Source organism: Pseudomonas sp., from assembly GCF_048265905.1.
Lineage (GTDB): Bacteria > Pseudomonadota > Gammaproteobacteria > Pseudomonadales > Pseudomonadaceae > Aquipseudomonas.
The window spans coordinates 115344-172456 of record NZ_JBLXAP010000004.1; the positions used below are offsets into that span (position 1 = coordinate 115344).

53 protein-coding genes and 1 riboswitch (2 of these 54 cut by a window edge) are annotated in these 57113 nt (G+C 55.0%); of the genes, 26 read left to right on the top strand and 27 right to left on the bottom strand.

Going from position 1 to position 57113, the window contains the following annotated elements:
• On the top strand, nt 1-269 hold the end of the coding sequence (locus ACN0UH_RS07930) for a chemotaxis protein CheB (protein WP_417661543.1). Its footprint begins 769 nt before the window's first position; only the last 269 of its 1038 coding nucleotides appear in the window; its start codon lies beyond the left edge, outside the window; it ends in the stop codon at nt 267-269.
• A gap of 13 nt (nt 270-282) precedes the next feature.
• The gene (locus ACN0UH_RS07935) at nt 283-756 is read left to right on the top strand and encodes a chemotaxis protein CheW (RefSeq protein ID WP_417661544.1); all 474 of its coding nucleotides are present in this window, start codon (nt 283-285) and stop codon (nt 754-756) included.
• 59 nt (nt 757-815) lie between these two features.
• Here the strand turns inward: ACN0UH_RS07935 and ACN0UH_RS07940 are convergent, their stop codons facing one another.
• The gene (locus tag ACN0UH_RS07940) at nt 816-1535 is read right to left on the bottom strand and encodes a 16S rRNA (uracil(1498)-N(3))-methyltransferase (RefSeq protein WP_417661545.1); all 720 of its coding nucleotides are present in this window, start codon (nt 1533-1535) and stop codon (nt 816-818) included.
• A gap of 488 nt (nt 1536-2023) precedes the next feature.
• Between ACN0UH_RS07940 and ACN0UH_RS07945 the strand changes: the two genes are divergently transcribed.
• Nucleotides 2024-2416, top strand: coding sequence for a DUF2846 domain-containing protein (locus tag ACN0UH_RS07945; protein ID WP_417661684.1), 393 nt, complete (start codon nt 2024-2026; stop codon nt 2414-2416).
• A gap of 80 nt (nt 2417-2496) precedes the next feature.
• On the opposite strand, the gene ACN0UH_RS07950 is transcribed toward ACN0UH_RS07945, so the two are convergent.
• A complete protein-coding gene (locus ACN0UH_RS07950) occupies nt 2497-2799 on the bottom strand; it encodes a hypothetical protein (protein WP_417661546.1) in 303 nt (100 codons plus the stop codon).
• A 189-nt stretch (nt 2800-2988) separates the two neighbouring features.
• Complete coding sequence (locus tag ACN0UH_RS07955) at nt 2989-3675, bottom strand: CatB-related O-acetyltransferase (protein WP_417661547.1); 687 nt, start codon at nt 3673-3675, stop codon at nt 2989-2991.
• 578 nt (nt 3676-4253) lie between these two features.
• Between ACN0UH_RS07955 and ACN0UH_RS07960 the strand changes: the two genes are divergently transcribed.
• From ACN0UH_RS07960 to ACN0UH_RS07970, 3 genes are read left to right on the top strand one after another with little or no spacing between them, the layout of a single operon-like run.
• Nucleotides 4254-5678 carry a YfcC family protein gene (locus tag ACN0UH_RS07960; RefSeq protein WP_417661548.1) on the top strand — a complete coding sequence of 475 codons (1425 nt, stop codon included), beginning with the start codon at nt 4254-4256 and terminating at the stop codon, nt 5676-5678.
• 20 nt (nt 5679-5698) lie between these two features.
• The gene (gene argE / locus ACN0UH_RS07965) at nt 5699-6886 is read left to right on the top strand and encodes an acetylornithine deacetylase (protein ID WP_417661549.1); all 1188 of its coding nucleotides are present in this window, start codon (nt 5699-5701) and stop codon (nt 6884-6886) included.
• A 24-nt stretch (nt 6887-6910) separates the two neighbouring features.
• Nucleotides 6911-7735 carry a phytanoyl-CoA dioxygenase family protein gene (locus ACN0UH_RS07970; protein ID WP_417661550.1) on the top strand — a complete coding sequence of 275 codons (825 nt, stop codon included), beginning with the start codon at nt 6911-6913 and terminating at the stop codon, nt 7733-7735.
• A 228-nt stretch (nt 7736-7963) separates the two neighbouring features.
• Here the strand turns inward: ACN0UH_RS07970 and ACN0UH_RS07975 are convergent, their stop codons facing one another.
• Complete coding sequence (locus tag ACN0UH_RS07975; RefSeq protein ID WP_417661551.1) at nt 7964-8650, bottom strand: CatB-related O-acetyltransferase; 687 nt, start codon at nt 8648-8650, stop codon at nt 7964-7966.
• A gap of 209 nt (nt 8651-8859) precedes the next feature.
• On the bottom strand, nt 8860-10266 hold the full coding sequence (locus ACN0UH_RS07980) for an adenosylmethionine--8-amino-7-oxononanoate transaminase (RefSeq protein ID WP_417661552.1): 1407 nt from the start codon (nt 10264-10266) through the stop codon (nt 8860-8862).
• 321 nt (nt 10267-10587) lie between these two features.
• Between ACN0UH_RS07980 and ACN0UH_RS07985 the strand changes: the two genes are divergently transcribed.
• Together ACN0UH_RS07985 and ACN0UH_RS07990 are read left to right on the top strand one after the other, a co-directional pair.
• Nucleotides 10588-11136, top strand: coding sequence for a cytochrome b (locus tag ACN0UH_RS07985; RefSeq protein ID WP_417661553.1), 549 nt, complete (start codon nt 10588-10590; stop codon nt 11134-11136).
• Between the two features lie 89 nt (nt 11137-11225).
• Nucleotides 11226-11804, top strand: coding sequence for a YceI family protein (locus ACN0UH_RS07990; protein ID WP_417661554.1), 579 nt, complete (start codon nt 11226-11228; stop codon nt 11802-11804).
• 130 nt (nt 11805-11934) lie between these two features.
• Here the strand turns inward: ACN0UH_RS07990 and ACN0UH_RS07995 are convergent, their stop codons facing one another.
• From ACN0UH_RS07995 to ACN0UH_RS08005, 3 genes are all read right to left on the bottom strand, one after another.
• A complete protein-coding gene (locus ACN0UH_RS07995; protein WP_417661555.1) occupies nt 11935-13824 on the bottom strand; it encodes a DEAD/DEAH box helicase in 1890 nt (629 codons plus the stop codon).
• Between the two features lie 365 nt (nt 13825-14189).
• Nucleotides 14190-15035 carry a methylenetetrahydrofolate reductase [NAD(P)H] gene (metF, locus tag ACN0UH_RS08000; protein ID WP_417661556.1) on the bottom strand — a complete coding sequence of 282 codons (846 nt, stop codon included), beginning with the start codon at nt 15033-15035 and terminating at the stop codon, nt 14190-14192.
• A gap of 61 nt (nt 15036-15096) precedes the next feature.
• Nucleotides 15097-16506, bottom strand: coding sequence for an adenosylhomocysteinase (locus tag ACN0UH_RS08005; RefSeq protein ID WP_417661557.1), 1410 nt, complete (start codon nt 16504-16506; stop codon nt 15097-15099).
• Between the two features lie 23 nt (nt 16507-16529).
• A riboswitch (S-adenosyl-L-homocysteine riboswitch) is annotated at nt 16530-16623 on the bottom strand.
• 140 nt (nt 16624-16763) lie between these two features.
• Here ACN0UH_RS08005 and ACN0UH_RS08010 point away from each other — a divergent pair.
• Nucleotides 16764-17384, top strand: a complete 621-nt coding sequence (locus tag ACN0UH_RS08010; protein ID WP_087515288.1) for a TetR/AcrR family transcriptional regulator — start codon at nt 16764-16766, stop codon at nt 17382-17384.
• 123 nt (nt 17385-17507) lie between these two features.
• Here ACN0UH_RS08010 and preA read toward each other — a convergent pair whose 3' ends face one another.
• The 3 genes from preA to hydA all read right to left on the bottom strand — a co-directional run bounded on the left by preA (nt 17508) and on the right by hydA (nt 21747).
• Entirely contained in the window at nt 17508-18785 is a 1278-nt protein-coding gene (gene preA / locus ACN0UH_RS08015; protein WP_177408695.1) for an NAD-dependent dihydropyrimidine dehydrogenase subunit PreA, read from the bottom strand.
• The gene (locus ACN0UH_RS08020; RefSeq protein ID WP_417661558.1) at nt 18782-20149 is read right to left on the bottom strand and encodes an NAD(P)-dependent oxidoreductase; all 1368 of its coding nucleotides are present in this window, start codon (nt 20147-20149) and stop codon (nt 18782-18784) included. Before ACN0UH_RS08020 ends, preA begins: the two co-directional genes overlap by 4 nt.
• Nucleotides 20150-20307: 158 nt before the next feature.
• Nucleotides 20308-21747, bottom strand: a complete 1440-nt coding sequence (gene hydA / locus ACN0UH_RS08025) for a dihydropyrimidinase (RefSeq protein WP_417661559.1) — start codon at nt 21745-21747, stop codon at nt 20308-20310.
• A 617-nt stretch (nt 21748-22364) separates the two neighbouring features.
• Here hydA and ACN0UH_RS08030 point away from each other — a divergent pair.
• The 4 genes from ACN0UH_RS08030 to ACN0UH_RS08045 all read left to right on the top strand — a co-directional run bounded on the left by ACN0UH_RS08030 (nt 22365) and on the right by ACN0UH_RS08045 (nt 26260).
• A complete protein-coding gene (locus tag ACN0UH_RS08030; RefSeq protein WP_417661560.1) occupies nt 22365-23855 on the top strand; it encodes an NCS1 family nucleobase:cation symporter-1 in 1491 nt (496 codons plus the stop codon).
• A 35-nt stretch (nt 23856-23890) separates the two neighbouring features.
• Nucleotides 23891-25174 (top strand): Zn-dependent hydrolase, encoded by a 1284-nt coding sequence (locus ACN0UH_RS08035; RefSeq protein ID WP_417661561.1) that lies wholly within the window; start codon nt 23891-23893, stop codon nt 25172-25174.
• Between the two features lie 97 nt (nt 25175-25271).
• Nucleotides 25272-25658: an MAPEG family protein gene (locus ACN0UH_RS08040; RefSeq protein WP_417661562.1), complete on the top strand. Its 387-nt coding sequence runs from the start codon at nt 25272-25274 to the stop codon at nt 25656-25658.
• 152 nt (nt 25659-25810) lie between these two features.
• Nucleotides 25811-26260, top strand: coding sequence for a c-type cytochrome (locus ACN0UH_RS08045; RefSeq protein WP_417661563.1), 450 nt, complete (start codon nt 25811-25813; stop codon nt 26258-26260).
• A 43-nt stretch (nt 26261-26303) separates the two neighbouring features.
• On the opposite strand, the gene ACN0UH_RS08050 is transcribed toward ACN0UH_RS08045, so the two are convergent.
• The 4 genes from ACN0UH_RS08050 to ACN0UH_RS08065 all read right to left on the bottom strand — a co-directional run bounded on the left by ACN0UH_RS08050 (nt 26304) and on the right by ACN0UH_RS08065 (nt 30862).
• Entirely contained in the window at nt 26304-26705 is a 402-nt protein-coding gene (locus ACN0UH_RS08050) for a DUF1090 family protein (RefSeq protein ID WP_417661564.1), read from the bottom strand.
• 81 nt (nt 26706-26786) lie between these two features.
• Complete coding sequence (ligB, locus tag ACN0UH_RS08055; protein ID WP_417661565.1) at nt 26787-28475, bottom strand: NAD-dependent DNA ligase LigB; 1689 nt, start codon at nt 28473-28475, stop codon at nt 26787-26789.
• A gap of 146 nt (nt 28476-28621) precedes the next feature.
• Entirely contained in the window at nt 28622-29812 is a 1191-nt protein-coding gene (metK, locus tag ACN0UH_RS08060) for a methionine adenosyltransferase (protein ID WP_417661566.1), read from the bottom strand.
• A gap of 12 nt (nt 29813-29824) precedes the next feature.
• Nucleotides 29825-30862 carry an ArsR/SmtB family transcription factor gene (locus ACN0UH_RS08065; RefSeq protein WP_417661567.1) on the bottom strand — a complete coding sequence of 346 codons (1038 nt, stop codon included), beginning with the start codon at nt 30860-30862 and terminating at the stop codon, nt 29825-29827.
• 403 nt (nt 30863-31265) lie between these two features.
• Here ACN0UH_RS08065 and tkt point away from each other — a divergent pair, with 403 nt between their 5' ends.
• The 9 genes from tkt to ACN0UH_RS08110 all read left to right on the top strand — a co-directional run bounded on the left by tkt (nt 31266) and on the right by ACN0UH_RS08110 (nt 39927).
• On the top strand, nt 31266-33263 hold the full coding sequence (tkt, locus tag ACN0UH_RS08070; protein WP_417661568.1) for a transketolase: 1998 nt from the start codon (nt 31266-31268) through the stop codon (nt 33261-33263).
• Nucleotides 33264-33344: 81 nt separating this feature from the next.
• The gene (gene epd / locus ACN0UH_RS08075) at nt 33345-34403 is read left to right on the top strand and encodes an erythrose-4-phosphate dehydrogenase (protein WP_417661569.1); all 1059 of its coding nucleotides are present in this window, start codon (nt 33345-33347) and stop codon (nt 34401-34403) included.
• Nucleotides 34404-34407: 4 nt separating this feature from the next.
• On the top strand, nt 34408-35586 hold the full coding sequence (locus tag ACN0UH_RS08080) for a phosphoglycerate kinase (protein ID WP_417661570.1): 1179 nt from the start codon (nt 34408-34410) through the stop codon (nt 35584-35586).
• Nucleotides 35587-35655: 69 nt separating this feature from the next.
• Nucleotides 35656-35850, top strand: a complete 195-nt coding sequence (locus ACN0UH_RS08085; protein WP_417661571.1) for a hypothetical protein — start codon at nt 35656-35658, stop codon at nt 35848-35850.
• Between the two features lie 268 nt (nt 35851-36118).
• Nucleotides 36119-36445 carry an MliC family protein gene (locus ACN0UH_RS08090; RefSeq protein ID WP_417661685.1) on the top strand — a complete coding sequence of 109 codons (327 nt, stop codon included), beginning with the start codon at nt 36119-36121 and terminating at the stop codon, nt 36443-36445.
• A 61-nt stretch (nt 36446-36506) separates the two neighbouring features.
• The gene (gene fba, locus ACN0UH_RS08095; protein ID WP_087515302.1) at nt 36507-37571 is read left to right on the top strand and encodes a class II fructose-bisphosphate aldolase; all 1065 of its coding nucleotides are present in this window, start codon (nt 36507-36509) and stop codon (nt 37569-37571) included.
• 202 nt (nt 37572-37773) lie between these two features.
• The gene (locus ACN0UH_RS08100; RefSeq protein WP_417661572.1) at nt 37774-38217 is read left to right on the top strand and encodes a hypothetical protein; all 444 of its coding nucleotides are present in this window, start codon (nt 37774-37776) and stop codon (nt 38215-38217) included.
• Nucleotides 38218-38244: 27 nt separating this feature from the next.
• Complete coding sequence (locus tag ACN0UH_RS08105) at nt 38245-39375, top strand: PQQ-dependent sugar dehydrogenase (protein WP_417661573.1); 1131 nt, start codon at nt 38245-38247, stop codon at nt 39373-39375.
• Nucleotides 39376-39423: 48 nt separating this feature from the next.
• Nucleotides 39424-39927: a M48 family metallopeptidase gene (locus tag ACN0UH_RS08110; protein ID WP_339515487.1), complete on the top strand. Its 504-nt coding sequence runs from the start codon at nt 39424-39426 to the stop codon at nt 39925-39927.
• A 13-nt stretch (nt 39928-39940) separates the two neighbouring features.
• Here ACN0UH_RS08110 and ACN0UH_RS08115 read toward each other — a convergent pair whose 3' ends face one another.
• The 4 genes from ACN0UH_RS08115 to ACN0UH_RS08130 all read right to left on the bottom strand — a co-directional run bounded on the left by ACN0UH_RS08115 (nt 39941) and on the right by ACN0UH_RS08130 (nt 42165).
• Complete coding sequence (locus ACN0UH_RS08115) at nt 39941-40513, bottom strand: hypothetical protein (RefSeq protein WP_417661574.1); 573 nt, start codon at nt 40511-40513, stop codon at nt 39941-39943.
• Entirely contained in the window at nt 40510-41289 is a 780-nt protein-coding gene (locus tag ACN0UH_RS08120) for a DUF2092 domain-containing protein (RefSeq protein ID WP_417661575.1), read from the bottom strand. The genes ACN0UH_RS08115 and ACN0UH_RS08120 overlap by 4 nt, the downstream gene beginning before the upstream one ends.
• Nucleotides 41290-41366: 77 nt before the next feature.
• Nucleotides 41367-41600 (bottom strand): DUF2789 domain-containing protein, encoded by a 234-nt coding sequence (locus ACN0UH_RS08125; protein ID WP_417661576.1) that lies wholly within the window; start codon nt 41598-41600, stop codon nt 41367-41369.
• Nucleotides 41601-41682: 82 nt separating this feature from the next.
• Nucleotides 41683-42165 carry a GreA/GreB family elongation factor gene (locus ACN0UH_RS08130; RefSeq protein ID WP_417661686.1) on the bottom strand — a complete coding sequence of 161 codons (483 nt, stop codon included), beginning with the start codon at nt 42163-42165 and terminating at the stop codon, nt 41683-41685.
• Between the two features lie 180 nt (nt 42166-42345).
• On the opposite strand from ACN0UH_RS08130, the gene ACN0UH_RS08135 reads away from it, so the two are divergent.
• Nucleotides 42346-42576, top strand: a complete 231-nt coding sequence (locus ACN0UH_RS08135) for a hypothetical protein (protein WP_417661577.1) — start codon at nt 42346-42348, stop codon at nt 42574-42576.
• 35 nt (nt 42577-42611) lie between these two features.
• Here ACN0UH_RS08135 and yccS read toward each other — a convergent pair whose 3' ends face one another.
• Nucleotides 42612-44792 carry a YccS family putative transporter gene (yccS, locus tag ACN0UH_RS08140; protein WP_417661578.1) on the bottom strand — a complete coding sequence of 727 codons (2181 nt, stop codon included), beginning with the start codon at nt 44790-44792 and terminating at the stop codon, nt 42612-42614.
• A gap of 216 nt (nt 44793-45008) precedes the next feature.
• Between yccS and ACN0UH_RS08145 the strand changes: the two genes are divergently transcribed.
• The 3 genes from ACN0UH_RS08145 to ald all read left to right on the top strand — a co-directional run bounded on the left by ACN0UH_RS08145 (nt 45009) and on the right by ald (nt 47647).
• The gene (locus ACN0UH_RS08145; protein ID WP_417661579.1) at nt 45009-45542 is read left to right on the top strand and encodes a TetR/AcrR family transcriptional regulator; all 534 of its coding nucleotides are present in this window, start codon (nt 45009-45011) and stop codon (nt 45540-45542) included.
• 50 nt (nt 45543-45592) lie between these two features.
• Complete coding sequence (locus ACN0UH_RS08150) at nt 45593-46273, top strand: glutathione S-transferase N-terminal domain-containing protein (RefSeq protein WP_417661580.1); 681 nt, start codon at nt 45593-45595, stop codon at nt 46271-46273.
• Between the two features lie 252 nt (nt 46274-46525).
• A complete protein-coding gene (ald, locus tag ACN0UH_RS08155) occupies nt 46526-47647 on the top strand; it encodes an alanine dehydrogenase (protein ID WP_417661581.1) in 1122 nt (373 codons plus the stop codon).
• 30 nt (nt 47648-47677) lie between these two features.
• Here the strand turns inward: ald and ACN0UH_RS08160 are convergent, their stop codons facing one another.
• From ACN0UH_RS08160 to betB, 7 genes are all read right to left on the bottom strand, one after another.
• Nucleotides 47678-49525, bottom strand: coding sequence for an SLC13 family permease (locus tag ACN0UH_RS08160; RefSeq protein ID WP_417661582.1), 1848 nt, complete (start codon nt 49523-49525; stop codon nt 47678-47680).
• Between the two features lie 141 nt (nt 49526-49666).
• The gene (locus tag ACN0UH_RS08165; RefSeq protein WP_417661583.1) at nt 49667-50887 is read right to left on the bottom strand and encodes an NAD(P)/FAD-dependent oxidoreductase; all 1221 of its coding nucleotides are present in this window, start codon (nt 50885-50887) and stop codon (nt 49667-49669) included.
• A 33-nt stretch (nt 50888-50920) separates the two neighbouring features.
• Nucleotides 50921-51382 (bottom strand): DUF302 domain-containing protein, encoded by a 462-nt coding sequence (locus tag ACN0UH_RS08170; RefSeq protein WP_417661584.1) that lies wholly within the window; start codon nt 51380-51382, stop codon nt 50921-50923.
• Nucleotides 51383-51481: 99 nt separating this feature from the next.
• Entirely contained in the window at nt 51482-52861 is a 1380-nt protein-coding gene (gene dbpA / locus ACN0UH_RS08175) for an ATP-dependent RNA helicase DbpA (RefSeq protein WP_417661585.1), read from the bottom strand.
• Between the two features lie 243 nt (nt 52862-53104).
• On the bottom strand, nt 53105-54526 hold the full coding sequence (gene mdtD / locus ACN0UH_RS08180) for a multidrug transporter subunit MdtD (protein ID WP_417661586.1): 1422 nt from the start codon (nt 54524-54526) through the stop codon (nt 53105-53107).
• A 241-nt stretch (nt 54527-54767) separates the two neighbouring features.
• A complete protein-coding gene (gene betA / locus ACN0UH_RS08185) occupies nt 54768-56468 on the bottom strand; it encodes a choline dehydrogenase (RefSeq protein WP_417661587.1) in 1701 nt (566 codons plus the stop codon).
• A 133-nt stretch (nt 56469-56601) separates the two neighbouring features.
• A protein-coding gene (gene betB / locus ACN0UH_RS08190; RefSeq protein WP_417661588.1) for a betaine-aldehyde dehydrogenase crosses the window boundary here: on the bottom strand, nt 56602-57113 show its end. 961 nt of this gene lie beyond the right edge of the window; 512 of the gene's 1473 nt are visible here — the last part of the coding sequence; the start codon falls outside the window, past its right edge; it ends in the stop codon at nt 56602-56604.

Below are 57113 nucleotides of genomic sequence, written 5' to 3' on the forward strand. Positions count from 1 at the left end.
TGTTGAATCTGGCTCAGCAGTTTGGCAATCAATGCGGGGTGATCGTATTCAGTGGCATGGGCAGTGATGGCAGCGCTGCTGCCGCGTACGTTAAACGTCAGAATGCACTTGTCTGGACCCAGCGCGGCGATACGTGCGTGTGCCCAAGCATGCCCGACAGCTTGCGTGAAGGTGGCTACAGCGATTACACGGCTGAACCTCGTGAGCTGGCGCTCGGGCTGGTTAATTATCTGGCAGAGCAGTGCCGTAATTCTGCATCGAACGCCTGATCAGGACTTCTTAATGAGCCAAGCAATAACAACCGAAAGCAGCGTCACCAGCCTTACGTGCCTAGCCATTCCATTGGCTGATCGCACCTTGCTGATACCTAACGTGGTGGTTGCGGAGTTGATTCCATATCGCGCGCCACAGCCGAGCGCGGGAATGCCTGCGTGGTTTTTGGGGCAGATCAATTGGCGTGACCTGCGCTTGCCGTTGTTGTCATTCGAGGCAGCAAGTGACGGGCAGGCTCAAATTGGCGGCAATGCTCGGGTGGCGGTAATCAACGCGCCGGGTGGCCGGGAAAAGGTTAAGTTTATTGCTCTGCTGGTGCAGGGTATTCCGCGCTCGGTAAAAGTTGTCAGTGACCTGGGTACAGCACCCGGTGCAACGCTGTCGCCATTGGAATTGGATGCGGTGCTAGTGGGTGATGAGGTGGTCAAGATCCCTGATCTGATCGCACTTGAGCAGTTACTTGAAGACGCAGGCCTGATCTAAGCCTGGCTCCAGCTACAAACGCCAGCGATGCTGGCGTTTTGCATTATGGCTGCTGCGATTTAAAAATCGCCCCACAACTGTTGCGCGACACTCAGAGCCACCACCGGCGCCGTTTCGGTGCGCAACACCCTTGGGCCGAGGCGTGCGGCATGAAAGCCCTGGGCTTTGGCTTGCTCGATCTCGTCATCATTCAAGCCGCCTTCAGGTCCTATCAAAAATGCCAGCGAACCTGGCTTGGCATGGCTCTCCAGCGGTTCTGCGACCGGGTGCAGCACCAGCTTCAATTCGCTGTCTATCTGGGTTATCCAGTCTTTCAAGCTGATCGGTGGATGGATCACCGGCACCACTGAGCGACCGCATTGTTCACAGGCGCTAATCGCCACTTGCCGCCAGTGCGCCATGCGTTTGTCAGCGCGTTCATCCTTAAGCCTGACTTCGCAACGTTCGCTGACGATCGGACTGATCTCGGTGGCACCCAGCTCTGTGGCTTTTTGGATCGCCCAATCCATTCGCTCGCCACGGGACAAACCTTGGCCGAGATGTACACTCAGCGGCGATTCTGGCTGCCCGGCGATGCATTGGCGCAGATCAACATTTACGGTTTTTTTGCCCACCTCAATCAACTCGCCAAGAAACTCATTGCCGCTGCCATCAAAGAGCTGGACCGCATCGCCGACGCTATGGCGCAGCACGCGGCTGATGTAATGAGCCTGCGCCTCAGGCAACGGGTGCTGGCCAATGGAAAGCGGGGCATCGATAAAAAAACGAGATAGGCGCATGGGCAAACTATTTACAGAACACAGGGAAGCGCAGTTTAGCCTGTTTGACGTCCGCGTTGTGTGCGGGCGCTAGCCTTGGTTTGAGCATCATTTCAGGCGCAGGTGAGCTGCTGCCTGACTTTTGGATGGATCCGGCGCAGCAGGACAGACTCATGTCACATATTTATCTATCACCCATGATGGCTTTTTCACTTCGTGCTAATGTTGCGCCCAGAAATGAATAGTGGCACTTGGCCTGCATTGGGGCGGTTTACACACTGCACTGTTCGTTACTGTCTGCAGCGTAGCTTATTAACAGGTTAAAAACCTTCACTCAAAGTTGCCAAGCATGCTTAGTTGAGTGTTTGAAGTGTCACGAGTTTTTTTGGAAATAACAATCACAGTGCGTAGCTAGGGAACCAAAGATGACTGTAAAGATAATTAAAATACTTTCGCTTGTTTGCATAAGCCTTCTTTATGGATGTGCCTCAACGCCTTCACCGGATAAGATGCAAGCAGAGTTGGCTGGGTACACTTTGCCGAAAGAAGCCGTTGCCGACAAAGGGTTGCTTTATATAGTTCGCCCTAGCTTGGCTGGCGGGTTGGTTCGTTTTAATGTCTTTCTTGATGATCAAGAATCAGACTCTGAAATGGGATATACACGGGCCAATGAGTATATTTATTTTTATGTAACACCTGGGCAACATAAAATAAGTTCAAAGGCAGAGAATTGGGCCGAGCTGCTTGTAAATGTTAATGCAGGTGAAGTTGTTTATGTTAAGCAAAATGTTGAAGTGGGTTTTTTGATGGCACGAAACAGCTTGGCTCCACTTGATGATTTGGAGGGGCGCTATTTAGTAAAGGATGCTTCTTTGGGAACGGTGATCAAAGAAGCTAAGTAACGAAGTGCAGAACCGATCCTGTTAATCTATCCAGTCGGTTAGTAGGATCGGTTCCTGGGTTTCTTTAAGAGCTCTTTGGGTCAGATCTCAATCGACTCAAAACCACGTGGAAGTCGATCATTAGGGCGTATGTCATGGCACATTACCGCCCACTCATGCTTCCAGTCGAATGTTGAGCTTGGTACAGATTTTTTCTTGGGTTGTTTCTTTGCTGGCTTCTTGGCTTTTTTCTTGGGCTTCGTGGTCCCAGCGATATCTTGCATCACATGCGAGCCAAGGCAGGTTTTGCAGGTCACTTTGTTTGCTTTACTGGTGGTATCCAAGTTGTCGTTGTCTCGACCGCATGCAACTTGATCATCGGTTGTTTCGAAGTGCATAACCATAACGAGAACCTCTAGATTTAGCATTGTTCTTATAAGACTTTGTGTCAGAGGTAAAATTCAGTAACTTCTGTTAAATTGTGACCTGCGGTAGTTAAGATTTAGGTTCAGTCCGTGACTAAAAGGGGACGAACTACGGTTGTCTGGCTTAGATATTGTCTAGCCTATTACCTTTGCTGTTGTCATTAGCACTCAAGTTGCCTGGCGACGGCTTCGAGCGTATTCAAGGAAACCAACGGTATTTTCAGAACATAGAAGTTCGACCACTCTGGCAACCTCTTCTTTTGGCCAGTCCCACCACTTGCTGGCTAAGAGTTCTTCGCGCGTTTGTTCATCAAAACGCCAGCCGATCACCCGAGCAGGATTTCCCGCGATAATTGAAAAGGGTGCAACATCCTTGCAAACCAACGCTCCAGCCGCCACGACAGCACCGTGACCGATGGTGACTCCAGACAAAATTGTGCTTTTAGTGCATAACCAAACATCGCTGCCGATCAGCACATCGCCCCGTGATTCTTCGTAATCCTTGATGTGGCTGGCTTGTTTCAACATGGCTGGGAAAGGGTAAGTGCTGACCCAGTCAGTGCGATGGTTGCCGCCAAGTAAAATCAGAACCCCTTTGGCAATTGAGCAGTAAGAGCCAATTTTCAGGGTCGTGCCTTCGTAAATGAACTTCACCTCAGGCACGCCATAGCTGCCGGTACCATATTCAAAGTGCGGGTAACGGCGCTTGAACTGATATCTGCCACGATCAAATTCGGGTACACGCTTAAGGATACGTTTAAGCCGCTTTCTTTTGGCGCCAGGACTTGCAACACCAACGTACAGCGCCACCACTATCAGTGCGCTAGCCGAGAGGACTAATGACACCCATTCCATCTTCTACTCCATTCCCATATTTGGCGTACATAGCGAACAACTATAAAACTTTAGGGGGCTAAGCCCGGTCTTTTGGCTGACGTTTTGAATAAGACCTGATCTTTCCTTTAGTGTTCGGAGATGCGATTTTCTATCTTCAATAAATGTATATACATGATGGCAAGATGATTGCTGCTTAAGTCCAATCGTGCTGAATTCATGCTCAAGTAATGGCTTGACAGCGATACTCCAAGCGGTAATATCAAATTTCATTGTATATACAAGAATAGATATCCGCATTGAAAAGGACACTCGTTCATGCAGGATTCAACGACCGATTACGCCACCTCTCCCTTTCAGGCTAAGCCCTGCCCGGTTATCGACTCTAATCAAAACACAGGTTTACAGCCTTGGCGTTGCCTCAGTGCGCATAGCGCTCATGTAGGAATGCTCCCTGTGACGCAGTCTTGCGGATGAATTCGGTACAACGAGCCCACTAATGTGCCTGAGGCTGGTGCAATAGGCTTTGCATTGCAATTAACATAGCCAGCTAACGAATCTCTGTCAGCCAGCAATGGCCAACTCCACTGGTGATAACAATGTCCAACACCACCATGGCAAGCGATATCAGCTTGAGATCACCCAGCCCAAAAGCTATTCCTCATGCTTTTGTCATTCTCTTCGTTCTGGCCGTATTCGCCGCGCTGATTACCTGGGTGATTCCCAGTGGCAGCTATGAACGCGTAGTCAGTGAGCAGGGCCGCTCGGTGATTGTGGCCGGGACCTATCACTTGGTCGAACATCCGGCCATCGGCCCCTTGGCCTTTTTCAATGCCTTTTTCGAGGGCATGAAGAGCGGCTCGTCGATTATTTTCTTCCTCCTTATCGTCGGCGGCACCTTCGGCGTTATGCGCCGCAGTCAGGCGTTGGAAGGGCTGGTCAATCTGCTGCTGTCCCGCTTGGTCGGGCGTGAAATCCTGATCATTCCGTTGATGATGACCTTCTTCGCCCTATGCTCGGCTACCTACGGGATGATTGAGGGCAGCATCGTCTACATCTTCATTCTCCTGCCACTGGCCAGACGTGCCGGCTACGATGCTGTGGTTGCAGCTGCGATCCCCTTGATCGGCACGGCAATCGGCTACACGGGCTCCTTTCTCAACCCGTTCAATGTCGGGGTCGCACAATCGATTGCCGAACTACCGCTGTTCTCCGGCATGGGTTATCGCATGTTTTGCTGGGTGCTATTCGTTGCCCTTAGCGCGGGCTATGTCATGTTCTATGCACAGCGGGTCAAGCGAGACCCGAGCCGTAGCGTAATTGCTGATCTGGCTGTGCCCGAGCAGGGCATGAGTCAGTCCGAGCTGGCACAGCTGGAACCCCGTCACTTGGGGATTCTGGCCGCTTTTGGCGTGGCCTTGGTGGTGATCATTATCGGGGTCAGCAGTTGGGGCTGGTACCTCAAGGAAATGGCAGGGATATTCCTGATTTTGGGCATTGTCAGCGGCATCATTGCCCGTATGCCGACCAATGATATTGCCCAGACCTTCTCGGATGGCTGCAAGGATATGGTCGATGGAGCATTGGCCGTGGGCATGGCCTTCACTATCGTGGTTATCGTGCAACAGAGCATGACCATCGACACCATCATTCACAGCTTGGTATCCGTCGTCGGCGACAGCTCTTCGAACTTGGCGGCACTGGGTATGTATGCATCCCAAAGCCTGATGAATTTCGTGGTCACCTCTGGCAGCGGTCAGGCCGCGCTGACCATGCCGATCATGACGCCGCTGGCCGATCTTGCCGGGGTGGATCGCCAGGTCGCCGTGCTGGCTTTTCAATTTGGTGATGGTATCTCCAATGCCTTCACCCCGACCGCTGGCTGGTTGATCGCAGGCCTCACCATTGCCGGTGTGCCATGGGCGCGCTGGATGCGCTTCATGCTCCCGCTGATCCTGATGCTCTACAGCCTTGGCGCTGCGCTGGTTGTGGTTGCCAACACCTTTATATGGACCGGAGCCTGATAGTGGCTGGAGAGCTGAACATGCAAGCACCCCTTTCGCCCGACGCACTTGAATTGATCGAGCGCTTGATCGCCTTCGATACCACCAGTTCACACAGCAATCTGGAGCTGATTCAATTCGTTGCGCAGTGGCTGCAAACGCACGATATTCCGGTCACCCTGATTCATGACGCTGATGGCAATAAGGCCAACCTGATTGCCGAGTTCGGCCCCAAGGATGCTCCCGCGATCCTGGTTTCCGGGCATAGCGATGTGGTTCCGGCTGACCCGGCTGACTGGAGCATCACGGAGCCTTTTGTCCCGCGCCAACATCAAGGTCGACTTTACGGTCGCGGCAGTGCGGATATGAAGGGTTTTATCGGCATCGCTTTGAATAGCCTGGTCAAAGCCAAGCATCGCTTCCAGCGCAATGCAGTGGTTCTGGCCTTGTCGTTCGATGAAGAGCTTGGCTGTCTTGGTGCGCCCCTGATGTTGCCGCACTTACGTCTTCAGGCACATCGCTTGCGAGGCGCCATTATTGGTGAACCCACCTTGATGCGTATAGGCAATGCACACAAGGGTCATGTCGCCATGCGTGCAACTGTCCATGGGGTTGGCGGGCACTCCGGTTATCCAGAGCGCGGAGTCAACGCAATTGATGTCGCGGCGGGGCTGATTCTGGAAATTCGTCGCCTGGCCGAAGAAAAGCGGCTGAACACGCCACCCGACCACCGCTTCGATCCGCCTTGGTCGACAGTCCACACTGGATTGATTCAAGGCGGCAGCGCCCTCAACAAGATTCCCGAACGCTGCCAGCTCGACTTCGAGATGCGTACCTTGCCTGGTCAGGATAGCGAGGAAGTTCTCCATCGTTTGTCCGCCGCCTATCCACAAGCCATGCCAACAGAGATTCAGGCGCTGGCTGAGCAGGCGCGGTTGGAGCTGGAGTGTGTCGGCCAATACCCCCAGCTCGACGAACAACGGCAGGGCTACATCAACTGGCTCGCGACGCTGGCTCAGTGTGACAGAAGCCCCGTGGCCCTGGGGTTTGGCTGTGAGGCCGGACTCTTCGCCGGCCTGGGAATCCCGGCGCTGATCTGCGGCCCCGGCAGTATCCATCAGGCACACCTGCCAGATGAATACATTGAGTTTGACCAACTCGAACGCTGCGAACAATTTTTCAGCCGTCTAGTCGATGCGCTGGATGACGAATTGCCGATCTTTGACTGATTGCCCGACAAGGAGCTGCACGCCATGCAGACGACTGCTTCACTTGATGCACTTATCGATCAGGACACCATTGATGCCTTTCAGCGCGACGGCGCAATCTGTATACGCGGCCTATTTGATCAGGCGCTGATCAGTGGACTCGCCGCAGGCATCGAACATAACCTGCGCAATCCCAGCCCCAGAGCCAAGGTCGCCAGCCAGCCAGATGATCCAGGCTGGTTTTTCGAGGACTTCTGCAATTGGCAAGATAATCCTGCCTACCGTAAATTCATCTTCAAGTCACCGTTAGCCGAGGCAGGCCGGCGCCTGATGGGCAGTCAACACGTTCGGTTGTACCACGATCACTTGCTGGTCAAGGAACCGGGCACTCGTCAACGCACCCCGTGGCATCAGGACCAGCCTTACTACAATGTCGAAGGTCAGCAGAACATCAGCATGTGGATGCCCATTGATCCTGTCTCGCGCGACGCGACTCTTGAGTTTATTGCCGGCTCCCATAAAGGCCCTTGGCTGATGCCACGGACCTTCCTTGATAACCAGGCCAAATGGTTTCCAGAGGGCTCGCTGGGCGAACTACCGGATATTGAGTCACAGCGCGATAACTTCCCGATTCTGGGATGGGAGCTTGAGCCGGGTGATGCAGTGTTCTTCAATATGCTGACATTACACGCCTCTGGCGGCGTCAGCGGGCAGAATCGCCGCCGTGCCTTCTCAGTGCGCCTGCTTGGTGACGACATGACCCACGCCCCGCGTAACTGGACAACCTCGCCACCTTTCCCGGGGTTGGACAAGGAACTGCCCGCTGGCGCACCGATGGATCATCCGTTGTTTCCATCGATGACTGACTGAAGCGCATTAATCGTTGAGGGGCGATTAATTTTGATGAACTGGGCTGTTGGGTACGTTAATCGACAAAAAGTAATTTGCCACGTCGAGTAAACCGCGGGTGTATCTACGGGGCGCGCCAGCGCATGTGGCGCAACCCTATACTAATTCTGATGTTTGTTTGATAACGACGGTTGCTGGCAGGAGACGTATGTCGCCCTGACGGCCACTAAAGGGGTATTAACCACAGACTCAAGATGCCTGTTGGCGGCTTCGGGCGTACTCAAGGAAGTCCGTGATATTTTCAGAGCACAGTTGCTCGACAACGCTAGCAACCTCCTCTTTGGGCCAGTCCCACCAATTCGTCGCAACAAGTGCTTCGCGTGTTTGCTCATCAAAACGCCAGCCGATTACCCGAGCAGGATTTCCCGCAACAATCGAGTATGGAGCGACATCCCTGTTAACCAGTGATCCAGCCGCCACCACGGCACCGTGCCCGATGGTGACTCCCGATAAGATGGTGCTGTTGGTACATAGCCAAACATCGCTGCCGATAATCACATCGCCCCGTGATCCGTCGTAGCCCTTGATGTGACTCGCTTCTTTCAACTTGGCCGGGAAAGGGTAGGTGGTGACCCAGTCAGTCCGATGATTACCGCCAAGTACGATCAGAACGCCATTTGCGATTGAGCAGTAAGCGCCAATTTTGAGTGTCGTGCCTTCGCGGAAATCCTTTACGTCAGGCATTCCATAGCTGCCGGTGCCATATTCATAGCGCGGGTAGCGACGTTTGAAGTGTTCCTGACCACGATCAAGTTCGGGCACACTCTCAAGGACACGTTTAAGCCGCTTTCTTTTGGCGCCGGGGCTTGCAACACCGATGTACAACAGCACTACGATCAGCGCGCTCGCCGACAACACCAACGATACCCACTCCATTTCCCTCTCCCCCCAAAGCCACGCTGGATCCTCGTAGTTGATTTTAGTGGTCAACTAACCCCGAGCACGGATTTGAATTTTTTATCAGTTTTCACAGGCACATTAGCTTCCGGTCTCTGATCCAAAGACATGGCAGCTAAAGGCAGATCATAAATATTTATTGGCTGAGGTTAACCCGGCCTTGTGATCCCGCTTTCAAAACCGAACGCTTAACCCGGATCACGAAAGCCCGGATAGTTGCTATTACCCTGGGCCACGCTGACTGACGTGCGGGTGGCAATATCAATCCCCTCGCTTGCGACTTCTGCCAGAAAGTCGATTTGCTCAGGGGTGATCACATACGGCGGCAGGAAGTACACCACGCTGCCCAATGGGCGTAGCAGTGCTCCGCGCTCCAGTGCGTGTTGATAGACTTTCAAACCGCGCCGTTCTTGCCACGGGTAAGGGGTTTTGCTGGTTTTGTCTGCAACCATTTCGATTGCCAGTGCCATGCCGGTTTGACGGACTTCGGCAACATGCGGGTGGTCAACCAAGTGAGCAGTGGCGTCGTGCATGCGTTTGCTCAGCGCGCGATTGGCTTCGATAACATTGTCTTGCTCGAAGATATCCAGTGTCGCCAACGCCGCCGCGCAAGCCAGTGGGTTGCCGGTATAGCTGTGCGAGTGCAAAAACGCGCGCAAGGTTGAATAGTCGTCGTAGAACGCTTGATAAATGGTGTCGGTGGCCAAGCAGGCGGCAAGCGGAAGATAACCGCCGGTCAGTGCTTTTGAGAGGCACAGAAAGTCCGGGCGAATCCCGGCTTGTTCGCAGGCGAACATGGTACCGGTGCGGCCGAAACCGACTGCAATCTCATCCAGAATCAGGTGCACGCCATAGCGGTCACAGGCTTCACGCAAGAGTGTCAGGTAAACCGGATGGTACATACGCATGCCACCTGCGCCCTGGATCAGTGGCTCGACGATGACGGCTGAAACTTCGTGATGATGCTCGGCGAGTGTTTGTTCCATGTGGGTGAACATCAGGCGCGAGTGCTCTTCCCAGCTCACGCCTTCAGGGCGGTTGTAGCAGTCCGGGCTGGGTACTTTGATCGTGTCGAGGAGCAGGGCTTTATAGGTGTCGGTGAACAAGGCGACATCGCCAACCGACATGGCAGCGACGGTTTCGCCGTGGTAGCTATTGCTCAGGGTGACGAAGCGTTTTTTCTCTGGCTGACCGATGTTGAGCCAGTAATGGAAGCTCATCTTCAAGGCGATTTCGATGCACGATGAGCCGTTGTCGGCATAAAACACCCGGTCGAGCCCCTTTGGCGTCAGCTTGACCAGACGCTCGGATAACTCAATGACGGGCTGATGGCTGCACCCGGCGAGGATGACGTGCTCAAGTTGATCGACCTGATCCTTGATGCGCTGATTGATTCGCGGGTTGCAGTGGCCGAAGACATTGACCCACCATGAGCTGACCGCGTCCAGATAACGTTTGCCATCGAAGTCCTCAAGCCACACGCCTTCACCGCGTTTGATGGGCACTAAAGGGAGCTGCTCATGGTCTTTCATTTGTGTGCAAGGGTGCCAAACCACAGCGAGGTCGCGCTGCATCCATTGATCGTTCAAGCTCATGGAGTCCTCCAAATCTTTAGGCACAGCCTACCAGATGCGAATGCCGGGCTTAGGGTCAATTAGTGATTGGGCTTCAAGCCACAGGCTGGTTGAGTCGATGGGACGCCAGCCCTTGGTGGACATGTCACTGCACAGCCTTGCTGTAATGCGGGCTGGTCAATAAGCTCTAAATTCATAGAAGTTCAGTGTGAAAACAGTGGGTCTTGAATAGCTATCGTATTTCCCGATATTTCAAAGCGAAAATTTACGCTTTATATCGATAGTTTTGTTGCTAATCTTGGCCCAACTTAAATAGTCATGGTTTTGTGGAACATATTATTGATGCAGTGGCGCAACTCTCCCTCACGTTACGGCGTGATCAGTATTTTTATGCACTGGCTGGTGGCCTTGGTGGTATTTGGCCTGTTTGGCCTTGGTTTCTGGATGGTCGAACTTGATTACTACGACAGTTGGTATACCGATGCTCCAAACATTCACAAAAGTATTGGTATTTTGCTGTTTTTAGCGATGCTCCTGCGGGTTTGCTGGCGCTGGATCAGCCCGCCGCCGGGACATTTGCAAAGTCATGGCCGTATGACGCAGTTAGCCACCAAGTGGGGCCACACATTCTTATATGTCGGCTTGTTTGTGTTAATGGTTTCTGGCTACTTGATTTCAACTGCAGAGGGCCGTGGTATCAGCGTTTTTGATTGGTTTGAAGTGCCAGCGACCCTGACCAGTATTCCTGATCAGGAAGAATGGGCGGGTATGGTTCATGAGTACTTGGCTTGGGCCATTGTCATATTTGCTGGGCTGCATGGCTTGGCGGCGCTCAAGCACCATTTTATTGACCGTGACAGCACGCTAAAACGCATGCTCGGTCGTGAATAGATTTTAGTTGTTGAATCGCGCGGACAGCTCTGCGCATCCCTGAAACGTTGCAATATGATTTTGCAAGATTACTTTGGAAGGAAGATTCTATGTTGAAGAAAACGCTTGCTGCACTCGCGCTAGGCACTGCTTTGATCGGTGCGGGTCAGGCTTTCGCTGCTGATTACGTGATCGACACCAAAGGTCAGCACGCCTTTGTTAATTTCAAGATTAACCATTTGGGCTACAGCTGGTTGTACGGCACTTTTAAAGAATTCGATGGTAGCTTCAGCTACGACGCTAAAACACCAGAAGCCAGCAAGGTTAAAGTGACCCTGCAGACTGAGAGCGTTGACACCAACCATGCTGAGCGCGATAAGCACATCCGCAGTGGTGACTTCCTTAACGTCAGCAAAAACCCGACTGCCACTTTTGAATCGACCTCGGTTAAATCGACTGGCGACGGTGCAGCTGATGTTACCGGCAACCTGACTCTTAACGGTGTGACCAAGCCTGTTGTTGTTAAGGCCAAGTTCGTGGGTGAAGGTGATGACCCGTGGGGCGGCTACCGTGCAGGCTTTGAAGGCACCACCACAATCAAGATGAAAGACTTCAACATTGAAAAAGACCTCGGCCCTGCAGCGCAGGAAGTTGAGTTGATCATTTCGTTTGAAGGTGTTCGTCAGTAATTACTGACCGATCATAAAAAACGCCGACTTCGAGTCGGCGTTTTTTTGGGCAAAAAATACGCAATTCGTGACCCGCAGGTACAACAACGCCGACACAAGGTCGGCGTTGTTGGTTGCAGCCATTGCTGAGTTACTCGTCGCGGTTACGCGTTAGCAATGCTGGTTTCTCACCGCGTGGACGACTGCTTGGCAGTTGGTCCAGTTGTTCCGGTGTTGGGAACCGGTCAAGGCGCGAGCTTTTATGCATGATGACAGGCTGCTTGTCTGTCGTCTTGCTAGCCGCTTGCTCGCTGCGTGGCAGTTCATCGCGATTAAGTGAAGTACTGCGCTCACGGTCGCGTGGTGGGCGTGAACGGTTAGCTCCAGAGCCATTACGGCCCTGACCACCTTGACGCTTGCCTTGACCGCCGCCGTTAGGCTTGGCAGCGCCGCCTGCCGCACTGCCACCGCTACGTGGGCCACGGCCCTGATTACGTGGTTGGCCTGATGCTGGCTGCGCAGCAGCTGCCGCAGGACGGCGACCACGATTTTGCGACCGGTTCTGGTTCGGGCTGACGTAGTCAACGCGGTTACCAAAGTTATCAATTTCGTCGTCGCGGAACTCATCTGGCGCGCGGTCCGGGGGGAGTACCGGAATCGCAGCAGTAGCGGCTGGACGGTTACTGCGTTCACCACGTGGCTTAGGCTTGCGGCCAGCATTATCACGGCCGCCTTCGCGGCTACCGGCAGGCTTGGCAGCGCGACCGGTGTCTTTGCCTTTGTCTTTACGGCCGCCACCATGACGCTCGCCGTCCGGTGTAGCAGGGCGCGGCGCACGCTGCTGGCGTGGCTGACGCGGTTCGCGAACTTCAGGACGCTCAGCTTCTACAGTGCTGGCGTCGAAGCCCATGACGTCGCCATCGGCAATCTTCTGCTTGGTCATGCGTTCGATGCCGCGCAGCAGTTTTTCTTCGTCTGGAGCTACCAGCGAGATCGCTTCACCGCTGCGACCTGCACGGCCAGTACGGCCAATGCGGTGTACGTAATCTTCTTCAACGTTTGGCAGCTCGAAGTTGACCACGTGCGGCAGTTGGTCGATATCCAGGCCGCGAGCGGCGATATCAGTGGCTACCAAAATGCGCACTTTATTGGCTTTAAAATCAGCCAAGGCTTTGGTGCGGGCGTTCTGGCTTTTATTGCCGTGAATCGCAACCGCTGGCAAGCCGCGCTTGTCGAGGTATTCAGCCAAGCGATTGGCGCCGTGCTTGGTACGGGTGAAGACCAGGACCTGTTCCCACGCGCCAGCGGTGATCAGGTGGGCCAACAGCGCACGCTTATGGCTCGCTTGCAAGCGGAATACGCGTTGCTCGATGCGCTCAACCGTGGTGTTCGGTGGCGTTACTTCGATGCGTTCCGGGTTATGCAGCAGCTTGCCTGCAAGGTCGGTAATATCTTTGGAGAAGGTCGCTGAGAACAGCAGGTTCTGGCGCTTGCTCGGAAGACGGGCGAGGACTTTTTTAACGTCATGGATAAAACCCATGTCGAGCATACGGTCAGCTTCATCGAGCACTAAAATCTCGACGTGCGACAGGTCGATGCTGCCTTGACCAGCAAGGTCAAGCAGGCGACCCGGGCAGGCGACGAGAACGTCAACGCCCTTGGCCAGTGCCTGAACTTGCGGGTTCATGCCAACGCCGCCAAAAATGCAGGCGCTGACGAATTTCAAATCGCGGGCATACAGCTTGAAGCTGTCGTGCACCTGAGCGGCCAGTTCACGGGTCGGTGTCAGCACCAGTACGCGTGGTTGTCTTGGGCCGTGACGTTGTTCGCGGTCCGGGTGACCGTTAGGGAACAAACGTTCAAGGATTGGTAGGGCGAAACCGCCTGTTTTACCCGTGCCAGTCTGTGCCGCTACCATCAGGTCGCGACCTTGCAACGCGGCGGGAATAGCCCGCTGTTGCACCGGAGTTGGCTGGGTGTAGCCGGCGGACTCGACCGCACGAACCAAAGCCTCGGAGAGACCGAGGGAAGCAAAGGACATGTGAAATCCTGTCTAGTGAGGGCGTAGCCCTATGATGTATTGCCTGGCTTGAATCGCACGTGGGGCGCGCAATCCCGTCCGGTACTGCTGCCTCTGGGAGGGGCTAGCATCCGGGCGCAAGCCTGGCGGGAAGTCCCGAGTATAACAGAGCTTGGCCGTTGCGCAGTAGTTGCCTGCTTAATGGCGCTGCATTTGCTGCATACGGGGTTTAATTAATAGCATTGTCTTGGGCATGCGCAGTGGTAATTAGTTCGCATAAACCAAGGATTTACTGAGCAATTGCTCGAAGTCTTACTTGCTAGCGGCCTGTGTGGTTGCACAGGCCTCTAGCTTTAGAGCTTATGACAACGACTCTAAAACGCCGGTTAGCGCGGTAGCTTCAGGTTGTTCCAGATCGCCAGACTTGGCTCAGACTGGTTCAGCGTATAGAAGTGCAGGCCTGGCGCGCCGCCTTGCAGCAGCTGTTCGCACATTTCTGTAATCACTTGCTGGCCGAAGGCCTGAATGCTGTCGATGTCATCACCGTAAGCTTCCAGTTGCTTGCGCACCCAGCGCGGTATCTCAGCGCCACAGGCATCAGAGAAGCGTGCCAGTTTGCTGTAGTTGGTGATCGGCATGATGCCCGGTACGACCGGAATCTCAACACCCATCTTGCGCACGCGCTCGACGAAGTAGAAGTAGCTGTCGGCGTTGAAGAAATACTGGGTGATCGCACTGTCGGCACCGGCTTTTGCCTTGCGCACGAAGTTGGCCAGATCATCCTCAAAGTTACGTGCTTGCGGATGCATTTCCGGGTAGGCAGCAATTTCGATGTGGAAATGATCGCCGCTTTCTTCGCGGATAAAGGCAACGAGCTCATTGGCATAGCGCAGTTCGCCGCTCGCCATGCCCATGCCCGATGGCAGGTCACCACGCAGGGCAACGATGCGCTTGATGCCGTTGCTCTTGTAGAGATCCAGCAGCTCGCGGAGCTCAGCCTTGCTGTCACCTACGCAGGAAAGATGGGGTGCGGTCGAAACTTTAATCTCACCATCGAGTTGCAGCACGGTATTAACGGTGCGGTCGCGGGTTGAGCCGCCTGCGCCATAGGTGCAGGAGAAAAAATCCGGATTGTATGTCGCTAACTGGCGCGCAGTGGCCATCAGCTTTTCGTGTCCAGCTTCAGTTTTGGTCGGGAAAAACTCGAAGCTGAAACGGCGTTCTTGACTCATGACGATGTCCTTGTGAGCACTGGCCGTACACCTGCATGCAGATGCACGGCCAGTCGGCTACTTAGTAGCGGTAAGCATCCGGCTTGAAAGGGCCTTCAACGGTTACGCCGATGTAATCAGCTTGGGTCTTGGTCAGGCGTGTAACGACGCCGCCAAAGCCCTTAACCATTTCCAGAGCCACTTCTTCGTCGAGTTTCTTCGGCAAGACTTCAACCGTCAGGCGTTCAGCTTTTTGCTCGGTGTTCAGGTCGGCGTACTTCTGCGCGAACAGGAATATCTGGGCCAGAACCTGGTTGGCGAACGAACCATCCATGATGCGGCTTGGGTGGCCAGTGGCGTTACCCAGGTTGACCAGACGACCTTCGGCCAACAGGATCAGGTAGTCATCGTTTTGCGCATCGAAGCTGCCGCTGCCAGTACGGTGGATCTTGTGTACCTGTGGTTTAACTTCTTCCCATGCCCAGTTTTTGCGCATGAAAGCGGTGTCGATTTCGTTGTCGAAGTGACCGATATTGCAGACAACAGCGCGCTTTTTCAGGGCTTTGAGCATACCAGCGTCACACACATTGGCGTTGCCTGTGGTGGTCACGATCAGGTCGATCTTGCCCAGCAGAGCTTTGTCGATGCAGGCGTCGGTGCCGTCATTGAGGCCGTCGATGTATGGCGAAACCAGTTCAAAACCGTCCATGCACGCTTGCATGGCGCAGATTGGGTCGATTTCGGAAACCTTAACGATCATGCCTTCCTGGCGTAGCGACTGCGAGGAACCCTTGCCCACGTCACCGTAGCCAATTACCAGCGCTTGCTTGCCCGACAGCAGGTGGTCGGTTCCGCGCTTGATGGCGTCGTTGAGGCTGTGACGGCAACCGTATTTGTTGTCGTTCTTGCTCTTGGTGACCGAGTCGTTGACGTTGATTGCCGGGATTTTCAGCTCGCCCTTGGCCAGCATATCCAGCAAACGGTGTACGCCAGTGGTGGTTTCTTCGGTCACGCCGTGGATTTTTTCCAGCATGGCCGGGTATTTCTTGTGCAGGATCTCGGTCAGGTCGCCGCCGTCGTCGAGGATCATGTTGGCGTCCCAAGGCTGGCCATCTTTGAGGATGGTTTGCTCGATGCACCATTCGTACTCTTCTTCGGTCTCGCCTTTCCAGGCAAAGACCGGAATACCAGCGGCAGCGATAGCTGCAGCGGCTTGGTCTTGAGTCGAGAAAATATTGCACGATGACCAGCGCACTTCAGCGCCTAGTGCGATCAGGGTTTCGATCAGCACGGCGGTCTGGATGGTCATGTGGATACAGCCGATGATCTTGGCGCCTTGCAGCGGTTGCAGGCCAGCATATTTGCTGCGCAGGCCCATCAGAGCTGGCATTTCGGATTCAGCGATGATGGTTTCGCGGCGGCCCCAGGCAGCCAGGGAAATATCAGCGACTTTAAAGTCGTTAAAACCTTCAGGCGTCATAACAGCGCTCATAAAATGAGTCTCCATTCGTTGTCTGCGAATGGGCGCCGTTGATGCGTATGGTTAACGCCCCATCCGAGCCTGACAAACCACTGGTGTACAGGGTCTGCTGCAGCGCCCCTCGGATGGGTGGCGGGCGTAACCGAAGCGGTGTCGGTTACGTGTAGCCGGGCGATTATAGCGATACAGACGGTTTTGCCCAAGGCTTTCCGTCGCCCTACGCGCAACGCAGTGGTAGCCTTGGTTAATCCCGCAGTATTGGAGCCCGTATGGGCAATCACAAGATTGAGATCCGCCGGCGCAACATAGAAAAAATTCTGTTCTGTGCAGAAAAGGTTTTCGCCGAAAAAGGTTTTGGCAGCACTTCCATGGGCGATATTGCTGAAGAAGCCGGTTTGCCGCGCTCGAACCTGCATTATTACTTCAGCACCAAAGACGAACTGTACCGCGCGGTATTGCTCGATTTGCTCGACGTCTGGAAGCAAGACGCCCTGTGTTTTGAAATGCTTGATGACCCGCGCGTTGTGCTGAGCAGCTATATACGCGCCAAGATGAATCATTCGCGCACCCGCCCGCATGGCTCGAAAGTCTGGGCCAACGAGATTATCCACGGCGCACCAATGCTCGGTGAAACGCTGGACGACAGCTTATATAGCTGGGCGAAGATGAAAGAGGCGAAGATTAAGCAGTGGGTCGAGGACAAGCGCATTTTGCCGGTCGAGCCCTCGAGCCTGCTGTATATGATCTGGGCTTCAACCCAGCATTACGCGGATTTTAACCATCAGGTAAAAGTGCTGAACGACCATCAAGCGCTGAGCGAGATGCAGTTCGAGAAAGCCGTGCAGACTATTACCACGGTGATTCTGCGTGGTATCGGCCTCGAACCTTAATGTTCGCCTAGAGCTGCTGCGCTTGGCCATGCGGCGTTGAACGCCGCATGTGTTTTCTCACGCCAAAGGCGTTACTTATGCCAAAGGGCCTGAAAACCTAGCGCAGCAGTTTTTGGGAGCTTTTTAACTGGCCACTCGGTATGGATTGCGCGGGTCTTCATTCCAGTTCAGGTATGGCTTGCCGGTGTCTTGTACGACCATTTCGATACAGTCTTCGACTGGGCATGTGATTTGGCACAGGTTGCAGCCGACGCATTCATCATCAATCACTTCGTATTTGTGCGTGCCGTCTGCTTGTTTAAGGCTGGCGATGGCTTGGTGCGAGGTGTCTTCGCAGGCGATATGGCATCTGCCGCAGCCGATACAGGCGTCCTGATCGATTTTGGCGATCACTTGGTAGTTGATATCTAGGTATTTCCAGTCCGTGGTATTACCCACTGCGCGGCCTGAGAAATCGTCGAGGCTGGTATAGCCTTTTGCATCCATCCAGCGGGACAGACCGTCTTTCATGTCTTCGACAATGCGGAAACCATGCAGCATCGCAGCCGTACAAACCTGCACGGCGCCGCAACCGAGAGCGACAAACTCGGCTGCATCACGCCAGCTGCCAATGCCGCCAATGCCACAGATTGGCAGGCCTTGGGTTTCGGGATCGCGGGCGATTTCGGCGACCATGTTCAGGGCGATGGGTTTAACCGCTGCGCCGCAATAACCACCGTGAGTGCTCTGCGTGCCGACAACCGGAAGCGCGACCATATTGTCGAGGTCGATGCTGGTGATGGAGTTGATCGTGTTGATCAGCGACACGGCATCGGCGCCGCCGCGATGTGCGGCGCGGGCAGACAAACGCACGTCGGTGATGTTGGGGGTGAGTTTCACGATGACCGGCAGCGAACTGTAGGTTTTGCACCAGCGCGTGACCATTTCGACGTATTCAGGCACCTGCCCGACAGCTGCGCCCATCCCGCGTTCCGGCATGCCATGTGGGCAGCCAAAGTTCAGCTCGATACCGTCTGCGCCAGTGGCTTCGACCAGCGGCAAGATGTATTTCCATGACTCTTCAACACACGGCACCATCAAGGACACAATCAGAGCGCGGTCTGGCCAATCCTTTTTGACCTGAGTGATTTCGCGCAGGTTGATTTCAAGTGAGCGGTCGGTGATCAGCTCGATATTGTTGATGCCCATCACTTCGCGATTCGGGCCGTACAGCGCCGAGTAACGCGATGACACGTTGACCGCTGCCGGGTCTTCGCCAAGGGTTTTCCAAACCACGCCGCCCCAGCCTGCTTCATAAGCGCGGACCACGTTGTAGGCTTTGTCTGTCGGCGGCGCGGAGGCCAGCCAGAAAGGATTGGGGGCTTTGATGCCTGCGAAAACGATAGAGAGATCGGCCATTATGCAGCCTCCACTTTCATAGCGAGGGTTGAGTGAATGGCCTCGGCAGCCAGTTTGCCGTGTTGCACGGCTTGCACTGTAAGGTCTTGGTCGAGCGAGGTGCAGTCGCCACCGGCATAGATGCCCGCAATGCTGGTGCGCAGATTTTCATCGACCCAGATGCGTTCGCCTTGACGTTTCAATTCTGCGGCCAGTGGATCATTCAGCGCATTGCCATCGAATGCTTGGCCGATGGCTTTAAAGATTGCATCAGCGGCCAGCTCGAAGGTTTCCCCGGTTGTGATCAAGCGCCCCTCGTCCATTCGGGTACGGCTGAAGCGCATGCCGCGTACTTTTCCAGCATCATCAAGCAATACTGCTTCAGGCTGGGCCCAAGTCATTAACCGAACTTGGTTGGTTTTGGCTATTTCTTGTTCGTGACCGGTTGCGCCCATGTCGGCCAGGCCGCGGCGATAAACCAGATTGACGTCTTGGGCGCCTAGCTTGGCCATTTGCACCGCCATGTCGATTGCTGTGTTGCCAGCACCGAGGACTATGCAGCGGTTGGCCAGCGGCAGATTGCTGAGAACATCGCTCTGGCGTAGCTCGCGAATGTAATCTGTTGCCGCGACCAGACCGGGCGAATCTTCATTGGCCATGCCCAGTTGTTTGCTCGCGGCTAAACCCAGGCCGAGGAAGACTGAATCAAACTGCTGGTGCAGCTCGCTCAAGCTCAGGTTGTCACCAAGCCGTTCGCCGTGGCGGATTTCAATGCCGCCGATTTGTAGGAGGAAATCAACTTCCTTTTGTGCAAATTCATCGACCAGCTTGTACTTGGCGATTCCGTATTCATTGAGCCCGCCGGCTTTTTCCCGGGCTTCGAAAATCACCACGTCATGGCCGTGCATGGCGAGGCGATGTGCACAGGAAAGCCCCGCAGGCCCAGCGCCAACCACGGCAACACGCTTGCCGCTGGCGGCGGTTCGCTTGAATGGATGTTCGCTGAACTTGGCATTATCAATCGCGTAGCGCTGTAGCAGACCAATCAACACCGGTGCGCATTCTTGCGCGTTATTGCGCACGCAGGCTTGCTGGCAAAGAATTTCGGTCGGGCAAACCCGGGCGCAACTGCCACCCAGAATGTTGGCTGACAAAATGGTCTGCGCGGCGCCCGTGACATTGTCATGGCTGATGCTGCCAATGAACGATGGGATGTCGATATCACTGGGACAGGCATTGATGCATGGCGCGTCGTAGCAATACAGGCAGCGCGCGCTTTCCAATGCGGCTTGGCGGGCATTTAGAGGTGGCGCCAGGTCACCGAAATTAGCTGCCAGTTCGGCGGCGTCTGCGTCTGGACGAGGTAAGTGGCTGAGTGTATCTATCACGGGTTTATGCCTCACGGTTTTGTGATTGTTATCAAGGCTGCTGGCCGCCATGTGAGGGGGCTAAACCCTCGGCGTTATTGGCCTGCAATCTTGTGGGCAGTCAAGTCGTTGATACGGTTGCGGCCCACCTCTTCGGGTGGGTGCGCAGTAGTTGAGGGTTAGCGTTTCACGGCTGTCGGCCGTTGGTGCTCGGCGCGCTTGTTGAGTAGGTCGAATACTGCGGGATAAGCCGGTCGCTCGACATAACGCCCCGCGCCACGCTCGGCGCGTAAGTCGCCATCGGCCCAGACCAGGCGGCCTTGGCTGATGGTGTGACTGGGTACGCCACGAACGGTTTTGCCTTCAAAAATATTGAAGTCAACTTGTTGGTGATGAGTCTTGGCTGAAATCGTGCGCGTGCCTTGCGGGTCCCAAAGCACCAGATCTGCATCCGCGCCGACACGAATCGCGCCTTTGCGCGGGAACAAATTGAAGATCTTCGCGGTGTTGGTCGAGGTCAGCGCGACGAAGTCGTGCATCGATAATTTGCCGCTGTTAACCCCTTCATCCCAGAGCACGGCCATGCGGTCTTCAATGCCAGCGGTGCCGTTGGGGATTTTGCTGAAATCATCGCGCCCCGCTGCTTTTTGCTCGGCGCAGAAACAGCAATGATCGGTTGCGGTGGTGTGCAGGTTTCCAGACTGCAGGCCTTTCCATAGCGCCTCTTGGTGACCTCGCGGACGGAACGGTGGACTCATCACATAACCGGCAGCCGTTTGCCAGTCCGGGTGGCGATAAACGCTGTCATCGAGCAACAAATGGCCGGCAAGTACTTCGCCATAAACCGGTTGCCCCTTGGCGCGTGCGTAGGTGATTTCATCCAATGCTTCGCGGGTCGAGACATGCACCAAATACAGCGGTGTGCCTAAAGTTTCAGCAATCCGAATCGCCCGGCTGGCAGCCTCTCCTTCAACTTGTGCTGGCCGCGACAAAGGGTGGGCTTCTGGCCCGGTTAAACCCTGTGCCAGCAACTTGTTTTGCAGGTGATAGACCAGTTCTCCATTTTCGGCATGCACGGTTGGCACCGCGCCCAGTGTCAAACAACGTTCGAAGCTGGCGACCAAGGTGTCATCGGCGGCCATGATCGCGTTTTTGTAGGCCATGAAGTGCTTGAAACTGTTGACCCCATGCTTGCTGACCAACTCTTCCATCTCGGCGCTGACCTGCTCGCTCCACCAGGTAATCGCCACATGGAATCCATAGTCAGACGCTGATTTTTCCGCCCAGCCGCGCCACTGATGAAATGCCTCAAGCAGCGACTGCTGAGGATTGGGAATCACAAAGTCGATAATCGAAGTCGTACCGCCAGCCAGCCCGGCTGCGGTGCCGCTGTAGAAATCTTCACTGGCAACGGTGCCCATGAACGGCAGTTGCATGTGGGTGTGAGGGTCAATGCCGCCAGGCATCAGGTATTGGCCACTGCCGTCGAGTACTTCGCAGCCGGCGGGTATGTCGAGGTCTTCGCCAACTGCTTGGATGATGCCGTCAGCGCACAGCACGTCGGCGCTGTAGCTTTCTTCATGGGTCACCACCGTGGCGCCACGGATCAATAAAGCCATACCAGTTTCCTCTCAGGCTGACCGGTGCATGCCGGTTCTTGGATTTCTTTGGGTGGAGCAGGACAGAGATGCAGTTTTAATCCTGTCATCACTGTCAGGAATAGAATCTAGTAGCACTTTGTCGATTGAGCAAGATTATTTTTAAAGTGTCTTTCGTCTTATTAACTTATTGATAAATAACAATAAATATTAATAATCACCAAAATGGTGATGCCTCTCACCATTTTGACGCACTTGACAGGTTCCAAATATGAGCGAGATTTCTTATGCAAAATCAGCCGTTTAAACCGGCGAAGCGATAAGCCTGATGGTTTGAAAAAAAATTGCCTTGCACCAGATTGAGTCCTGACTGAGCAGACAAGATCGGAAAAATCGGTTGTTGCACCTTGTCTGGGGATCGAGTGGTTCACCGCATTATTTTTAAAGACTATTTAAATCAATGTCTTGTAAGCATTGTTAAGTTGTATGTGGTTGGCTGCATGAGGGTTCGGCATGGTTATTGAGTGCTGCTGCCTCCATGTTCGTCGGTCATAAAGTGTCGCTGGCACTGTTCGAAGAACTCCAGCCACCGCATTAGCCCGGTGCGCTAACAATCAAAAAAATAATTGGAGAAGCCCATGCAGCAGAGCAGATCGGAAGTAACCGAACGCGATGGCCTGTTCGAACTAGACGCTGGCACTGATGTGCTAGATAGCCCGCGCTATAACCACGATATTGCGCCGACCAAGGTGCATGAACGAACCTGGAACAAATGGCACATCACCGCGTTGTGGGTGGGCATGTCGATTTGTGTGCCGACCTACACCTTGGGCGGTGTGCTCACCGCCTATTTTGGTTTGTCGGTGGGCGAGGCATTGCTGGCGATTTTACTGGCCAACATCGTGGTATTGATCCCGCTGACCCTCAACGCATTTCCCGGCACCAAGTACGGCGTACCGTTTCCTGTACTGCTGCGTTCGTCGTTCGGCATCATTGGCTCTAACGTGCCCTGTTTGATACGCGCAGTGGTGGCATGTGGTTGGTTTGGCATCCAGACCATGTTTGGCGGCTTGGCGATTCACTTGTTTCTCGGTTCGATCTTCGAGGGCTGGAAGGCTTTGGGCGGCACCGGTGAGGTGATCGGTTTCATGATCTTCTGGGTGCTCAACCTGTGGGTTGTTTTACGCGGCGCTGAGTCGATTAAATGGCTGGAAACCTTGTCTGCGCCGCTGCTGGTGCTGGTCGGTGCGGGGTTGTTGGTTTGGGCGCTGCCAAATGTGTCGATGACCGAGTTGTTGGCGCAGCCTCCCAAGCGCCCTGAAGGTGCCAGCGTGGTGGGTTACTTTTTGGCAGGCCTGACAGCAATGGTCGGCTTCTGGGCGACATTGTCTTTGAACATCCCCGATTTCAGCCGCTACGCGAAAAGTCAGAAGGACCAGATCGTCGGCCAAATTATTGGTTTGCCATTGACCATGTTTCTGTTCGCCGCGCTGGGTGTGGTAATGACCGCTGCTTCGGCATCGCTGGTCGGTGAAACAGTCTCCGACCCGGTTAGTTTGATTGGCCATATCCAAAGCCCGGGCTGGGTGGCCTTGGCAATGGCGCTGATCATCGTGGCAACGCTTTCAACCAATACCGCGGCAAACATCGTCTCGCCAACTAACGATTTCCAGAACATTGCTCCCAAGCTGATCAATCGCAGCAAAGCGGTGTTTATCACCGGTTTTGTCGGTCTCGGTCTGATGGGCCATGAACTGCTGAAAAAGCTCGGCTGGATTGTCTCCGATGTCAGCCTTGAGAGTGTGTATTCGAACTGGCTGTTGGGCTATTCGAGTTTGCTCGGGCCTATCGCCGGGATCATGGTGGTTGATTACTTTTTGATCAAAAAACAACGTTTGGATTTGCCGGGCTTGTATTTGGATAACGTTTATCCCGCCTGGAATTTGATGGGCTTCGCGGCCTTTGTGCTGCCAGTTGCCTTGACGCTGATGTCGCTCAGCAGCGAGGCGTTTAGCTGGTTCTACGATTACGGTTGGTTTACCGGTTCTGCGCTGGGTGGGCTGATTTATTTTGTCCTGTGCAGTATGAGCAGCCCGCGCCCCGCTGTTGTTGCCAAGCCGACGCTGTAAACCATAAGAGTTGCTTCTTGCCTGAGGAGGTAAACATGACTGCTACCAATGCTGTTTTGCAATCCACTGATCAGCACATCAATGGTGATCGTTTATGGCAATCACTGATGGAATTGGCCCAGCTTGGCGCCACGGCCAAAGGCGGTGTCTGCCGTTTGGCGCTGACCGACCTGGATCGCCAGGCGCGCGACATATTCGTCAAGTGGTGCGAAGCCGCGGGGTGCAGCGTGACGGTTGATACGGTGGGTAATATTTTTGCGCGCCGTGCCGGGCGCAATCCTGATTTACCGCCGGTGATGACAGGCAGTCATATCGACACGCAACCGACTGGCGGCAAGTTTGATGGTTGTTTTGGCGTGCTTGCTGGCGTTGAGGTATTGCGTACTCTGAATGACTTGGCAATAGAGACCGAAGCTCCGCTGGAAGTGGTGGTCTGGACCAACGAAGAAGGTTCGCGCTTCGCGCCATGCATGATGGGATCAGGGGTATTTGCCAGTAAATTCACCCTTGAAGAAACCCTGGCCAAGGTCGATGCCGATGGCGTAACGGTCGGTGAAGCGCTAAATGCCATCGGTTATGCCGGTAGCCGCAAGGCCACAGGGCATGCGGTTGGCGCCTATTTTGAGGCGCACATCGAGCAAGGGCCGATTCTTGAAGATGAAGAGAAGATCATCGGCGTAGTGCTCGGAGCGCTGGGGCAGAAGTGGTTTGACCTGACCTTGCGCGGCGTTGAAGCGCATGCAGGCCCAACACCGATGCACCTGCGTAAAGATGCCTTGGTTGGTGCTGCCGCGGTGGTCGCGGCGGTAAATCGCGTGGCCCTTGAACATCAGCCACATGCCTGCGGCACCGTGGGTTGTTTGCAGGCATATCCGGGTTCGCGCAATGTGATTCCGGGTGAAGTGCGCATGACCTTGGATTTCCGTCACCTTGAGCCAGAGCGGTTGGACTCAATGATCGATGAGGTGCGTAAGGTCATAGAAACCATCAGCGCTGAGCATGGTTTAAGCGTTGAATTGACGCCAACGGCAGATTTTCCACCGCTGTATTTCGACAATGTTTGTGTCGATGCGGTGCGCAGTGCGGCTCAAGGTTTAGGCCTTTCGCATATGGATATCGTCAGCGGTGCCGGGCATGACGCAATCTTTCTTGCAGAACTGGGGCCTGCCGGGATGATTTTTGTGCCCTGCGAGGGAGGGATCAGCCATAACGAGATCGAAAATGCTGCGCCGAGTGATCTGGCAGCAGGTTGCGCAGTGCTGTTAAGGGCAATGCTGCAAGCATCGGTAGCGTTAGCCAGCGGTAAACTGGCGGCATGATTGCCTGATACACACTGAAGTTGGCACATTTGCTAATGGACGGCAGCGGCCCTGCAGATCAAGCTGTAGGGCCTATCTGACTTACAGCGGAGCTGTTATGACCATTGCCTTCTGGTGCGTGTTGATTGCGATCATCCTGCCCTACGTCTCGACTGTCTTAGCCAAAGGGCTTAGTCAAGGGTTCTCCCCCAGGAATAACTATGACCCAAGGGCTTATCTTGGCAGTCTTGAAGGGGCTGCTCGGCGTGCTAACAACGCGCAGCTCAATGGTTTTGAAGTCACCCCGGCTTTTGCGGCTGCGGTGATCATCGCTCACTTGGCCGGTGGTGCTCAGCAAAGTGTAATTGATCAACTGGCGATCGCTTTTATCATCAGCCGGATTCTTTACACCGCTTTTTATCTTGCTGATCTAGCGCCGGTGCGTTCGCTAATGTGGTTCATCAATATGGGCTTGATCATCAGCTTATTCGTGTTCGCAGCCTGACACACAGCGCTCTGTAGCTGCCGCGCAGCGAAGGGTTGCCAGGTAAAACCCAGCGCTGCACGACACATGCGGCAAATTACCGCGCTTGGCCGGTACCGCTTGAGCATGGATACTGTCGCGCTTGTTGAGCCTGATTGCTGCGCGAAGGTGTTATGAAGCTGAGAAACGTATTATTGATTCTGCTGGCCAGTCTGACTCTTGCCGCCTGTGGTGGTGTTGATCCCAACTCTCCGCTAGGCCAGCGCCAGGCCATCTTCAAGCAAATGCTCAAGACCAGTGAAGATCTGGGTGGCATGTTGCGTGGACGTATCGTTTTTGATGGGCCGCGTTTTGTTACAGGCGCCGCCAAGCTGGACGCCTTGTCTAAAACGCCATGGCAGCACTTCCCGCAAATTAAGGAAGAAGACGACACCAACGCCCGTGATGATGTCTGGAAGCGTCAGGCGCGTTTCAAGCAGTTGGCTGATGAGCTTGAGGCCAATACCGCTGCTCTAGTCGTTGCAACCACTGCCAAACCGCTTAAAAGCGCAGGACTGGTCGCGCCGATGAAGGCTGTTGAGGACAGCTGTAAAGCCTGTCACCAAGAGTTCCGCAATCACTAAGAAACCTCTGAAAAACTACTGCGCTCGCTTTTCCAGCGGCTCGCTAACTACTTCTAGCTTGAGTTTCTACTTGTTCAAGTGCTTTGCGAGCTTTGCTGAGTCGTTTCTGGTTTGCGGTAATACTGTCGGCATTGCCGGCGCCCAGCGCAGCGATCAAGTGTTTCTCGCTATCACGCACGTTTGATTGGGCTTTGGACACCTGCGCGCCATGTGCAGAGTTGGAGCCTAGTTTTGCGCAATGCTGTTCGATCTTGTCCAGCTCTTGCTGGGTATCAGACAACCGAGCGGTGTCGCCAAGGGTGCGAACTTGCTCGGTTTTATCCTTGAGGTCTTGGCGTTTACTGATGCAGTTGGTCAGTGGGTCGCTGCTTTGTGCCGCGATCACCGCATTAGTTAATAGTGCCGCGCCGCTGAGTAAGAAGATAAGTGTTGATCTCTTCAACATGGTCTTCGCCCTGTTTTTATTTTGGTTGAGAATCTTTGACAACGACGATTGAGCTTAGTTTTTATCTGTTTCAGCGGGTTCCTAAAAGCCATCGACTCCAGCTGCGTGCAGTTGCTCTTGAAGCTTGATGACCTGCGGGTGAGCAAAGAATGCTTTCAGTTGTTTGGCGCGTACCTTGCCGATCCCCGGTAGTTGTCGCCATGCGGGTGTATCGCGCTGAGCCAGTCGCTGCCAGTTATCATCGGGTTGCAGGCGTAGTCCGGGCGGTACTCCGAGTGCGGTTAGCCAGCGATTGAACGGCCGCTGGCGGGCTGCATTGAAGCGCTGGCTCAACACCGTGGCGCTGCGAGCAGCGAGCCCTGCAGTCTGTTTAAGTTGTTTGGTGGTCAGGTCGAGCCAGTCCAGTAAACCGTTAATCTGCTGCGCTTCGATAAGTTTGCGCCAGGTACCCGCACCCACACCGGGCATATTCAATCCGCCTTTACCGCTAAGCCAGCTGAGACGGGCGATAAATTGCTGGGCGCAAGGTGCTGAATACTGCCAACAGCTCAAGCGGTCATAAGCTGCTGCATCCGGGGAAGTGACCGGCTGACGAATGCTGCTGCGCATGACCACGCTTTCGAGCGTCGGAATAGTCAAACCTGACAGGCGAATTGCAACGTGATCACCGGGGCGGATATCCATCGCTTGCCAGCGCTGCAGACTCGCGACGCTGACATGTTTGATGATGCGATCATCCAGTTGCGTGGCGGCGAGCGTCAGCACCGGGGTGATGCGTCCGCTACGGCCGATCTTGAATTTGACCTTGCGTACTTCTGCCAGCGCCTGACTAACCGGGTATTTCCAAGCCACAGCCCAATGTGGCGGCTTGGCTTGCCAGTGTTGCGCTGCTTGGCGAGCGTTTTGGCGTAAGACGATGCCGTCAGTTGCGAAGGGCAGGGCGCTGGTATACCAGGTTGTGCGCCAATTCCGGGCCTGCTGGGCATTGTTGATCTGTTGGCTGAAGCGTTTGCTGTCACTGAACCCCAGTTCATATAACTGCTGTAGGCGTTCACTCATATCTGGCGGGCCTTGTGGCCAGTCCCAGACAAACAGCCCCACGCCACTTGCCAGTTCTCTACTGAGCTGTTTACGGGCGAGCAGCCCTGCGACTTTGCTGCGCGCGCCGGCGCTTCCTGCGCTGGCTTGTATGTGATTTTCCAGCCGCCAATACAGTTCGCCCTGAAGAACGAGTGGGCCTTGATAGGCAATACGCTTGGGGATGGCAGTTAACAACAGCGCTTGTGATGTCCAGTCTTGGCCGCGCTGACCGTCGCCCCGGCTGATCATCTGCTGAAATTGGCCGTGGTCGTAGATCAGGCTAACCGCTACACCGTCAACCTTGGGTTGTACCCAGGTGTCCTGTCGTGTGCTGAGCCAGGTCTCTAACTCTTGAGCGTTGGCCAGTTTGTTCAGGCCGGTCTGCGCGATCGGATGTTTAATCTCGCCGCGACTACTGGCCAAAGGTTGCAGTGGGCCTTGTACCGCAGCGGGGAAGCAGCGCTGCCAGTGTTGCCGCTTGGCGAGGGCTTGGTCGTAGAGCTCGTCGGCGATCAGGGAGATGCCTTTGCGGTGGTAGGCATCGTCCCATTCGGCAATCTGCGTGCTCAGTTGGCTGATTTCAGCGCGTGCCTGCTTGGCAGACCATCGCGGGCAATCGGCGCTAACGCTGGGCTCGCTATGCAGGGCAATAGCTGCCGCCGCTATGAGTAATAGCTGTGGGTTGTTCATACGCGTCCTTGCGTTGCCTCGATACCCCACTCAGCCTAGGTGTTGAGCGTATAAGCAGCAGCCCGACTTTTAACGGGGCTGGCTGGTTTATAAATTCCAGTCAAAAAAAAGCCCCGCACGAGGCGGGGCTTTCAGCTTTGCTTGAATTACAAGCCAGCAGCCGCGCGCAGGTCAGCAGCTTTGTCAGTACGTTCCCATGTGAATGCAGTGAAGGTGTCGCCTTCAAAAGTCATTTCATACGGGTTGCGACCAAAGTGGCCGTAGGCAGCGGTTGGCTGGTACATCGGGTGCAGCAAATCGAGCATCTTGGTGATTGCGTATGGGCGCAGATCGAAGTGCTCGCGAACCAGTTGGATGATTTTGTCATCGCTGATTTTGCCGGTGCCGAAGGTGTTCAGCGAGATAGACGTTGGTTGCGCTACACCAATGGCGTAGGAAACTTGAATTTCGCAACGCTCAGCCAAGCCAGCAGCCACAATGTTTTTGGCAACATAACGGCCCGCATAAGCTGCCGAGCGGTCAACCTTGGATGGGTCCTTGCCGGAGAATGCACCGCCGCCGTGACGAGCCATGCCGCCGTAGGTGTCGACGATGATCTTACGACCGGTCAAGCCACAGTCGCCAACCGGGCCACCAATCACAAAGTTACCGGTTGGGTTGATGTGGAACTGGGTGTCCTTGTGCAGCAATTCTGCTGGCAGCACGTGCTTGACGATCAGTTCCATCACGCCTTCGCGCAGGTCGTTGTAGCTGACTTCCGGGTTGTGCTGGGTCGACAGAACAATGGCGTCGATGCCGACAACCTTGCCGTTGTCGTAACGGCAAGTGACCTGGGATTTGGCATCCGGGCGCAGCCAAGGCAGCAGGCCCGACTTGCGCGCTTCAGCTTGACGCTCAACCAGGCGATGCGAGAAGCAGATCGGCGCAGGCATTAATACGTCGGTTTCGTTGCTGGCGTAGCCAAACATCAGGCCCTGGTCGCCAGCGCCCTGATCTTCCGGCTTGCTGCGGTCAACGCCTTGGTTGATGTCGACCGACTGTTTGCCGATGATGTTCAGTACGCCGCAAGTCGCGCCGTCGAAACCAACAGTCGAGCTGTCGTAGCCAATATCGATAATGACTTTACGAACCAGGTCTTCAAGATCAACCCAGGCTGAAGTGCTGACTTCGCCGGCGATGATTGCGACACCGGTTTTGACCATGGTTTCGCAGGCAACGCGGGCGTGCTTGTCTTTGCTGATGATTGCATCGAGCACGGCATCGGAAATCTGGTCAGCAATTTTGTCCGGATGTCCTTCAGACACAGACTCGGAGGTAAACAGGGAGTATTCGCTCATCTATCGGTCTTCCTAATTAATACCGGTGGGTGAGATCGGCTGCGGGCGGAAATTCGCTCTCAAGCCTGTGTGTTCATCGGGTTTGGCAAAGTGCCGCACCTGAATTTGGAATCCATTGCGTAGGCCAACATACAGGCTTTCACCTGGCGTCAGCCCTGCGGCGATAGCCCAATGGGCCAAATCGTCCTGTTCAAAGCCTAGCCAGAGATCACCGCAGGCCTGCCTGGCCCAGCTCTGGTTATGGCTGCATAACTCGGTTACCAACAAGCTGCCGCCGGGATTAACCTGCGCCGCTAGTTGTTTAAGCGCTTCCGCTGGCGCTGCAAAATGATGAAGCACCATGTTCAGCACCAAACAATCGGCGCTTGGGTACTGATCATTCAACGCATCAGCGAGCACTAACTGCACATTGCTCAAGCTGCTGTTGTCGCAAGTCAGGCGTGCTATTTCGAGCATTGCCTGGCTGTTGTCCAGCGCCGTCACCTGACTAAAGCGGCTTGCTAGCTCTGGCAGAAAGCCGCCGTCGCCGGGGCCAACTTCAATAACGCTTGCTGTGGCTGCAAAGCCCAGCGTATCCAGCACCGCCAGTACGCTGTCGCGATACTGCGGCAGGCCTGCAATCAAGTCCTGCTGGGCTTGAAAGTTATCTGCCATGCGGGCAAAAAACTCTTGGCTGGCGCTCGCTCGCTGGGCATGGACCGCAGCAATACGTGCTTGTACCTCGGCAGGTAACTCTAGCGCATCCACTTCATCGAGCATGGCGCTGTGTAACCGACCACCAAAACGTTTGTTATCAGCGAAGGCGCGACGATAAAAAATCGCATTGCCTTCGCGGCGTGTTGCAACCAGTTTTGCTTGTGCCAGCACCTTTAAGTGGTGGCTCATTCCTGACTGGCCAATGGCAAATATCTGCGCCAGCTCAAGTACACCAAATGAATCGTTACTCAGTGCGCGCAGTACATTAAGGCGCAGAGGGTCACCGCCAGCTTTACACAAAGCGGCCAGTTCATCGGCTGGCTCAAAACGGAGCTGGGGTACACGCATGTTCATAGGGTGGGCAGTCTAAGCGGTCATTTTTCATACAGCAACAGCAATATCAAAATATTTTGATATTGCTGTTGTGGGGTGCGATTGGGCCGCTCTATATAAGGAGAGAGACAAGTGTTTCGGAGTGTGTTGGCGATCCGACACATCAGCAAGGCAGATGTCTTATCGCGTAGCCGCAATTGAAAACGGGTAAAGGCCTGAAAGGCATTGGTCGAGAAAAAACAGTGTGTGAGCATGCTTGCGCGCCATGAAGTGCGACAGATTTTCTGGTGACGGGGCAGAAAATCGACAAGATTGCGGTTTTTCCTTAAGTAATCACCGCTGCGCGACTATCTGTCATTGCCCCGCACTGCCTTGGTGGGCGAAAATGGGTGCCTTTTCCAATTTGTCCCTCAGGAGATCAGCGATGCCCAGCCGTCGTGAATGTGCCAATGCCATCCGTGCTTTAAGTATGGATGCCGTGCAGAAAGCCAACAGCGGCCACCCGGGTGCCCCAATGGGTATGGCCGATATCGCTGAAGTTTTGTGGCGCGATTACCTCAAGCACAACCCAAGCAACCCTGAGTTTGCTGACCGTGACCGTTTTGTACTGTCCAACGGCCATGGCTCGATGCTGATTTACTCGCTGCTGCACCTGACTGGCTATGACTTGGGTATCGAAGATATCAAGCAATTCCGCCAGATGGGCAGCCGTACCCCAGGTCACCCAGAATATGGTTACACCCCAGGCGTTGAAACCACCACCGGCCCGCTGGGTCAGGGGATTGCCAACGCTGTAGGCTTCGCCATTGCCGAAAAAGTTCTGGCTGCGCAGTTCAACCGCGACGGTCACAAGATTGTCGACCATTACACCTACGCCTTTATGGGCGACGGCTGCATGATGGAAGGCATCTCCCACGAAGTGTGCTCGCTGGCTGGCACCTTGGGTCTGGGCAAGTTGATTGCCTTTTACGATGACAACGGTATTTCTATCGACGGTGAAGTTGAAGGCTGGTTCAGCGACGACACACCAAAGCGTTTCGAAGCCTACGGCTGGCAAGTGATCCGCAATGTTGACGGCCACGACGCTGAAGAGATCAAGATCGCTATCGAAACTGCACGCAAAAGCGAGCAGCCCACGCTGATCTGCTGCAAAACCATCATCGGTTTTGGCTCGCCGAACAAGCAAGGTAAGGAAGATTGCCACGGCGCTGCACTGGGCAACGACGAAATCGCGCTGACCCGCGCAGCGTTAGAGTGGAACCACGGCCCATTTGAAATCCCTGCGGATATCTATGCACAGTGGGATGCCAAGCAAGCGGGTGCCGCTGTAGAAGCCGAGTGGGATCAGCGTTTCGCTGCCTACGCCGCTGCGTATCCAGAGTTGGCTAGCGAACTGAAACGCCGTATGGCCGGTGAATTGCCAGCTGATTTCTCAGAGAAAGCCGCTGCCTACATCACAGAAGTTGCGGTCAAGGGCGAAACCATTGCCAGCCGCAAGGCCAGCCAGAATACCCTTAATGCTTTCGGCCCACTGTTGCCTGAAATGCTAGGTGGTTCGGCAGACTTGGCGGGCTCGAACCTGACCTTGTGGAAGGGTTGCCAGGGCGTGTCGGCTGAAGATGCCTCCGGCAACTACATGTATTACGGCGTTCGCGAGTTCGGCATGAGCGCGATCATGAACGGTATTGCTCTGCACGGTGGTTTCGTACCGTACGGCGCAACCTTCCTGATCTTCATGGAGTATGCGCGCAATGCCGTGCGCATGTCGGCGCTGATGAAGAAGCGTGTGCTGTATGTATTCACCCACGACTCAATCGGTCTCGGTGAAGACGGCCCGACCCACCAACCGGTCGAGCAACTGACCAGCTTGCGCTCTACTCCGAATCTCGATACCTGGCGCCCAGCCGATGCGGTTGAGTCGGCAGTGGCGTGGAAGTACGCGATTGAGCGTAACGACGGTCCATCGGCGCTGATCTTCTCGCGTCAGAACCTGCCGCACCAAGGTCGTGATGTTGCCCAGTTGAGCGACATTGCCCGTGGCGGTTATGTGCTCAAGGATTGCGAAGGCGAGCCAGAGTTGATCCTGATCGCCACCGGTTCGGAAGTCGGCCTGGCGGTTGATGCCTACGAAAAACTGACTGCCCAGGGCAAAAATGTGCGTGTTGTTTCGATGCCTTGCACCAGCGTATTTGACGCACAGGATGCAGGCTACAAACAGGCGGTATTGCCGGTACAAGTTGGTGCGCGTATTGCCATCGAAGCTGCTCATGCAGACTTCTGGTACAAGTACGTCGGCCTTGAAGGTCAGGTGATCGGCATGACCACCTTTGGTGAGTCGGCACCGGCGCCTGCGCTGTTCGAGCACTTTGGTTTCACAGTTGAAAACATTCTGGAAACCGCTGCCGAGATGCTTGAAGGCTAAGGACTTTGTACACGCAAGTTAGCCAGTGCTGCTGGCTAACTTGCAGTCTATTCCCGCACCTTGTCGAGAGCTGAACTCAGCATGTCCAAGCGTCCTTACAGAATCGCACTGAATGGTTACGGTCGTATTGGCCGTTGTGTGCTGCGTGCTTTGCACGAGCGCGGGGAAGGGGTTGGCATTGAAATTGTCGCGCTCAACGACCTGGCTGATCAGTCGAGCATTGAATACCTGACACGCTTTGATTCAACCCACGGGCGTTTTCCCGGCGAGGTTCGAGTTGATGGTGACTGCCTGCATATCAATGGTAATTGCGTAAAAGTGCTGCGTGGAGAAACCCCGGAAAGCATTAATTGGACTGCTCTGGATATTGATTTGCTGCTCGAATGTTCGGGGCAATACACCACCCGTATGGATGTGCAGCGTTTCATTAATGCCGGTGCTCCACGGGTGTTGATGTCGCAACCGATGGCCAGCGAAGCTGATGCCGATGCGACAATCGTATTTGGCGTTAACCAGCATGCATTGACCGGTGCTGAACGTCTGGTTTCCAACGCCTCATGTACCACCAACTGCGGCGTGCCGCTGTTGAAGGTGCTGAACAAGGCGGTGGGTATCGAATATGTTTCGATTACCACGATCCACTCGGCGATGAATGATCAGCCGGTTATTGACGCCTATCACCACGAAGATTTGCGCCGCACGCGTTCGGCGTTCCAGTCAGTAATTCCGGTGTCTACAGGCTTGGCCCGTGGTATTGAGCGACTAATGCCGGAACTTGCTGGACGGATCCAGGCCAAAGCTATACGCGTGCCGACGGTTAACGTGTCTTGCTTGGATATCACTATTCAAACTGCGCGTGACACCAGCCCCGAAGAAATTAATCGGGTGTTGCGTGAAGCTTCAGAGGCTGGGCCGCTGCAAGGTTTGCTGGCCTACACTGAATTGCCGCACGCCAGTTGTGATTTCAATCACGACCCGCACTCAGCGATTGTTGATGGCAGCCAGACCCGAGTTTCCGGGCCACGCTTGGTCAACATACTGACTTGGTTCGACAACGAATGGGGCTTTGCTAATCGCATGCTCGACGTTGCTCAGCACTATTTGAATGTTTCCACCCAAACAGCCCCTATGAAGGACTGAATACATGGCTTCTGCTTTTAAACCCGTAGTGAAAATGACCGACCTTGATCTGCAAGGTAAACGCGTACTGATTCGCGAAGATCTCAATGTGCCGGTAAAAGACGGTGTTGTAAAAAGTGACGCCCGCATTCTGGCCTCATTGCCAACCATCAAGCTGGCGCTGGAAAAAGGCGCTGCGGTGATGATCTGCTCGCACTTGGGTCGCCCGACCGAAGGCGAATACTCCGAGGAAGACAGCCTCAAACCTGTGGCTGATTACCTGAGCAAGGCCCTTGGTCGCGAAGTCCCACTGGTCAAAGACTATCTTGGCGGTATTGAGCTGGTAGCCGGTGATGTGGTGCTTCTGGAAAACGTGCGTTTCAACGCCGGTGAAAAGAAGAATACTGACCAATTGGCGCAGCAATATGCCGCTTTGTGTGATGTCTTTGTGATGGACGCATTTGGTACGGCTCACCGCGCTCAGGGTTCGACCCACGGCGTAGCCAAATTCGCCAAAGTGGCTGCAGCGGGCCCATTGCTGGCCGCTGAGTTGGAAGCACTGGGCAAAGCACTCGGTAATCCAGCCAAACCAATGGCTGCAATCGTTGCTGGCTCCAAGGTTTCGACCAAGCTCGATGTACTTAATAGCCTCAGCGAGATTTGCGATCAGTTGATTGTCGGCGGTGGTATCGCCAATACCTTCCTTGCTGCAGCGGGTTTCCCAGTCGGTAAGTCGCTGTATGAAGCGGATCTGGTTGCAACTGCCAAGGCCATCGCCGCCAAGGTCAGCGTGCCGTTGCCGGTTGATGTGGTAGTCGCTAAGGAGTTCGCCGAGTCAGCAGCTGCTACGGTTAAGCTGGTTGCTGATGTAGCTGAAGACGACATGATTCTCGACATCGGCCCGCAAACCGCTGCGCAGTTTGCTGAGCTGCTCAAGTCATCTAAGACTATCCTATGGAATGGTCCTGTCGGTGTGTTTGAGTTCGACCAGTTTGGTCAGGGCACTAAAACTCTGGCCTTGGCCATTGCTGAAAGCCCTGCGTTTTCGATCGCCGGCGGTGGCGACACCTTGGCGGCAATCGACAAATATGCAGTAGCCGACAAAATCTCATACATCTCCACCGGCGGTGGTGCGTTTCTTGAGTTCGTTGAAGGTAAAGTATTGCCTGCAGTAGAGATTTTGGAACAGCGCGCTCAAGGCTAAATCTGGCTCTGCGGCATATGCAGAAAGACCTAGCAGGAGCTGGGCTAAATTGATAAGGAGTAAGTTACGATGCGAAATACTATGGTTTTGTTGGCGTCTGCCACGTTGCTGGCTGGTTGCTTGAGTGAGGCGCGTCATGAGCGTGCCTGCAAGATATTCAGCCCTGCCAAGATCGAGTCACCGACGGAAAACCAGGATATGCGTATCGAATCGCAGAGCACCGGCGATCCAACCGGCACCTCTTATGAAGAAACCAATTGCTAATTGTTTGGCTCATAGGCGGACGGGTGTGATGTTGAGGTCTCTGAGTGCCTTGGTTTTGTTGACGGTTGCGTGTTTGACTGTCGCTGCTTGTAGTTCGGCCACAATCGATCACGATCAAGGCTGTGATGTTGTGTATATGCAGCCTGAGCGACCAGCGGTGACATATGACCGATATAGTCGCGATGGGGTTAGCCGGCATGTGCTGCAGCACGAGGTTCCTGCTGCGGGCCCTGAATTGATGAACGATTGCTAAGGAACCAATGCGATGATTAAGGCACTCTGCGCTGCAGTTGTGTTCTCAGGTTTAAGCCTGGTCGCGGGATGTGCGACAGAGCAGCCGACCGACACATGGACGCGTTGGGTTTGTGACAGTCAGACTGAAGTGCTGTGGCGCTTTACTGACTCGTCGCAAGATGCCGTCGATGTGCGGCTCGGTGGTGGTGATATTGTTCACCGCCTTGAGCGTCAGCCTTCTGGTTCTGGCGTTATGTACAGCGATGCGATGTTGACCTTTCATACCAAAGGCAACGAAGGTTTGATTTACCGTACAGCCACTGATGATTTGATTGGTCGGGGCTGTAAAGCACCTTTATAAGTAAGCCTGCCTTAACTGCAGGCTTTAATGATGAATGAGCCCAATTGGGAGACAGGAAAATATGGCACTTATCAGCATGCGCCAGATGCTCGACCACGCCGCCGAATACGGTTATGGCGTTCCAGCATTCAACGTTAACAACCTTGAGCAGATGCGGGCCATTATGGAAGCCGCTGACAAGACTGATTCCCCGGTCATCGTTCAGGCTTCGGCGGGCGCACGCAAATACGCTGGCGCACCATTCTTGCGTCATCTGATTCTTGCCGCTATCGAAGAATTTCCGCACATTCCTGTGTGTATGCACCAGGATCACGGCACCAGCCCGGGTGTGTGTCAGCGTTCGATTCAACTGGGCTTCAGCTCGGTGATGATGGACGGCTCGTTGAAAGAAGACGGCAAAACCCCAGCCGACTACGACTACAACGTCCGTGTCACTCAAGAAACCGTCGCCATGGCTCACGCTTGTGGTGTTTCGGTGGAAGGTGAGTTGGGTTGCCTGGGCAGCTTGGAAACCGGTCAGGCTGGCGAAGAAGACGGCATTGGCGCCGAAGGTATTCTTGATCACAGCCAGATGCTGACTGATCCTGAAGAAGCAGCTGATTTCGTTAAGCGCACCCAGGTCGATGCCTTGGCGATCGCTATCGGTACCAGCCACGGTGCTTACAAATTCACCAAGCCGCCTACCGGCGATATTCTGGCGATCGACCGAATCAAGGCGATCCACCAGCGTATTCCCAACACCCACCTGGTCATGCACGGTTCATCTTCAGTGCCGCAGGAGTGGCTGGCGATCATCAACCAGTACGGTGGCGATATCAAAGAAACCTACGGCGTGCCGGTTGAAGAAATTGTTGAAGGCATCAAGCATGGCGTGCGTAAGGTCAACATCGATACCGATTTGCGTCTGGCGTCGACTGGTGCCATGCGTCGCATGATGGCTGAACAGCCGAGCGAGTTCGATCCGCGTAAATTCTTCGGCAAAACAGTCGAAGCCATGCGCGATATTTGTATTGCTCGTTACGAAGCCTTCGGCACTGCGGGTAATGCATCGAAAATCAAGCCTGTTTCGCTCGAAGCAATGTTTCAACGTTATGCAAGCGGTGAGCTGGCCTCGAAGGTCAAGTAAAGCGTCTTAAACATCGAAAAAGCCCGCCGTTGCGGGCTTTTTTGTGTCTGGCGCATAACAAACCGGCGCTCAATGCAGTGATTTATCTGTGCATTTCATGGGTGCCGAGGGCATTACGAAAAACCATGTAAAACTCCTAACGCCCCTCTTGTGCGGGTCTGGCTCATACTTGCCAGATAATTCGCTCAGGATGTACTCCTTTATGCCCAACAACTCGCGAGTCTTGCTGCAGTTTGTCCTCGCTGTGTTGGTGACGACGCTGGTGGGAAGCATTTTACAAACGCAGTACAACCTCGCCCAGTTGCAGGCTTTGGGCGCTCCGATGCCAATCGATGTGCGCGTGCAAAGTACCTGTTTGGATGTTCTGAGATTTAGCCCGGTATTTGCAATTTTAGTGTTATTGGGTTTTGCCGCTGCCTTACCTACTGCCGCGTGGCTGAGCAAAAAAGTGCCTGCCGCTCGCTGGATGTTATTTGCCTTGGCGGGTGCTCTGGCAATTTTCCTTGGCCTTACGCTGGTTAATGCAGTGCTGCCGATGCCGACCTTTATAGGTGCCAACCGTTCGTTCGTGGGCACCTTGGGATTAATGGCCAGCGGCAGCCTAGGGGCTTTGTTTTTTGCTGCCCGCTGCCGGGTTACTGAGTAGTTTTGCGTCTACTAAGAAGGTTTTACCATGATCAATAAAGCACGTAGCCATTTCGCCAAGCCGTTGTATGGCGCTGCAATATTGCTCGCCTGCTGTTGGCTGAGCCCAGCGTCAGCCACCACCGATTATCGTATCGAAACCTTCACCGAAGGGCTTGAGAACCCTTGGTCGATGGCATTCTTGCCCGACGGCCGCATGTTGGTTACTGAGCGTCCAGGGCGCCTGCGCATCATTGCAGCGAACGGCCAGTTGCAAGAGCAACCTGTTGCTGGTTTGCCCGAGATATATGCCACCTCGCAGGCAGGTTTGCTGGAAGTAAAGCTGGATCCTGAGTTCAGCACTAATCAGCGAATATTTATCAGCTATTCCTATGGCGATCGCGACGCCAACAACACACGCCTTGCCAGTGCCCGGCTGGTTGATAACCAGTTGCAGGATTTAAAGACGATATTCACGGCCCTGCCTGCTAAAGCCGGAAGCTCGCACTACGGTGGCCGGATCGCTTTTCTGCCGGATAACAGTCTCCTGTTAACCTTGGGCGATGGTTATGACTACCGCGAAGAGGCGCAAAACCTGAGCAATCATCTGGGTAAGGTTATCCGGATCAACCGCGACGGCAGCGTACCTGCGGATAATCCGTTTGTTGATACCAAAGACGCGGCCCCGGAGATATACAGCTACGGCCATCGCAATGTGCAAGGCATTGTCTATGTGCCGGAACTGAAGCGGGTCTACAGCCATGAACATGGCCCTCGCGGCGGTGATGAGCTGAACCTGATCAAGCCCGGAGTCAATTATGGCTGGCCGCTCATTACCTATGGTGTCGATTACAGTGGTGCGCAAATCTCTCCTTACACTGAACTTGAGGGGTTGGAGCAACCGCTGTTGCAGTGGACACCTTCGGTTGCTCCGTCGGGTTTGATGGTCTACAGCGGTTCGCGTTTCAAGTACTGGCAGGGTGATTTGTTTGCCTCGACGCTGGCAGAAAAAAGCGTCAGGCGTATCCGTATGAAAGAGGGCATGTTGGCAGGCCAGGAAGTGCTGTTTGAAGAGCTTGATGAGCGTATTCGCGCGGTATACGGAGGCCCGGATGGGTATATTTATCTGCTCACCGACAACCCGCAAGGGCGTGTGCTCAAGGTAATACCGACCGAGTGAAGCGTTGCGGCATAATAGCCAGCATCCAGTACGCTGAAAGTCGTGACCATGACGCCGCTTAAATACCTGCAAGCTTATCCTGTCGCGCTGCAAGACCAGGTTCGTCAGTTGATCGCCCAAGATCGCCTGGGCGATTACCTGACGCAGCGTTACAGCGGTAAACACAGTGTGCAGAACGACAAGGCTCTGTACAGCTACACAATGGGGCTCAAGCAAGAACACCTGCGCAATGCGCCAAGTATCGACAAGGTACTGTTTGATAACCGCCTTGACCTGACGCACCGCGCGCTGGGCCTACACACCGCTATTTCACGGGTGCAGGGCGGCAAGCTCAAAGCCAAGAAAGAGATTCGCGTAGCGGCGCTATTCAAAGAGGCTGCCCCAGAGTTTTTGCAGATGATCGTGGTGCACGAACTGGCACACCTGAAAGAATCCGAGCACAACAAAGCCTTCTACAAGCTGTGCGAATACATGCTTCCCGGTTACCAGCAGATTGAATTCGACCTGCGTGTTTATCTGACCTGGCTGGAGTTATCCAAAGCTCAGGCTTGAACAGGCTGGCGGCCTACGGATTGTTGACCACCACGTAGACCACCGTGTTGTTGTTCCACTGCGGCTGGTAGTACTGGTTATTGCAGTAGTAATACTCATTGCCGTGGCGATACACCTGCTGGCAGTTGGGCGGCAGGCTGTTGATCATCGAGCCGATGGCCAAGACGCTGCCAGTGACAATTGCCGCAGTGGCTACCGGGTGATGGTGATCGACATCGACGTCGATATCCCAGTCACCCCGGCCATTGTGATCAACGTCGATATCTACATCTTCGTCCCAACCCCAGCCGTGATGATCAACATCAATATCGACGTCGCCGCGGCGATAATCGCGATTGTCATTGATGTTCACGTTTTTATTGATATTGACGTTGTTGTCGCGCCTGACTGGCGGACGCTGAATATTGCGGTTCGGTTGCACCCGCGGCTGGCTTGCCGCCCGTGCATGGCTCACCGAGCTGTGCGCTCTGACGCCGCCTGCGCCGTGCCCGGCAAAACGAGCGGCTTCAGCCAGTGGTGCGCCGATTAGCAACAATGACAACGCCAGATAAGCAAGGTGCTTGGCCTGCAATACTTGAGCAGTCATGGCTGTGGCTCCGGTTGGGGCGCAACGCTGTCTCGGGTGAAAGGAATACGCTTGGCATCCTTATCGGCCACGAAGGTGAAGTGATCAGCCGCAAAACTGGGCTCGGCATTCCACTTCATGGTTGCCTGATACTGCGGGTCGCCTACTGTGTAGCGCGTCGTAATCACCAGCTTGCAGGGCAACGCTTGCTTGCCTTGGCTGACCCAGAGTTGCCAGTCGATAGTCGGCTCGCGAAACGCCAGGTGGTCACAGGTTTGCCCATTAATCTGCTCGCTATCGACCAGCAGGCCACGCTTAACGCCTGCGAGGAAGTGTGCTTGCCGAGTCTGACTGAGAAAGTCGATCAACGGCATTTCAACATCATGGGCAATCAGCCCGTTGACCAGTTGGTTGAGGGTCAACGGGGCGGGTGTTTGGGCGTAATAACCCTGTTCTGGGCTGGCCAAGGTCAGGGTTTTGCCGTCGTAGACGATCAGGCGTGGCGTTTCGCCGCTGATCTGCGCTCGCAAGTGCGTGGGCGCTTGCACATCGAGGGTTGCCTGTGAGTTGTGTTGCAGCTTGTAGCCGTAGTCGAGGACTTCATCCTGGCTCGACTGCACGCTGACGGAATACCGTTTGAGCGCCCGCAGGCTGGTGCGCATTCGCTCGTAGACAGCCCGGGCCTCGGCGCTGACTGCGCTGTCGGGGGCCTCTTGTGACTCGGCGGCCAGCGCCAATGGGCCAACTACAGCTAAGTACAGGGGCAAGCACAGTCGCGTAAGGCGAAGGACTCTCATACAGGCTCCAACAATCTAGAGTGATGGCTGTATGAGCCTAGACCAGCATTGGGCTGCTGGCTGTTATTTGAGGTGTGTCAGCCGCGTAGCATCAGGTTCAGTTGGTCAACGATTTCAGCCCAGTCGGCATCCTCGCGTATTTCTTCACGCAGAAAAGCGGCTTGGGCCTTATTCCAGAAGCTGGCTTCGGCTAATACACAGTCTTCCGGCAAGGGTGAGTGAGTGCTGATAAATGCTTCGATGCTGGCTGGGTCGTTATCTAAACCCAGTTGGGCAAAGAGGCTGGGCAGATCGTGAACGGGCGGCTCCATAGTGTTCTCCTGCGGCAATAATGTTGGTAATGCAGTGAAAAGATTAGCGCAGTCTGTGTTGTTGGTAACTTGCTGGGCTAAGTTATTGGACCCAGAGAATCTCGAAGTGTTGCGTGCCATTGGCAATTCTCAAGCTGACTTCATCACCAATAGTTTTGCCGAGCATGGCTTTACCCAGCGGCGCTTCATGGCTGATAACTTGAACGGTCTGGCCGTCATGCAGCAGTTTCATGCTGGCGCCATTAGGGCCAAGTAGCAATAATTGCTCGGTTGCATGTTCATCCGCGAGACAGATCAGTGCGCCCAAGGCGATACCGGTTTCTTCTGTGAAAGGGCGTAGCTGTAACTGGCGCCACAGGCTGATGGCTTGGCGGATAGCCTCGACCCTGCGCGCTTGGCCGGTCGCCAGGTAGGCGGCTTCAAGGCCCAGAGTGTCATATTTGTTCTCGGCAATATTCTCTTCATGGGTCGCGGTTTCATGCGCGACTTGTGCCGCGTGCGCCGCAGCGTGCAGGTCTGCATCAAGGCGCGTCAGTACGAGTTGGTGCAGCAGTGATTTATCTATCAAGTTTGGCTACCGAGTGAGCGCGCAGAACAATCGCTCAGGGTAACGGAAATAAGCTGCGTGGAGGAGCATTGTCAGGCATCTTGCACCAAGGTCTAGTGTTGCCAAGTTGATGCTTGGACGATAGTTGATAACTGCTGAAAACTACTGCGCTGGAGATGCCCAGCCGGAGGACGATTGATGGACCTGTTACGTGCAATCGGTTTTTGTTTTTTAGGTGTGGTGGTTCCGCTGGGAGCACTGCTGGCGAGTAATCCTTCGGGAATAGCGCAGTGGTTGTCCGAGCTGTTCGGAACTAATGTCACCCGCGCTGCGCTGGGTATCGGCTTTTTAGCCTTGGCAGCTATTTGTCTGAAAATTGACCTGACCATTCGCCGCCGCGCGCAAGCGGCCAAGGCCAAGTTGGCTTGATTTTTTATGCCAGTGAATGCGGTCTCGCAGCATCCTTAACTTGGGGCTTTGACGCCTTTAAGCAAGTGCGCCGAGGCCGTGCGTAGCGGCCCAAGCTGCTGGCTGATCAGGGCTAGCTGGGTTTGCACCAAACGCTGCTGGTCATCTAGTTCATCAGGGATTTGTTCCAGCTCAAGCGCAAGCTTTTCTTCGGCGTCGCTGTGAATCGCCACCCCAGACTTCTCACTCAAACCCTTGGCAATTTCATCAAGGCTGGCAGCCAGTTGCTCGGCACTGGTTAGCAGGTGCTGCTGGGTTTCATCCAACTTAATCTCGCCACGGTGCGCACCTAAGCCGGACAGGTAGCTGAGCAGCGTGTGCGACAGCACCAGAAAACGAAAACCTATGTCGGACTCTTTGCGAAAGTGCCCCGGTTCCATCAGCATGTTGGCCAGCGTGGTCGACAGGGCAGCGTCGGCGTTATGGGCATTGCGCCGAGCCAGCCGGTAACTGAGGTCGTCACGTTTACCCTGTGCATATTGCTGAATGATCTGTCGTAGATAAGTGCTGTTGCAGCTCAGGGTCGTGGCGACCATGCGGTTAAGGCTGCGACCTTGCCAGTCCGGCAGAATCAGGAACACCGCTAAACCTGCAATCAAACTACCAATCAAGGTATCGACCAGGCGCGGAATAAACAGCCCGTAGCCGTTGCCAACCTGGTTGAAGCAGAACAACACCAGCAGGGTGATCGCAGCGGTTGCCACCGTGTAGCGACTGGTCCGCGTGGCGAAGAAGGCAACGCCAGCGGCCACCGCAAACAGTGATTGGATCAGTGCGTTTGGAAACAGGTCAAACAATGCCCAGCCAATCAGCAAACCGAGCACGGTGCCACTAATACGCTGCACCAACTTGCGCCGCGTTGCGCCATAGTTGGGTTGGCAGACAAACACCGTCGTCAGCAATATCCAGTAGCCTTGCGCCGGGTGAATCCAGTTGAGCACTGCATAACCAACGGTCAGGGCAACCGCTAAACGTAAGGCGTGGCGAAATAGAAATGAGCTGGGCGTGAGCTGAGCACGGAAGCGGTTAAGCACGTCTTTGAACGACTGTGGTTCACGGTCAAGCAGGCTGCTGTCTTGCTCGTCGGCCAGTGCATCGGGGTTGCTGGCATTGCTGAACAGGTTGTCCAGCGTGCCGAGGTTATTGGCCAGCGCATTGAGCGAGCGCAGCAAATGCCGGCGCGGCGGGTTGGTTTGCTGTTGCAGGTATTCGAGCGAGTCGTGCAAGTCAGTCAGCGCCTGGCTGCACAGTTCGCGAAACATAAAGGGTTGGCGCAACTCGACCGCTTCAGCCAGTCGTTCGCAGGCCTCGCCATGCAGCCGCAATAGGCGCTGGCAGCGAAACATCACATCGCTGTGGAAAAACGCTTCGGCTAATTCGTTGTAGGGATAGTGCGATGAGCTGGCGCGTTCATGAATATCCTGTGCCAGAAAATACAGCTTTAAGTAGCGGCTGACCTTGCGCCCGGCGCGCGCGCTTCCCACTCGGTGTAGGAGTATTTCCTTGGTGGCATTGAGCGCGGCGACTACTTGACCGTTTTGTTTGGCCAGCGCCAGCCTGCGTTCTTCAACATCAAGTTGGCGCAATGGCTCGAACAGCGCTGCCTTGAGTTTCAGGTAGCGTCCCAGCTCTCGAAATAGCTTGGCCAAGCTCAGTTGCACTGGTTGATTGGAGAATATCGCGTGCCAGATTACTGAGAGCAACCCATACCATGCTGCGCCCGCAACCAAGAGCAAGGGTTGCAGAACCGAGCCACTGGTGCCGCCGCGTTGCTCGACGCCGATCATGCTGTAGATCGCCAGAATCAGTGTCGCCGAACCGAGCGTTGCATAGCGCTCACCCAGTGCGCCAAGCATGGTCAGCGAGAAGGCCGAGACGGCAAGTGCCACAGCGAATAACCAAGGGTAACCAAAGACCCATTCAACGGTCACTGCGGCGGCACTGAAACAACAGAGGGTCACCAGGAGTGCGGTCAAGCGGCCTTGCCAGCTGTCATCGGTTTCGGCCAGGGCGCTGGCGATAACCCCGAGAAACAGTGGAATCAGCGCGTGCATCTGGTCTTGCGACCAGCACATGATCAAGCTGCCACTTAGCGCGATAAACACTCGCAAGCTATAGCTGAACTTGTCCAATGCCCAAAGGCGGCGCAAAGATTGGCGAAAGGAAGGGCGAGTCATCGGCTGGCCTTGCTGCATGAGTGCTTGCAGATTAACGGATCAGTTATGACGAGTGCTACAGCTCAAGCGATACATGCACAGATGGAGTGGCTGGCAGGCGCAAATGGGTGTCTGCAATAAGCTGAACTTGATATTTGGGACTGATCGGTTCTAAATGCAAGGATGAATCGCGGACGCCCCAAATCATTTTGCCCTGAGCAAGCCCTGGAAAATGCCATGCAGGTGTTTTGGCAGCGTGGCTATGAAGCCACGTCGCTGCAAGACCTGCTCGCGGCTACTGGTTTGTCGAAGAGCAGCCTCTATCAAACCTATCCCAGCAAGCTGGCCTGGTTTGAAGCCGCTTTTGCGCGTTATTGCCGCAATCGCCAGCAGATGTTGCTTGAGTTGCTGGAGCAATCCAGCTCGCCACTCGACTATATACGCAGCCGTTTGCTCGGTGTGCTTGATGACGAGGGGCTGGACGGCATACCGCGCGGGTGCATGCTGGTGAATGTGGCCAATGAGTTTTCCCTGAGCCAGCCCCACATTCTGAGCCTGACGAAACAGGCCACAGAAGGCTTTTCTCAAGTGCTGAGCGCTGCGCTCAAGCGTGCACAAGCCATGGGCGAGTTGAATGCTCAGGCGGATACCGAAGCCTTGGGGTTTTATCTGCAATGTGTGATCAGTGGTTTGCGCACGCAAGTGAAGTCGGGTTTGCCGGCGCAGCGGATTGTGTTCACTGTTGATCAGGTGATGAACCAGTTAAGGTAAATTTTTTTAGCAAAATATGGACTGATCGGTCCTTAACAAAGGAGAACGTCATGCTGGAGCTATTCGAACTACGCGGTGCTGATCCAGAGGTTTTATTTTCGCCGTATTGCTGGCGGGTTCGCTTGGCGTTGGCACACAAGGGCCTGCCATTTACTGCCAATCCTCTGCGATTTACCGACAAAGAGCCGCTGGCGTGTTCGGGCCAAGGCTTGGTCCCGGTGATCCGCGATGGTGAAAAAGTGGTGAACGACAGTGTTGCGATTTTCGAGTATCTGGACGCCACCTATCCTGAGAAAACCCTATTGGGTGACTCACTTGCTGCGAGTCGCGCGCGTCTGCTGGAAAAACTGATTTTTACTGCAGTGCGCATGCCCTTGCTGAAACTGTTGGTGCCGCGTGTGTACGCAGCAATTGATGATGCGGATAAAGATTACTTTCGCAGCAGCCGTGAAAAAGCCCTTGGCATGACCCTCGAAGCCTTTGCCGACAGGCAAGTCGGGTTGGATTCATTTGCTGTGGTTGTCGCCCCGCTGGAAACCTGGCTCAAGACTCAGCCGTATCTGGATGGTGAGCAGCCTGCGGGCACTGATTATCTAGTCGCCGGTTTGTTCTTCTGGGCATGGTGTCTGGGCGAGCAGCCATGGACGTCGGGGTCTGCAGTTGATGCTTGGTTCCAGAGAATCCTGAAACAGTACGAAGCTCAGTTTGGGGGGGTAAAGCGTGCCGCTTGAGGTGCGCAAGCAGACGCTGTGAGTGATCTGTAATACTTGCTCAGACTCCTCTTTTGTGAACGGCGCCTGTCCTGACAGGCAGGACAAGCGCCGTCTTTACTGCCGCTTTGCTTACTCATTTCGTACTGAATAAATGCAGGTTTCAGGTGTTTTAACTGAAATCGATCGTTAATTCAGACTGGCTCAAGCCTCAGGTTCTCTAAACTTAAAGTGCACGATATCGACTCACTAGACCCCCTTCAGGAGGTGGCTATGCGTATTGGCGTACCCAAAGAAATCAAGAACCATGAATACCGTGTCGGCCTGACTCCCCATTCAGTGGCTGAATTGACAGCCTTGGGGCATGAGTTGCTGGTCGAAACCCAGGCCGGAACTGCAATTGGTTTTAGCGATGCCGATTATGTCGCTGCTGGTGCGCAAATAATGACCAGCGTTGAGTCGCTGTTTGACGATTCGCAGTTGATCATCAAGGTCAAAGAACCACTGGCGGAAGAACGTGCCCGGCTCCGCCCGGAACACACACTATTTACTTACCTGCATTTGGCACCGGACCGTGCGCAAACCGATGATTTAATGGCCGGTGGAGCCACCTGCGTTGCCTATGAAACCGTGACCGATGCTCACGGACGTTTGCCCCTGCTGGCGCCGATGTCTGAGGTTGCAGGGCGTATGTCGATCCAAGCGGGTGCTAATTGCTTGGAAAAAGCCAAGGGCGGTCGCGGTGTTTTACTCGGTGGCGTGCCTGGGGTTGCGCCAGGTAAGGTCGTGATACTTGGCGGTGGCGTGGTTGGCAGTCATGGCCTGGCTATGGCGGTTGGCCTTGGCGCGGATGTCACGGTGCTGGATAAAAGCGTCGATGCGCTGCGCAGACTCGATTCGCTATACGGTAACCGCATTACCACTCTTTATTCGACGGGATCGACCTTGCGCGAGCAGATTCTGGCGGCGGATCTGGTGATCGGTGGGGTGCTGATTCCGGGTGCTGCGGCACCGAAATTGATCAGTGCCGAGATGGTCAAGCAGATGCAGCCGGGTGCCGTGCTGGTGGATGTGGCCATTGATCAGGGCGGCTGTGCTGAAACATCAAAAGCCACCACCCACGCAGATCCGACTTATGTGGTCGATGATGTGGTGCATTACTGCGTGGCCAATATGCCCGGTGCTGTTGCGCGTACTTCGACGCTGGCGCTCAATAACGCGACCCTGCCTTTCGTGATCGAGCTGGCGCAAAAAGGTACGCGCCGCGCCCTTCAGGAGAACCCGCATCTGTGCAACGGTCTAAGTGTCTCCAAAGGCGTAATTACCTGTGCCAGTGTGGCAGAAGCGCATGGCCTGGAATATCACTCGGCCTCCAGCGTGCTTGAGCACCTCTGAATTAAGCAACTTGGCTATGTGGCTTGGTCGTTACAGCGGCCAGGCCCATAACAACATCGGCACGCTGACCAATACCACGACAATTTCCAGTGGTAAGCCGAGTCGCCAGTAATCACCGAAGCGAAAACCACCCGGGCTGAGAATCAAGGTGTTGTTCTGGTGTCCGATTGGGGTCAGGAAGGAACACGATGCGCCAATGGCCACCGCCATCAGTAAGGGGTCTGAGTTGACCTCAAGCTGAGTCGCCAAACTGAGCGCAATCGGGCACATCACGGCGGCGGTGGCGGCGTTGTTCATAAAGTCTGAAAGAGTCATGGTGACTATAAGCAGCACCGTCAACACCACGATAGGTTGCCCTTGGGCAATGTTCTCCATCAACAGGCGAGCCAGCAAATCAGCTGCTCCCGTTGATGACATGGCCCCTGCTACGGGAATCAAGGCGCCAAGCAAGACAATCACTGGCCAGTCGATAGACTCGTAGAACGAGCGTAAAGGCACTACGCGCATCACCATATAGACCAGCACGCCGCAGGCGAAAGCGACCGCCGCAGACAACAGGCCGAACGCAGACAAGGCGATTGCGACTATCATCACGCCAATTGCCAACCCCGCCTGACCCGGGTTGGGAATGCTGATTGCGCGATCAGCCAGTGGGACGCAGCCATAGTCAGCCGCGAACTCGGCAATATCTTCCAGCGTGCCCTGCATCAGCAATACATCAGCGCTTTGGATTTGCGTCGAGCGCAGGCGTTTGATTGAACGGTGGCTTTGTCTGGAAATGGCTAACAGATTGATCGAGTAACGGCTGCGCAGTCGCGTGCCACTGGCAGTGCGGCCGATCAGTTGGGCATCGGGTCTGACCAGCAGTTCTTGCAGTACGCTGGCTTCACCATTGTCCTTTTTGTCTGGCTCAGTCGCGTCGGCTTTATCTTTGTCCTCGCCTGGTTCGCGCTCGTTCTTGGGATCGGCTTCTTTGTTCTTTTTGGCTGAGTCGCTGGCTTCCAGCGTCAGTCCAAGATTGCTCAACACGCTGCCTAGTGACTCGGGTTCAGCCTCAATGACCAGCACATCATCAATCTCAAGCACCCGCCGTGGGTTGGGGGCTGATAAGCGCATTTTGTTGCGCACCATTGCCACAATTTGTGCATCAGCTTCCTCCAGCGATTGCTCGACTTCGCGAATGCTTTGGCCAATGGCCTTGCCGCCTTTGATCACGCGCGCTTCGGTGAGATAAGTACCGGTTTCGAAACTTGCCGCGTTACCGACCTGGCGTTTAGGCACCAGTCTCCAGCCAATCAGCAGGATAAAGGCAATGCCGATCAGCGCAACGGGGACCCCGACCATGCTGAAATCAAACATGGCAAACGGGCCAGCATCGGTTTTGGCGCGGAAGCTGGAGACAATCAAGTTAGGCGGTGTGCCGATCAAGGTGGTCATACCGCCAAGAATGGTACCGAAGGCCAGCGGCATCAGAACTCGCCCCGGCGGTATCGATTGCTTGTTGGCAACCTGCAAGGCTATTGGCATCAGCAGCGCCAAGGCACCGACGTTATTCATAAAGGCCGACAGCAAGGCGCCTAAACACGTTAGTGCCGTCATCGTTAGCATTGGCCCGGCTTTGCTGGGTATCACCCGCTGCGCCAGTGCATCAACCGCGCCGGTAATCTGCAGCCCGTAGCTGAGCACCAGCACACAGGCCACGGTGATTACTGCCGGATGACCAAAGCCTGCAAAGGCGTCTCTGTCGGGTACCAGGCCGCAGATAACGCAGGCTAACAGGGCGCCGAGTGCGACGATGTCGTGTCGCCAGCGCCCCCAGATGAATAGGCCCATGGTTATGGCGAGAATGGCAAAGATCAATCCTTGGTCTTGAGTCATGTAGCGATCAATCCTGTTCAGGTCGGACAGCTGTCAGCGAGACACTCGTGCTACAAATACTCTATCTACTAAAGCAGATTGCGCAGCTAAACAGCAGTTCCATGCTGCTTGGATTATTTAGGGAGTCTCTGAAAAAGGCGACTATGTGTATTGTGCTGCCGCATAACCAGACGCCCAGGCCCACTGGAAGTTAAAACCGCCGAGATGGCCGGTGACATCCAGCACTTCACCAATGAAGTAAAGACCGGGCGATTTCAGTGACTCAAGGGTTTTTGATGAGACTTCACGTGTGTCGATCCCGCCCAGGGTGACTTCTGCCGTGCGATAACCTTCAGTGCCAGCTGGCACTAATTGCCAATCTGATAGCGCCTCGGCAATGGCTTTAAGCTCGTTCGGGCTGTACTGCTTCATTGGTTTCGAGACAAACCAGTTGTCGGCGAGCAACCCCGCCATCTTCTTGGTGAAGAGTTCCGCGAGCAGGGTTTTAAGCTCGCTGTTGGGGCGTTCGCCCTGCTGCGTGGACAGCCATTGGGGTAAATCAATATGCGGCAACAAGTCGATTGTTATGCGGTCGCCGGGTTGCCAATACGAGGATATTTGTAAAATCGCCGGGCCACTCAGGCCACGGTGGGTGAATAGGATGTTTTCGCGGAAGCTGGTGCCATTGCAACTGACCAGACAATCTTCAACCGAAGTGCCAGACAATTCCGTGCACAGGGTTTTGAGTTGGGGGTCAGTAATGGTGAACGGCACCAGGCCAGCGCGGGTTGGCAGCAGCTCATGACCAAACTGCTTGGCGACCTGATAACCAAAACCAGTGGCGCCTAAAGTCGGGATGGAAAGGCCGCCAGTGGCGATAACCAACGATTGGCATTGGACGCTGCCGATAGAGGTTTCGAGGCTGTAGCCTTGTTCCTGCTTGCTGATGGTTTTGACTGAGGTCTCAAGGCGTAGATCAACGCCTACCGCTTCGCACTCAGACAAAAGCATTTGCAGAATGTCGCTGGACTTGTTGTCGCAAAACAACTGACCAAGTTTCTTCTCGTGATAGGGCACGCCATGTTTGGCAACTAAACCGATGAAGTCCCACTGGCTGTAGCGCGCCAAGGCTGATTTGCAGAAGTGCGGGTTGCCGGAAAGAAAGTTGCTCGGCTCGCAATACATATTGGTGAAATTGCAGCGCCCGCCGCCAGACATAAGGATTTTCTTGCCCGCTTTGTTGGCGTGGTCGAGCAGCAGCACGCTGCGGCCACGGCCAGCAGCGGTCAGGGCGCACATAAGGCCGGCTGCACCGGCACCGATGATGACAACATTTGCAGCGAGCACAGCAGCTTCCTCAACCCAGACACACAGTGCGCGCATATTACCCGAAGGCGCTATGCGCGTATCACTGGATCACGGTGTTTGAGGTGCGACAGTCTCATTGGCAATGGCCTGCAGAACAGTTTGTAGCTTGCCAATTACCGGACAGTCGCTGGCACCGTGGCGCGCGCCGATATACGCCGGATCGTTGTAACCGATCCAAACTTGTTCGGATGCGTCCTGCCAGACCAGTACTTTGAGTGGTAAGTCGATTGCTGAGGTCTGTGCGCACTCCATCAGCGGTGTGCCGCCTTTGGGGTTGCCGAATATCAGCAACTGGGTTGGACGCAGGGGCATGCCGACTTTTGCTGCACCGGCGGCATGATCGACCTTGGCAAAGACAGTCAGCTCACGGCTGCCGACTGCATGTTCGACGCGTTGCATCGTTTTGCTGACGTTGTAGGGGCTTTTAAGCGTAACCAGACCGTCGGCTGCAGCGCTCATCGAGCTGACAGCCATCAGCATCAAGGTTGTAAATAATTTGCGCGAATTCACCTGCTGCTCCTGCCTTGATTAAAGAGTCCATCAAGGTAATAGAGCAAGCCGTGGTTGTTTTGTTTCAGCGCTCGACTGGTAAGCGCTGAAACAACAGGTTTAAAGCGCGCGAACCCGCAGGCTGCGGCCTTTGATCTTGCCATCGCTAAGACGCTTGAGTGCCTGCTTGGCAACACTGCGCTCGACCGCCACGTAAGCCTGGAAGTCAAAAATAGCGATCTTACCGACCTGAGTACCGGGAATGCCTGCGTCGCCAGTCAGGGCGCCGAGAATGTCACCGGGGCGCAATTTGTCTTTGCGCCCGGCGCCAATGCACAAGGTAATCATCGGCGGCTGCAGCGGGTCACCAGCCATGGGCTTGAGGCTGCTCAGCGGATGCCAGTTCAGGGCACCTTGCTGGAGTTTTTCAATGGCTTGGGCGCGGTGCGCTTCAGGCGGTGCAACAAGGCTTACGGCAACGCCTTTGGCTCCTGCGCGACCGGTACGGCCAACGCGGTGAATATGAGTTTCAGAATCTCGCGCCAGCTCAACGTTGATCACCATGTCGAGGGCGTCAATATCCAGGCCGCGCGCCGCGACATCGGTTGCCACTAAAACGCTAAGGCTGCGGTTAGCAAACATCGCCAGCACTTGATCGCGATCACGTTGCTCAAGATCGCCATTAAGCGCGCCTGCGGAAATGCCGTTGGCAGCTAGATGATCAACCACTTCCTGGCATTGTTGTTTGGTGAAGCAGAAGGCCACGGCCGATTCTGGGCGAGCGCTGGCCAGCACCTTGACCACGGCGTCCATGCGTTCCTCGGGGGATATTTCATAGAAGCGCTGCTCGATTTGGGTGTCATCGTGCATGGCTTCGGCTTTTACCCGCTGCGGGTCGCGCATAAACGAGGCCGACAACTGCTTGATAGCACTCGGGTAGGTGGCCGAGAACAGCAGTGTCTGGCGGCGGTCAGGGGTGTGGCCGATGATCTCGGCGATGCTGTCGTAGAAGCCCATGTCGAGCATGCGATCGGCTTCGTCGAGGATCAGTGTATTGAGACCGTCGAGCTTTAAGGTGCCTTTTGCCAGGTGCTGTTGAATGCGACCCGGTGTGCCGACGATGATCTGTGCGCCGTGCTCCAGCGAGCCAATCTGCGGGCCAAAGGGTACGCCGCCGCACAGGGTCAGAACCTTGATGTTGTCGGCGCCGCGCGCCAGGCGACGAATCTCTTTGGCCACTTGGTCGGCCAGTTCGCGAGTTGGGCACATCACCAGCGCCTGGCAACCAAAGAATCGCGGGTTAAGTGGGTTGAGCAGGCCAATACCAAAGGCGGCGGTTTTACCACTGCCGGTTTTGGCTTGGGCAATCAGGTCCATGCCCTTGAGTATCACCGGCAGGCTTTGCGCTTGAATCGGGGTCATCTGCGCATAGCCGAGCGACTCGAGATTCGCCAGCATGGCGGGCGAAAGTGGCAAAGATGAAAAGGCGGTGTTAGTCACGGTACAGACCTGCAAAAACGAAATGGCGCGCAGTGTAACAGGTGCAGCGCCCAGCACTGTGGTCGGGCCGACCGAAGCGCTTGAAAATAGCCGATGTTGCCTGAAACTCTTTCAAGTCGGCGCCTATGCTTCGTCGGTAACCTTGTATCTGCGCGCATTCCTGCACGCAACAGCAGCTTGTAACGGATATCTTGAGCCAAGGAAGAACTTCCCGAAGTCTAGCCAGCTCGCAGCAGAGACTTCTTAGTCGTGCGGGTCCGCTTCAGGGTTGGCCCGTCTCGGGCTGCGGCCTTCCGCCGGGGAGAGTTGTAGAAAGATCGCGGCCGCGAACATCGAGAGCAAACCGATGCACAAATAAGTGGCCTGGAACGCCCACACAACAGCATCGGGATCGCCTTTGCTTTCTGCGGTGAACCCGCTCAAAAGTGCCGCTGCGGCAGCAATCCCGATGCTCATCGACAGTTGCACCACAACAGATAGCAACCCGTTGCCGCTGCTCGCCTCGTCATCACGCAGATCGATCAAGGTGACGGTATTCATCGCGGTGAACTGCAATGAGTTGAAGGCGCCGATGAGTGACAGCTGAATGATCAGTTGCACCGGTGAGCTATTCGCATCAACCAAGGCCATGCTGGCGATCAGCGCACCAAGCAGCAAGGTGTTGCCGGTGAGAATGCGCCGATAACCGAGGCGATCAATCAGCGGTTTGGCCAGCGGCTTCATGAGCATCGCCGCGAGTGCCAGCGGGATCATGCTCATGCCCGCTTGCGAGGGTGAATAACCCATGGCCAGTTGCAGCAATAACGGCGTCAAAAATGGCAATGAACCACTGCCTAAGCGAGCGAACATATTGCCCAGAATCCCGACGGCGAAGGTGCGGGTGTTAAACAATTTGGGCGAGAACAACGCGTTTTCCGTGCGTCCAGCGCGTAGCCAATACGCCGCGAGGCAAGCCAGGCCGCCAAGCAACAGCAGCATCACCCGCACATGCGCCATGCCCAACTCACCCAGACCTTCAAGGGCGATGGTGATCAACACCATCGAGGCACCGAACAAGGCAAAGCCGATGGCATCAAAGCGAGTACGCTGCGGCCCGCGCAGGTCAGGCATCAGCTTGAATGCTGCCCAGCAACCCAGGGCGCCCACCGGCAGATTGATCAAGAATATCCAGTGCCAGCTGGTGTATTCAACCAGCCAGCCACCCAGTGTCGGGCCAATTAACGGGCCGAGCAGGCCGGGCAGGGTGATGAAACTCATGATCCGCACTAGATCGCTACGCGGATACGCGCGAAGCACCACCAAGCGCCCGACTGGCATCATCAAGGCGCCGCCCAGGCCCTGAATTATCCGGGCTCCGATCAGCATATTGAGTGATTGCGAAAGTGCGCACAGCAGCGAACCGAGGCTGAATAACAAGATTGCGCCAAAGAAAATTCGCCGGGTGCCAAAGCGATCGGCAATCCAGCCAGATGCCGGAATCAACAGGGCCACGGTCAGCATGTAGGCGATCACCACCGATTGCATGCGCAACGGGTCTTCGGCCAGATCATGGGCCATGCTCGGCAGGGCAGTATTGAGAATGGTGCCGTCCAGCGTCTGCATAAAAAACGCGATGGCAACAATCCAGGGCAACAGGCGGGCGGTGCGTGCGTCAAGCGGCAGCATAGTGAACCTCAGTCACAGCAAACCCCTACAACTGTAATGCAATCTGTAAAGCCCTGCTGAGCAATGCAGCGGATTAGAAGGTTTGGCTGATGACGTGGGAGCAGCAAGTAGGGTGTGGCAACGCGAAGCTTGCCCACCAAGGTTCAAGCACCAACGCCCATTAACGACTAACCAAAAACCGAATGCTCATTGCGGCAGAAGGTGGATAAAAAAGCGTTATCCACCCTACTGTTTGCAAGGCTTATCGCGCGGTTGCAGATGCGCGCATGGCAGGCCCGCGAACCGCTGCGCCATTGGCGACATAGTACGGGGCCGTGCTACGTGGTAATGGCTCGCGCCCGCGAATTTTATCTGCGATTTTCTCGGCCATCATGATGGTCGGCGCATTGAGATTGCCGGTGGTGATCAGTGGCATGATCGAGGCATCGACCACGCGCAGACCTTGTAGACCATGCACTCGGCCCTGACCGTCAACCACGGCCATCTCGTCTTCACCCATCTTGCATGAGCATGAAGGGTGGAAGGCGGTTTCGGCATGTTCGCGGATAAAGTTATCGAGCTGTTCGTCGCTGGTGACATCGACGCCTGGGCTGATCTCGCGGCCACGATAAGGGTCAAGCGCAACCTGCGCCATGATCTCGCGAGTAATGCGGATACCATCGCGGAACTCTTGCCAGTCTTGCTCGTGCGCCATGTAGTTGAACAGGATGCTTGGGTGCTGGCGCGGGTCTTTGGACTTGGCGCGCACACGGCCACGGCTCGGTGAACGCATGGAACCCACATGAGCCTGGAAACCATGCTCGCTGACCGCATTGCTGCCGTTGTAGTTAATCGCCACGGGCAAGAAGTGATATTGAATATTTGGCCACTCAAACTCTTCCCGCGAGCGAATAAAGCCGCCAGCCTCAAACTGGTTGCTGGCACCGACGCCGTTGCCCATGAACATCCATTTGGCACCAATGCCCGGCTGGTTCCACCACTTTAAGGCGGGGTAGAGCGACACCGGTTGTTTGCAGCTGTACTGCAAATACATTTCCAAGTGGTCTTGCAGGTTTTCGCCTACGCCGGGCAGGTCGTGGACCACAGGAATATCCAGTTCCTTGAGTAGCTCTGCCGGGCCAACGCCTGAACGTTGGAGAATTTGCGGTGAGGCAATCGCGCCGCTGCAAAGCAACACCTCACGACGGGCAGTAACCTCGACCGGCGTGTTGCTGTCGCCCCGTAAATAAGCCACGCCCGTTGCGCGTTTGTCGCTGAACAAGATGCGATCAGTCAGGGCATGAGTAACTATGGTTAGATTGCTGCGCCCCCGGGCTTGATCCAGATAACCGCGAGCGGTGCTGGCGCGGCGTCCCTTTGGCGTGACAGTACGATCCATTGGACCGAAGCCTTCTTGCTGAAAGCCATTGAGGTCATCGGTACGTGGATAACCGGCCTGCACACCGGCTTCGATCATTGCGTGGAATAATGGGTTATTGCCGGTTTTCGGGGTGCACACGCTCACCGGACCGTCGCCGCCATGATAGGCGTTGGCGCCAATGTCGCGGCTCTCGGCCTTGCGAAAATACGGCAGGCAATCGTGATAGCTCCAATCTTCGAGCCCGGCATTTTTCGCCCAGCCGTCGTAATCCATGGCATTGCCACGGATGTAGCACATGCCGTTGATCAGCGATGAGCCGCCCAGGCCTTTGCCGCGACCACACTCCATGCGCCGGTTATTCATGTGCGGTTCTGGGTCGGTTTCGTATGCCCAGTTATAGCGCTTGCCTTGCAGCGGGAAGGCCAGCGCAGCAGGCATTTGCGTACGGAAATCAAAGCGATAGTCTGGGCCGCCAGCCTCGAGCAGCAGCACGCTGACATCGCTGTCTTCGGTCAGGCGGGTGGCCAGCACGTTACCGGCAGAGCCAGCACCAATGATGATGTAGTCAAATTCTTGCTTCATGATCTGTACCTGCGTTGCGGCGGTTGCATGACGTGCTCGGTCGTTGCTTTCAGCATCTGTCTAAACGGCTTTTGCAGGGCCTTGCAGCGCTGACGAGTGTTGGTCACGCGCTGGTTGGCCGCTGCGTTCGCGGTTAGAACACCGAGGCGTAATCGCCCAGTTCAACTTGAACCGACTTGATGCGCGTGTAGTGGGTCAATGTGCTCAGGCCATTCTCACGGCCTACGCCGGACTGTTTGTAACCGCCAACCGGCATTTCGGCGGCAGATTCGCCCCAGGTATTGATCCAGCAAATACCAGCTTCCAGCTTGTGGATAACCCGGTGAGCACGGTTCAGGTCGCGGGTCACAAGACCGGCGGCCAGACCGTAATCGGTATCGTTGGCGCGACGTATCACTTCATCTTCGGTGTCGTAGACCAAAATACTCATGACCGGGCCGAAGATCTCTTCACGGGCGATGGTCATGTCATCGCGGCAGTCGGTGAAGACTGTTGGTGCCACGTAAGTGCCTTTGGCGAGCTCACCGTCGGTGAGTTGTGCGCCGCCACAGAGCAAACGAGCGCCCTGGGCTTTACCGGTTTCGATGTAGCGCAGCACGTTGTGCATGTGAGCTTGGCTGACCAGCGGGCCAAAGTTGGTGTTCT

Coding starts and splice junctions, on each gene's coding strand:
- ACN0UH_RS07940 (WP_417661545.1), bottom strand. CDS start 1,535: ATGCGCCTATCTCGTTTTTTTATCGATGCCCCGCTTTCCATTGGCCAG.
- ACN0UH_RS08030 (WP_417661560.1), top strand. CDS start 22,365: ATGCAGCAGAGCAGATCGGAAGTAACCGAACGCGATGGCCTGTTCGAA.
- ACN0UH_RS08010 (WP_087515288.1), top strand. CDS start 16,764: ATGGGCAATCACAAGATTGAGATCCGCCGGCGCAACATAGAAAAAATT.
- ACN0UH_RS08040 (WP_417661562.1), top strand. CDS start 25,272: ATGACCATTGCCTTCTGGTGCGTGTTGATTGCGATCATCCTGCCCTAC.
- ACN0UH_RS08065 (WP_417661567.1), bottom strand. CDS start 30,862: ATGAACATGCGTGTACCCCAGCTCCGTTTTGAGCCAGCCGATGAACTG.
- ACN0UH_RS08120 (WP_417661575.1), bottom strand. CDS start 41,289: ATGAGAGTCCTTCGCCTTACGCGACTGTGCTTGCCCCTGTACTTAGCT.
- ACN0UH_RS08150 (WP_417661580.1), top strand. CDS start 45,593: ATGCTGGAGCTATTCGAACTACGCGGTGCTGATCCAGAGGTTTTATTT.
- ACN0UH_RS07980 (WP_417661552.1), bottom strand. CDS start 10,266: ATGAGCTTGAACGATCAATGGATGCAGCGCGACCTCGCTGTGGTTTGG.
- ACN0UH_RS08080 (WP_417661570.1), top strand. CDS start 34,408: ATGGCTTCTGCTTTTAAACCCGTAGTGAAAATGACCGACCTTGATCTG.
- betA (WP_417661587.1), bottom strand. CDS start 56,468: ATGAAGCAAGAATTTGACTACATCATCATTGGTGCTGGCTCTGCCGGT.
- ACN0UH_RS07995 (WP_417661555.1), bottom strand. CDS start 13,824: ATGTCCTTTGCTTCCCTCGGTCTCTCCGAGGCTTTGGTTCGTGCGGTC.
- ACN0UH_RS08165 (WP_417661583.1), bottom strand. CDS start 50,887: ATGCGCGCACTGTGTGTCTGGGTTGAGGAAGCTGCTGTGCTCGCTGCA.
- ACN0UH_RS08085 (WP_417661571.1), top strand. CDS start 35,656: ATGCGAAATACTATGGTTTTGTTGGCGTCTGCCACGTTGCTGGCTGGT.
- ACN0UH_RS07985 (WP_417661553.1), top strand. CDS start 10,588: ATGCAGTGGCGCAACTCTCCCTCACGTTACGGCGTGATCAGTATTTTT.
- ACN0UH_RS08135 (WP_417661577.1), top strand. CDS start 42,346: ATGGACCTGTTACGTGCAATCGGTTTTTGTTTTTTAGGTGTGGTGGTT.
- ACN0UH_RS08005 (WP_417661557.1), bottom strand. CDS start 16,506: ATGAGCGCTGTTATGACGCCTGAAGGTTTTAACGACTTTAAAGTCGCT.
- ACN0UH_RS08115 (WP_417661574.1), bottom strand. CDS start 40,513: ATGACTGCTCAAGTATTGCAGGCCAAGCACCTTGCTTATCTGGCGTTG.
- ACN0UH_RS07955 (WP_417661547.1), bottom strand. CDS start 3,675: ATGGAATGGGTGTCATTAGTCCTCTCGGCTAGCGCACTGATAGTGGTG.
- ACN0UH_RS07935 (WP_417661544.1), top strand. CDS start 283: ATGAGCCAAGCAATAACAACCGAAAGCAGCGTCACCAGCCTTACGTGC.
- ACN0UH_RS08125 (WP_417661576.1), bottom strand. CDS start 41,600: ATGGAGCCGCCCGTTCACGATCTGCCCAGCCTCTTTGCCCAACTGGGT.
- yccS (WP_417661578.1), bottom strand. CDS start 44,792: ATGACTCGCCCTTCCTTTCGCCAATCTTTGCGCCGCCTTTGGGCATTG.
- ACN0UH_RS08160 (WP_417661582.1), bottom strand. CDS start 49,525: ATGACTCAAGACCAAGGATTGATCTTTGCCATTCTCGCCATAACCATG.
- ACN0UH_RS07950 (WP_417661546.1), bottom strand. CDS start 2,799: ATGGTTATGCACTTCGAAACAACCGATGATCAAGTTGCATGCGGTCGA.
- metK (WP_417661566.1), bottom strand. CDS start 29,812: ATGAGCGAATACTCCCTGTTTACCTCCGAGTCTGTGTCTGAAGGACAT.
- argE (WP_417661549.1), top strand. CDS start 5,699: ATGCAAGCACCCCTTTCGCCCGACGCACTTGAATTGATCGAGCGCTTG.
- ACN0UH_RS07945 (WP_417661684.1), top strand. CDS start 2,024: ATGCAAGCAGAGTTGGCTGGGTACACTTTGCCGAAAGAAGCCGTTGCC.
- ACN0UH_RS08105 (WP_417661573.1), top strand. CDS start 38,245: ATGATCAATAAAGCACGTAGCCATTTCGCCAAGCCGTTGTATGGCGCT.
- metF (WP_417661556.1), bottom strand. CDS start 15,035: ATGAGTCAAGAACGCCGTTTCAGCTTCGAGTTTTTCCCGACCAAAACT.
- ACN0UH_RS07960 (WP_417661548.1), top strand. CDS start 4,254: ATGTCCAACACCACCATGGCAAGCGATATCAGCTTGAGATCACCCAGC.
- ACN0UH_RS08045 (WP_417661563.1), top strand. CDS start 25,811: ATGAAGCTGAGAAACGTATTATTGATTCTGCTGGCCAGTCTGACTCTT.
- ACN0UH_RS08100 (WP_417661572.1), top strand. CDS start 37,774: ATGCCCAACAACTCGCGAGTCTTGCTGCAGTTTGTCCTCGCTGTGTTG.
- mdtD (WP_417661586.1), bottom strand. CDS start 54,526: ATGCTGCCGCTTGACGCACGCACCGCCCGCCTGTTGCCCTGGATTGTT.
- ACN0UH_RS07970 (WP_417661550.1), top strand. CDS start 6,911: ATGCAGACGACTGCTTCACTTGATGCACTTATCGATCAGGACACCATT.
- ACN0UH_RS08035 (WP_417661561.1), top strand. CDS start 23,891: ATGACTGCTACCAATGCTGTTTTGCAATCCACTGATCAGCACATCAAT.
- ACN0UH_RS07975 (WP_417661551.1), bottom strand. CDS start 8,650: ATGGAGTGGGTATCGTTGGTGTTGTCGGCGAGCGCGCTGATCGTAGTG.
- tkt (WP_417661568.1), top strand. CDS start 31,266: ATGCCCAGCCGTCGTGAATGTGCCAATGCCATCCGTGCTTTAAGTATG.
- ACN0UH_RS08050 (WP_417661564.1), bottom strand. CDS start 26,705: ATGTTGAAGAGATCAACACTTATCTTCTTACTCAGCGGCGCGGCACTA.
- hydA (WP_417661559.1), bottom strand. CDS start 21,747: ATGGCTTTATTGATCCGTGGCGCCACGGTGGTGACCCATGAAGAAAGC.
- ligB (WP_417661565.1), bottom strand. CDS start 28,475: ATGAACAACCCACAGCTATTACTCATAGCGGCGGCAGCTATTGCCCTG.
- ACN0UH_RS07990 (WP_417661554.1), top strand. CDS start 11,226: ATGTTGAAGAAAACGCTTGCTGCACTCGCGCTAGGCACTGCTTTGATC.
- fba (WP_087515302.1), top strand. CDS start 36,507: ATGGCACTTATCAGCATGCGCCAGATGCTCGACCACGCCGCCGAATAC.
- epd (WP_417661569.1), top strand. CDS start 33,345: ATGTCCAAGCGTCCTTACAGAATCGCACTGAATGGTTACGGTCGTATT.
- ACN0UH_RS08145 (WP_417661579.1), top strand. CDS start 45,009: ATGCAGGTGTTTTGGCAGCGTGGCTATGAAGCCACGTCGCTGCAAGAC.
- ACN0UH_RS08110 (WP_339515487.1), top strand. CDS start 39,424: ATGACGCCGCTTAAATACCTGCAAGCTTATCCTGTCGCGCTGCAAGAC.
- ald (WP_417661581.1), top strand. CDS start 46,526: ATGCGTATTGGCGTACCCAAAGAAATCAAGAACCATGAATACCGTGTC.